Below are 57,009 nucleotides of genomic sequence, written 5' to 3'. Positions count from 1 at the left end.
TCCAGCGCGGCTTTATCGAGCTGCTGCTGACGCGCGCCTTTGCACCAGTCAATCACCCATTGAATCGCTTTCTGCGCGCGACGCACCAGCGGGTGTTTATCGGCTTTCTCCAGCCACGCCAGCCCTTTATCCAGCAATGCCAGCGCTGTTTTGACCCAGGGATGCGTAAAGTACGCGCCTACCATCTTCAGGAAGGTGCGGCCTTTGCTGATGTGCGGTTTAATGCGCGTCCACATCTGGCTGACTTTACCGACAAAACCTTCCGCTTTTTCCGCCATCCAGCCAATGGCGCTACTGACGTACTCTTTCGCCTTGCTCACCGCCGACGAAACAAAGCTGCCAACCGAGGAAACCACAGAGGAAGCAAAATCGCATACAGAATCTAACCAACCCATTATTTTTAATCCCTTAGCTCACGCCGAGCATTTTTCTTGCTGTGTCAATGTGTGGAGGTATGTGTGATGCAGAAGAGGCGATCGCGCGATACGCTTCGCGGATCTGCGTCAGCGCGCTTTCAATATGCGCCAGCGCCAGTTGTTGTTGCGGGCTGCGAACGGCTTTCGGCAATGCCAGCCGCATCGCATTGCGCATATCGCGCCCGGAAAGGCCATCGGAAAGGGCAACCGCCTGCGCGATCAGGGTTTCTCGGTCGTCCGCCAGAGGAATGGTCGCCACCAGCAGTTTGGCCCAGATGCGCTGGCGCTCAGGCTCGCCGGGCAGGGTAAAGCCGATATGATGGGTGATGCGGCTCAGGAAGGCGCTATCGTAATTTTTCACAAAGTTGGTGGCGAAAATCACGATACCCGCGTGTTTTTCCAGTTCGATAAGCAAGGTGGAACGCATGGCATTGACCTCATTATCAATACCCTGCGTGACAGAAGAGAGGCGTTTACCAAGCAGCGTGTCGGCTTCGTCAAAGAACAACACGGCATTTTCGCGTTCGGCCTGGCGAAAAAGCGCAGCAATATTCTTCGCCGTTTCGCCCATAAATTTGCTTTCCAGATCAGTAATGCTCACCAGCATGATATTGCGCGCCAGCGAACCGGCCAGCGCCTCGGCGGTCAGGGTTTTTCCGGTGCCTGGCGGGCCGTAAAAATTAAGGACAATACCTTTTCCTTGCGGGTCAACGGCAGAGAACCCCCAGTCAAGGTAGATCTGCTGGTAGTGCTCGATTTTGGCTTTCGCTTCATCCAATTGTTCAATTACTTCCGCCGCCAGGGCGACATCGCTTTCCAGCGTAAAACGCGGCGCAATCGCTGGAGCGAAAAGTGATTTATCCTCATCATCGGCTTTTTCCCGTTGCCGGGAGAACTGCGGGCTGATGCGTCCGGATGTCATACTATCGCCTCTCTGTGTTAACGGTTTCGGTTTACGCGAACCAAACATATAAGTCCCTGTCCTTGATAACGTCGCGGCCGCTATACGGCGTGAAAACGGGTATGTAAATCCTGTTCAAATTGCTCGCGCAGCGAGGCGGGCGAAAGAATGCCGATGTCCGGCAGCCAGTAGCGCAGCCAGCGAAAAAGCGTATGCGGATCGCTGATCGCCGTAGAGAGCGTCAGGCTGCCATCGTCGTGGTGTTCAATAATGCGTTGCGCGGGGAACAGCGCCCGGCGGGTGACATACTCCGCGGCATGCGCCGATACGCGCAGTACCGTCTCCACCCGCGAGCCAAAGCGAATACCGACATGATTTTCCAGCTCGGCGACCACCTCAGCGAGCAGCTCAAAGCGCTGGTCGGTGCTGGTTAGCCGCTCAATACGCGCCACTTCGAACGCCTTTAACTGCCCTTTTTCTATGGCCGCCAGGTACCACAAGCCGTATTGGTTAATCAGCCGGTAAGGCTGCGCGCGCCGGGCTTTGTCGCGGTAGCGATATTCCACTTCTGTGCGCTGGCTAATGGCCTGATTTAACTGGTTAAGCAGCGGCTCGAGCTGCTGATTTTGCCGGCTGCTCGGTGCGTGAAAGGAGATATTGCTGCGCTGTTTCATGCTGTTACGCAGCGATTGTCCGTCCTGGCGCGGAAAGAGATGCGCCACGCCGGTAAAGTCAGCGAATTCCGCCAGATGACCGCTGTGTAATGTCGGAAGAAGGTGGGCGCTGAGTTTATAGCGTCCTGGCGAAACCTGATCGAGGATATGTCCCAGCCGCGCAAGGTCGCGGTAAGCCGTGCGTTCCGTTATGCCGAATTTATCGCACAGCCACGCCTTATCGATGGTTTTGCCCTGATAGAGCGCAGCGAAAATTTCGCACAGCCGCTCAATCAACGGGTCGTGTTTTCTGTCGTGACTTTCCTTCATTGCTGCGGGTTCCGGAATAAAGTCTCACAAGACGTTAAAAGTACAGCCTGACCATCGCGCCACGGCCCGAAGTTTCAGGTAAAACCTTGTTTTTGTTCATAGGGATTAACGGCAGAAAACAGGAAAACTAAAATGAAATTTCCGCGTGCTATGCAATCCCCTGATTCTATTAAGGGAAAGATAAACGTCCTCGCTGACAGGAGATGTCAGTGTACAGTAATTGCCGCCTGCCGCTTCGCTAACTTCAACAAAACATCAACGAATCGGCCACTTACGTTGTTCATTCCCCGTGCGGAAAAGATAATCGTTATTTACTTTGGTATATAACGAGAAGCATGATGAAAACGATGACAGGCAAGTGTGCAGCGGTGATAGCGCTGGCAGTGTTGAGCGCTACGCCCGTTCTGGCAAAAGATATTCGCGTCACTTATGCCGGTTCGATGGGCAAAGTGATGGATCAGGGGCTGGGACCGGTGTTTGCGAAAGCGGAAAACGGTGCCTGGCAGGGCCAGGGACAGGGCGCTTACGGGATGGCGCGTTTGCTGGCGAGCCATAAACTGACGGCGGACGTGTTTGTCTCCATCAACCCTGGCCCCATGCAGATCCTGAAAGATGCAGGCTTAATCGATGATGCCGTCCCGGTCGCCAGCACCAGCATGGTGATAGCGTACAGCCCGAAAGGGAAATATGCCGCGCAGTTTGCCGACTCCAGTAAACATCATGATGCCGGCTGGCTGAAGCTGCTGGCGCAGAAAGATATTCACTTCGGCCGCACCGATCCGTATGTCGATCCGAAAGGGCAGAACATTGTCTTTACCCTTCTGCTGGCGGAAAAATATTACCACCAGCCGGGCATCGCGCAGAAAGTGCTGGGCGACCTGCAAAACCCGGAACAGACTCACCAGGAAGGCGGCCTGCTGGCGCGCCTCGAGAGCGGCCAGATTGATGCCGCAGCCGGTTACGAAAGCGAAGTACGTTCCGCCCATCTGCCGTATGTTGCGCTGCCGGATGAGATCAACCTGAGTAACCCGGCGCTGGCGAAACAGTGGTATGACACTGTCAGCTTCACCATTAAAGACAGCGCTGGCAAAGATCAAACCCTGCACACGCAGCCGATGGTGTTTTACGCGGCAGTACTGAAGAACGCGCCAAACGGCACCGATCAGGCGAAGAAATTCGTTGAATTTATGCAAAGCGCGCAGGGGCAGCAGATCTTGAATCAATATGGTTACGCCGCGCCGAAAGGCAACGCGCTGTACCGCTGATGCGCCAGGCCGGGCGTATGGCGGGCTGGTTGTCGCTTCCCGCATTGCTGCTGTTGTGCATTCCGTTTGTTACCCTGCTGCATGAAACGCCGTGGGGCCACTTCCGGCTTGCCTGGCGGGATGACAATGCGATTGCCGTGTCGCTCGGCCTTGGGCTGCTGGCGCTGTGCCTGATTATCCTGATCGGACTGCCGGTGGCCTGGTGGCTGGCGCGAGCTACCGGGCGCAAACGTCTGATCGCCGAGCTGCTGGTAATGATTCCGCTGCTGACGCCGCCGCTGTCGATGGGTATTCTGCTGGTTTCCGCATGGGGGCCGTACGGCCTGTTTGGTCAGTGGCTGTCGCAGGTCGGCATGACGCTGGTCAACAATCCTGCCGCCTTTGTGCTGGCACAGCTTTACGGCGCGCTTCCCTACTTTATTGTGGTGGCGCGCAGCGCCTTCAGCACCGTACCGAAAACGATTCTTGAAGCCGGGCAGACGCTTGGCGCGGGCGGCTGGCAGCGCTTTCGCTATCTGGCGCTGCCAATGGCGATGCCAGGGCTGGCCTCGGCTATTGCGCTGGCCTGGGTGCGGGCGGTTGGCGAGTTCGGCATTGTGATGATCTTCGCTTACTTTCCGCAGGGTATTCCGGTCAAGCTCTACACCAACCTGCAAAACGACGGCGTCGATTCCGTTTATACCCTGCTGTGGCTGCTGCTGATCGTCACGCTGCCGCTGCCGATGATCTGTATGGCACTGGGTAGGCGGGCGCAGGTGAATCAGCTTTGAGATAAGAGGTCACGGCCCGGCACACTTTCCATCGCCGGGCCTCTGAGGATCAGTCACCCGCTTTGGTCAGGGTTGCCAGTTCATCAGCAGAGAGGTTTAACGTTACGGCAGTGACAAAGCTTTCAACGTGGGCAACGTTGGTGGCGCTGGCGATCGGCGCGGTGACGCCCGGCTGGTTAATCAGCCAGGCAAGCGCGACTTCGGCCGGTTTTACGTTATGTTTTGCAGCAATGGTTTCCAGCGCATCAATAATGGCGAAACCGCGTGGATTCAGGTATTTGGCAATGCCCTGCCCGCGCTGGCTCTGGCTGAGATCTTTTTCGCTGCGGTATTTCCCGGAGAGGAAACCGGAAGCGAGACTGTAGTAAGTCACCACGCCGATATTCTCCCGCACCGTTAAGTTCTGCAACGCGCCTTCAAAACCGGAACGATCGTAGAGGTTGTATTCCGGTTGCAACACCTGGTAGCGCGGCAACCCTTTCGCATCCGCCACTTTTAGCGATTCCGCCAGCTGCTCCGCATTGAGGTTCGACGCGCCGACGGCGCGGATTTTCCCCGCTTTCAGCAGCTTCTCATACGCGCCAAGGGTTTCCTCATACGGCGTGTCGTTATCCGGCCAGTGCGAAAAGTAGAGATCGATATAGTCGGTTTGCAGACGGCGCAGTGAATCCTCAACCGCCTGCGCTATCCAGCGGGCGGAAAGCCCTTTTTTACCCGGTTCGCGCAGATCGGCTCCCACTTTGGTAAAGAGTGTCACTTTATCGCGCGCGCCCGGATGCGCCGCCAGCCATTTGCCGATAATGGTTTCTGATTCGCCGCCTTTGTTGCCCGGTGCCCATGCCGAATAGACATCCGCGGTATCAATCGCGGTAAAGCCGCGTTCGAAAAGCGCGTCCAGCAGGCTGAAGCTCTGCTTTTCATCTACCGTCCAGCCGAAAACATTGCCGCCAAAAACCAGTGCGGGGATCTGCAAGCCAGTTGTACCCAGTGAACGTAAAGCCATTTGCTCATACCTCCGTGAAATAGCGTATCTGTTTACGCAAAGACTTTAATCCTGGCCTGCTGAGCCGTGCGTTTTTTGGTCATCCGTGCGGTTTAAACACCGGATGCGTCTGCAATAACGCGGTGATCGGTCGCAGATTTTCGCGCAGTACGCTATGCAGGTGGCGAATGGCCGGGTTGAACTGTTTGCGGTGCGGGCACACCAGATTCAGCGGCGCGGCTTCGCCAGCATGTTGCGGTAACAACACCTCCAGCCGGCCTGCCAGCACATCCGCGCTGATGTCGATCCATGATTTATAGACGATGCCCATTCCGTCCAGCGCCCAGCGGCGGGCAATATCCGCGTCATCACACAACATACGGCTTTTAACAATAAGCTGACGCCGCATGCCGTTTTCCGGAAAGCTCCATTTGTCATACACCTGGTTGTTCATGGTGAATAACAGACAGTGGTGATTCACCACTTCATCCAGCGTTTTGGGGCGACCGTGTTGTGCCAGATAATCAGGGGAAGCGGCCAGCACCCGTCGATTATCCTCGGCCACCGGCAGCGCGACATAGCTGCTGTTATCCAGCACGCCGTAGCGAATGGCGATGTCCACCGGATCGCGAAAGACATCGCTTACCTGATCGGAAAGCGACAGGCGCAGCGAAATTTTCGGGTACTGCTGGCAAAAACGGGTGATCAACGGCAGCAAGACATTGCGGCCAATGTCCGAAGGAACGGCAACGCGCAATTCGCCACGGATCTCGTTATCGCCGCTGTGCAAGCTTTCAGCGCCCGCCTGCACCACTTCCAGCATCTCCTGGGCGAAGGGCAGATATTTTTCTCCTTCCGCGGTCAGACGCAGGCTGCGCGTTGAGCGCACAAACAGGCGCTTATCCAGATCGCGCTCTAGCCGGTTGACGGCGGCGCTGACCTGGCCCGGCAGTAATCCGGCTTCCCGCGCAGCATTGGAAAAACTGCCCAGCATGGCCGAGCGAACAAACAGCGTGACATCTTCCAGGCGAATCATGGTGGCTCCCGTAGCGCAAAAACCCTTCTGTTTTGCCAGAAAACCCTGTGGCGGGAAATGTTATTTTCACTCCTCGAGTGAAAGTGCTGCCTTTTTACACCGATTTATCTGGTTATGTTTTGCGTTTATGCTCGCTGCAATCAACAGTACCGTCCCTGATTTGTTCATATTTTCACCAGGAGAGAAAAAATGACCCTTGATGATGCCGTCGTTGCCCGCCATACCGTAAAAGCATTCGAACCCGGCCAGACGCTGCCGCAGGATAAAATCGAAACGCTGCTGAACGTGCTGCAAAACAGCCCCTCCTCCGTTAACTCGCAGCCGTGGCACTTTGTTGTCGCCTCCACGGCGCAAGGGCGTGAAGCCATTGCTAAATCCACCACCGGCGCTTTTGCCTATAACGAGCCGAAAGTCCTGAACGCCTCTCATGTGATTGCGCTGTGCATCCGCAGTGATATTGACGACAAACACCTGCAAAACGTTCTCGCGCAGGAGCAGAAAGATGGCCGCTTTGTCGCAGAAGGCGCGCAGGCGGGCCAGGATAAAAGCCGCCGTTCTTACGTCGATATGCATCGCTACGAACTGCGCGATCTGCCGCAGTGGATGGAGAAACAGGTGTACCTGGCGTTAGGCGGCCTGCTGCTGGGCGCGGCAATGCTTGGCATTGACGCCACGCCAATGGAAGGTTTTGACCAGCGCGCGCTGGATCTGTCGCTGGGCCTGCGTGAAAAAGGGCTGACCAGCGTGGTGCTGGTCTCGCTCGGCGTGCGCAGCGATAAAGACTTCAACGCCGCCCTGCCGAAATCCCGCCTGCCGCGCGACGAAATCTTCACCTTTATCTAACCCCGCTATGCCCGGTAGCGCGACGCTTACCGGGCCTGCAACGTAAACCGGGTTTAATACAACCCGGAAATCACCAACAGTTCATCCATGATGATTTTCATCACATCGTCCTGTTCACCTTTTTCTGCCATGAATATGTGAGCTATGTTCGCCGGTATTGTGCAGGTGTTTGCTGGTAACGTTGCTTAAACGCACGGGAAAACGAAGAGAGGGAGAGAAACCCGCAACGTTCTGCAATGACATCGACCGTCAGACCACGCTGCTGGTGCAACAAACGCGCGGCCTGCGCAAGGCGGATTTGCGTCAGCCAACTTTGTGGCGTCAGGTGATAACAGCGGGAAAAATGGCGGGCGAAAGTTGCGCGGGAGAGAAAGCAACGCTGTGCCAGCGTCTCCAGCGTCCACGGCTGCGCTGGTTCGGCCAGTACCGCCAGTACCGCAGGCGCGAGGCGCGGATCGCTCATCAACCGCAACAGCCCGGCTGGCGGCTCCTGCGCAGCCAGTAAAATGCGCAGCAGCATCGTTAAAAACGACATCGCCAGGCTTTGTACCATCTTCGCCCCGCCGGGCTGGTTACTCAGGCTTTCACGCACCAGCATCGCCAGCAGGGTTTGCAGCTCCGGAAAATCCTGCTGCCCGTCGGTATGCAAATGGACAACATCGACTTCATGGGCAAACAGCCAGCCGCTGTGCGGGCCAAAATCGAACTCGCCGCATAACACTTCCACCGCGCTGCCTTCACCTTCCGCCACAACCTCCGTCAGCGTGCCGTTGTACTGGCTGGCCACTGGCGCAAGGTGTCCCCAGTCAATCAGCCCCTGCAACAGATGCGGCGAGCCGTGCGGCAGCAGCAGCACATCTCCTGCGCGCACATCATAGATTTTCCCCGCCACATTCAGCCGTGCTTCCCCTTTCAGGATCACATGCCAGGGCACCGCGCCGGGCGCAAGTTGAACGTGATCGGCCTGCCAGCGCCCGGCGAAACGGCAGTGAAGATTCACCGCACAGACCGGCGCAAGCAGGGTGAGCATCTGGCTGAGAGTATCCATCTTTCCCCTGAGACGATAAGACAAAAAACAGAGACGATTTGGCGCATTCTACACCGTCCGCGCAGCCTAACATAAGCCCAACGCCGCCACAGCGGCCCTCATTTAACACTGAACAGGAGCAAATCATGAGCCGTTTAACCCACATTCAGGCTGAAGAAGCCACCGGTAAAGCCGCAGAATTATTTACTGCCATCAAACGCGCAATGGGCAAAGTGCCGAATGCTTATCTGACTATCGGCAGCCACTCGCCGGAGGCGCTGGGCCAGGCGCTGCAACATAATGCCATGCTGACGAAAAGCAGCCTGAGCGCCAAAGAGCGTGAAGCCATTAACCTTGCCGTCAGCGAAGCAAGCGGCTGTGATTATTGCCTGGCCGCCCACACACTGGCAGCAAAAGGTGCAGGTTACAGCGAAGAGCAGACCCGGCAGTTGCGTCGCGGCGAATACCCGCAGGATGCGCACATTGATGCGCTGGTGAAATTCGTGCAAACGCTGGTCACCACGCGCGGCACACTGGCTGACGATACCGTTGCCGCCTTTCGCAATGCCGGTTTCGACGATCGCCAGGTGGTGGAAACCATCAGCGCCGTCAGCGCGATTCTGTTCACCAATATGATTAACCGCGTCAATGATACGGTGGTGGATTTTCCGAAAGTGAATTGATCAATCCGGGAGGCGGAAGCCTCCCTTTTTTATTGCCACGACTCCACCCAGTGGCACGCCACCTGATGGCCGGGGCGCACTTCACGCAGTTCCGGGATTTCAGTACGACAGCGTTCCGTTGCCTGCGGGCAGCGTGAAGAGAAGCGGCAGCCGGAAGGCGGGCGCGACGGATCGGGGATTTCCCCCTGCACCACCGCCACGGGTTCGCTTTCCGGGTCGAGCGTTGGCACCGCCGCCAGCAGCGCCTGGGTGTAAGGGTGCAGCGGCTGGCTGAACAACGCATCGCGGCTAGCGGTTTCCACCAGTTTCCCCAGATACATCACCGCCACGTCATCACACAAATGCTCCACGACACCGAGATCGTGAGAAATAAACAGGAAGGTGACGCCATGCTCATCGCGCAAATCGGAGAACAGATTAATGATTTGCGCCTGGATGGAGACATCCAGCGCCGAGATGGGTTCGTCGGCAATAATAAAATCCGGGTTGAGGATCAGCGCGCGGGCAATGCCGATACGCTGGCGCTGGCCGCCGGAGAACTCATGGGGAAAGCGATTGTAATGCTGCGGGGCCAGGCCACAGATTTTCATCACCTCCAGCACTTTATCGCGCAGTTCCGCTTTGCTGCACAGCTTGTGTTCCAGCATCGCTTCGCCAATCACATCGCCAATGCGAATGCGCGGATTCAGCGAGCTGTAAGGATCCTGAAACACCAGCTGGATTTTCGGGCGCAGCGCGCGCATCTGTTTCGGCGTCAGATCCTGCAACTCCTGACCGCGATACTTCACGCTACCCGCCGTTTTGTCATACAGCCCCAGCAGCGTGCGTCCGACGGTGGTTTTACCGCTGCCGGATTCGCCCACCAGGCCAAAAATGGTGCCGGGTCGAATGTTAAAACTGACGCCGTCCACGGCGCGTAGCTGTCCGGTTTCCTGACCAAACAGCCCGTCGCGCAGCGGGAAGTGCTTTTTCAGACCATCCACTTCAATCACATATTGTTGGCTCATGCGACCGGCTCCGCTAACTCACTGTGAATACATGCGGCTTGCCGCGTTTGCCCGATCAGCGGCGGAATACCCGCGCGGCACTGCGCCGTGGCACGTTCGCAGCGATCGAAGAACGCGCAGTACGGCGGCAGCTCGGCCAGATCCGGCACCTGGCCGGGAATGGAATAGAGGCGGCGTCGGCGCTCGCCCGGAACAGGGCGCGACGCGATCAGCCCTTTGGTATAAGGGTGCAGTGGGTTGCGCAGCACATCGGCGGTCGGACCGTGCTCAACGATGCGCCCGGCGTACATTACCACGACGTGTTCCGCCATCTGCGCGATAACGCCCAAATCATGGGTGATCAGCATCAGCGCCATCTGCTGCGCCCGCGCCTGGTCACGCAGTAAACGCAGGATTTGCGCCTGTACGGTGACATCCAGCGCCGTGGTGGGCTCGTCGGCAATCAGCAGTTTCGGCTGGCAGCTTAGCGCCATGGCAATCATGATGCGCTGCAACATACCGCCGGAAAGCTGGTGCGGATAGCTGCTCATCAGGCTCTCCGCCCGCGCCAGCCCGACATCGGCGATCAATTGCGTGGCATGCGCCCAGGCCGCTTTTGGCGTTTCACCACGATGGCGAATCAGCGGTTCACAGAGCTGCTCGCCAATGGTCAGCACCGGGTTGAGCGCCGTCATCGGCTCCTGAAAGATCATCGCTAACTGATTACCACGCAGATCGGCCATTTTTGACGGCTTCAGGCGCAGCAGATCGGTGCCCTGAAAGCGGATTTCTCCGCCGTCGATACGCGCAACCTGCGGCGGTAACAGCCCCATCAGCGACATGGCGGTAACGCTTTTGCCGCAGCCGGATTCACCCACCACGCCAATAGTTTGCCCGGCCTGAATGGCAAATGAGACATCCTGTACAGCGCGCACGCGCCCCTGCTCGCTGGCGAAGGAGATGGATAAGTTATTAAAGGTAATTAGCGGCTCGCTCATTTCAGGCTCCGTTTCATTTTCGGATCCAGCGCATCGCGCAGGCCATCACCCAGCACGTTAATGGCGATGACGGTCAGAAAAATGGCGATACCCGGCGGCATCCATAGCCACGGGCGACGCTGAAAGTCGATCAGGCTGTTGGCCGCATCCATCATATTGCCCCATGAGGGCGTTGGCGGTACGACGCCAAGGCCGAGATAGCTGAGCGCAGATTCCATCAGGATGGCATTCGCCACCGCCATCGTCGCCATCACCACCAGAATGGGAATAGTGTTCGGCAACAGATGGCCGAACAGGCGGCGGCGCGAAGAGAGGCCCAATACCTGGGTCGCCAGCATAAAATCGCGTTCGCGCAGCGAGAGGATTTGCCCGCGCACCAGTCGCGCCAGCTTCGGCCACTCCAGCAGGCTGAGCATCACCACCACCATATAGATGCGCGAATCGGACGAGAAATCGAGCTCTGACAACATCGCTCCGGCGACAATCAGCAGCGGCAGGCTGGGAATCGTCATCACCAGATCCGCGAGGCGCATAATCAGTTTGTCCGTCCAGCCGCCGGCATAACCGGAGATCGCGCCCAGCAGGTAGCCCAGCGCCACCGAAAGCAGCATGGTCAGCAGGCCAATAATCAGCGAGATACGCCCGGCAAGCAGCAGACGGGTATAGATGTCGCGGCCAAGAAAATCGGTGCCCAGCCAGTGCTCTGCGCCAGGCGGTTTGTTGATCATCAGCGCGTCGGTGGCGTCATCTTTCCACGGCGACCACACCGGCCCCAGCACGCACCAGATGGTCATGACCACCAGCAGAACCAGGCACAGCATCGCGATATGATTGTGGCGCAGCGCTTTCCACGCCTGGCGCCACGGAGAGGGCGTGGCCTGCGCCAGCGCCGGAATTTCCGCCTTGCGCAGGCGGCGATTGGTTGAGAAAAGGGAACCGAACATCACGACCTCACGCGAATACGCGGGTCGGCCCACGCGTACAGCACATCGGCAATCAGGTTGCCAACAATGGTTAATACCGCCAGAAACAGAGTGAACCCCATCAGCACCGGATAATCTCGGGCGGCCAGCGAATCAATATGGATATGCCCCGCACCCGGCCAGTTAAACACCTTTTCGGTGATGATCGCGCCGGAAAACAACCCTGGCAGCTCAAAACCGAGCAGGGTGATGATCGGCAGTAGCGCATTGCGCAGCGCGTGTTTGAGGATCACTGTGCGTTCGCGCAGACCTTTGGCGCGCGCGGTGCGGATAAAATCCATCTTCACCACGTCCAGCATACTGGCGCGGAAATAGCGCGTCAGGCTGCCCGCCTGCAACATCACCAGCGCCATGACCGGCAACACCAGATGCGCCGCAACCTGCATCACCCACGCCCAGCCGCTATCGTCGCTGCCGGTGTTGGTCATGCCGCCCACCGGCAACCAGTGCAGATCGACCGCGAACCACTTAATCAGCAACAGGCAGAGGAAAAAGGTCGGGAATGACATGGCGGCGAATACCACCACGCTGACCAGATGATCGAACAGCGAATTGGGTTTCAGCGCTGAGGCAATGCCCACCGCCAGCCCGATGCCCCAGTAAAACACCAGCGCAACGCTTGCCAGCAGGAACGAGTTCCAGATGTACTGGTTAAGTAGCTGGCTCACCGGGATTTGGTATTGCAGCGAGAACCCCAAATCGCCGCGCAGCAACTGGCCGAGCCAGTGCAGATAGCGGGTGAAGAGCGGTTGATCGAGGCCATAAATGGCTTTCAGTTCGGCGGCGCGGGCGGCGGTGAGGGTAATGTTACCGTCGATAAAGTCGCCCGGCGTTTTCGCGAACAGCATAAAAATAATCAGTGATGCGAGCAGCAGCATTGGCAGGGTTTGCAGCAGTCGCCTGAGGATAAAATTTCGCATAGCTTTCTCATGACAACTGCCGGGGAGCCCCGGCAGTTGTTGGTGTTACTTGACGATTTTCACATCCGGCAGGCTACCGGTCAGTCCGTTGTAAATATCCGGCTTAAAGCCGGTGACGCGGGCGCTGCTGGCCGACAAAATCTCGCGGTTACCCAGCAGAATCGCCGGTGGATCGTCCGCCAGCACTTTATACAGCTGGTGATAAATCGGTTTGCGTTTTTCCACATCGAGCACCGCATTACCTTCGTTGATCAGCTTATCAACCTGCGGATTGTTATAGCCGGACTCTTTCGCTTCCGTGCTGTAGTAATCCCACACGCCATCATGCGGATCGTTGAGCGTGCTGGTGCTGAAAGAGGCCAGGTCATAGTTGCCCGCTTTACGCTGCGCCATCAGGGCGTTGAAATCCACCACCTGCGGTTTCAGCAGCACGCCAATCTGCTGCCAGTTCTCTTTGGCAATGGGGATCAGCGCATCGTTCAGCACTTTCTTGCTCACCAGCAGCGTCAGCTCCAGACGTTTACCGTCTTTCACGCGGATGCCATCCGGCCCCGGTTTCCAGCCCGCTTCATCGAGTAGTTTCTTCGCCTGTGCCGGGTCGAATTTGTACGGGTTCACGCCGTCGGTGTTATACGCCCATGAAATCGGGGCAATAGGTTCAATCGCCACTTTGCCGTAGCCCTGATAAACCACATCGATCAGCTTCTGGCGGTCAAGGCCGTAAATCAGCGCCTGGCGCACTTTCACGTCCTGCAACGCCGGGCGGCGCACGTTGAACTCCACTTTGCTGTAGTCGCTGGAGCCAAACAGGTTGATATTGGCGAAGCCCAGCATTTTCAGTTGTTCGATATCATCCGGGCGCGAAGTGAACGAGTCGTAATCGGTTTCGCCGGTCTGGAACAACTGGAAGTTGGTGGATGGGTTGGTTACGCGATAGATAAAGCGCGGCGTTGGCGGTGTGCCACGGTAGAAATGGGTGTTGGCGTGGAAACGAATCTCCTGGCCCGGAATGTATTTTTCATAGACATATGGCCCGTTACCCAGCGGTTTACCGTGCAACGTGCGCAGATAATCGAGGTTACCGCGCTGATACTCTTTACCGTAATACGCTTTCGACAGCACCGGGCCGCCGATTTTCGCCAGCGTAGTCGCGCCTGGCTGCGTGGTGGTGACCTGTAAGGTCAGCGGGTCGATCACTTTCAGGCCGCTGACGCTATCGGCTTTTCCGGCTTTATACTCCGCGCCGCCCGCAATATTGGCGAGGGTGATGTCAGTATCGCCATCATATTTCGGGTCATACAGCACGGTCAGGGTAAACGCCACGTCTTCGGCAGTCAGCGGCGAACCGTCGCTGAAAGTCAGGTTCGGGCGCAGCTTAATGGTGTAGACCTTGTTGTCCGGGCTGACGCTCCAGCTTTCCGCCAGGCCAGGCACCAGATTGCCGTGGCTATCCCAGTCGATCAGGCGTGAGAAAATCACGTTGGTGACGTTTTCGTCCCAGCCGTTAACAAAGAAATAGGGGTTAAAAATACCCTGCGGTTCAGAGATGCCTGCCACCACCGTGTCTTTACGCAGCTTAGCCGCCGCCGGAATTTGGCTGGCATCAGTGGCTGGCGTAATACCCTCTTTTAAGGGTTCATCGGCGAAAGAGGCTGAAGAGAAAGCCACCACACTGCTGAGTAACGCGATTTTCAGCGCCAGAGTAAAGCGCGTGGGTTTTGTTTTTAAGCTATTCAGTAAGCTGGACAAAATTGCTCCCTCATCAAATGATTGCGTGGAATTTACAAATCATGACGAACGATAAAAGCCGCACCGCACCCTGTCTAACAACGAAAAAATCTGGCTTATAGCAAATTGTCATTAGCAAATTTATGGCAAATCAATGTCATAAGTTTGCTAAGCAGCTTACAAACCGCATTGTGCCGACGAATTGAGGAACCCGCAAAGCCCGGTCAAAACCATCCCCGGTAGTAAAGGCGTGATTTCCACAACTCTGGTCGTTTTATCACCATGAAAGTGCGCGCCTGAAAAAACAGGCAAACAGAAAGAAGCGCTTCCTGTTTGCCTGTGGCTGCATGCCTGCTTATTTACGTTACTGAGGAATAACGTCCGTAGCACAGAATTTTGTGATTAGCGTGTTGGCTAATTATATTCAGAGCTAATAAGGATCCTTTGATTTAATTCATCAAACTCATCGGCAAGATAATTAACTTCAAACAAACCAAGTTTAATTAACATATTGTCTTTCTTATCATTGAATGCGAAAGAAAGATAAACACAGCCATTTGACTCGACCAGTGTTGTTCTGTCAGGAGTCAGTGTTGTATTACTTTTATCTAACATAATATTCTCCTATTAATATTCCAGTAATTCTCTTCGGCCTTCTATTGCCGACAGTGCTCCGTCAACCAGAGCAAATAATTCATCCTCGCCGGGGTAAACGATAATTTCAGGGGTAATAAAGCCGATGCGTTTACGAATGTCATTAATCACTCTGCCGCTCCGGGCAACGCCTCCGGTGAGAATAATGGCATCGACGCGGCCCGCGAGAACAGCCGCGCATGAGGCGATCTCTTTTGCGACCTGGTAAGCCATCGCCTCAAGCACCTCTAACGCTTTTTGATTTCCATCGCTGATTAGCTGCTCAACATCGCGAATGTCTTTCGTGCCTAAATAGCCAAACACACCGCCTTCACCAATGAGCTTTTTCTTCAGCGAATCATAGGTATATTCACCAGAAAAACAGAGGTTTAATAAAGCCAGGCAAGGGAGACGACCCACGCGTTCCGGCGAGAACGGTCCATCGCCGCCTAATGCGGAATTCACATCAACAATCCGGCCATCGCGATGAGCGCCGACGCTGATACCGCCGCCGAGGTGCGCAACAATTAAATTCAGGCTGGCATAAGGTTTTTCCACCTGAATGGCGTAACGATGAGCAACCGCTTTCTGATTAAGGGCATGAAAAGCGCCGACCCGCGATATTTCCGGCATGCCGGAGATTTTAGCAACAGGATCACACTCATCCACCACCACCGGATCAACGGTATAAGCCATATTCTCTTTCTCAGCGTCTTTTGCCAGTTCCCAGGCCAGAATAGCGCCGAGATTTGAAGCATGCTCACCGTTAAGACCCACGCTTGCATCATGTAAATAGGCGTCGTTAATACGGTAAACACCACTTTCAAGATAGCGGACCAGCCCGCCGCGCCCGACAAACAGATCCATATCTTTGGTTCTGAAACCGTGTTCATGCAACATGCCAAGAATAATTTCTTTGCGGAATTGTTTTTGTTCCAGGATATTTGAATACGGACCTAACTCAGCTTCATTATGGTTATATGTCCGGCAAACCAGTTGCGTTCTGTTGTTATAAATCGCCAGCTTGGTTGAGGTTGATCCAGGATTAATGACCAGAATATACATAACTAGTCCTTACACTGAGCTATCGCGCAGGCAATAGAAAAATACTTCGTGGTGGCCGTGTCCGAACGCGAAGTAAATACGACGGGAGCCGAAGTGCCGGTCAGGACGCTGGCGCTTGAACCGCTGCCGAGCTGCATGACGGTCTTATAGAAGACATTCGCGCTGTTAACATCGGGCAGCACGATTAAATCAACATCACCGCCGACCTGCGTATCCAGCCCTTTATGCCGGCAGGAATCGTGGCTAAACGCCAGATCAACAGAGAGCGGCCCTTCAACGATGCAATTATCAAAATGTTCTTCGCTTAATTCCGCTGCATCTATCGTTGCCTGGATTGCAGGCGTGGCATGTTCCACGGCAGCTATGAGGGCAACCTTCGGATTACTGATGTCCAGCCGGTGGAGTAAATCCACCGACTGCGTAACCATGATTTTTTTATCCTGTTTTGTCGGGGAAATATTAATTCCGGCATCAGTAATAGCGAATAATTTTCTATAAAAAGGACTCTGAATAAAAGCCATCTGCGTGACCAGGCTGGATTCAGCAATCCCGAAGGTCTTATTGAGGATTGCCCGCAGATAAACAGGGCTGTCGACCAGGCCTTTCATTAAAATATCGGCCTTTCCTGACTTCACCAACTCCACAGCTTTATTACACGCTTGCGTTTTATCGGGAAGATCAATGACTTCAACTTCTCTGATATCAAAATCCAGACGCCCGGCAATGGTGACGATTTTTTCGCGGCAACCGACTAAAATAGCGCGACCTAACCCCTGCACGACGATCATCCTGATTGCATCGAGTGCAAAAGCATCCTCCGCAGCAGCTACTGCAATGGTTTTCTGACTTTTTCTTTTGGCTAACTCTAAAAATGAATCTAGCTGCTTTAGCATAATGGAATATCCTGAATACTCACTAAAAGCTCAGCAGGTATGAGCCATCATACCTGCTGAAATTCGGCAATCACTTACCTGTTAACACATATGCTGGCCGCCATTAATGGCAATATTAGAGCCGGTGATATAACCCGATTTATCACCACAGAGATATAACACAAGCTCTGCGATTTCATCGGCTTCACCAAGACGGCCAACCGGAATTTGCGCTTTAATACTTTCCAGCACATCATCCGGAATCGCCTGCATCATTTCCGTATTGATATATCCTGGAGAAATGGTGTTTACGGTAATGTTTTTACGCGCAACTTCCTGCGCCAGCGCTTTGGTAAAACCGTGAACGCCTGCTTTAGCCGCAGAATAATTAGCCTGACCAAACTGCCCTTTCTGACCGTTAATGGATGACATGTTAATTATGCGACCACGTTGATTGGCTAACATATTGTCAATCACCGGTTTGGTCATATTAAACATGCTATTCAGGTTAACCTGAATTACTGCATCCCACTGGGATTTATCCATTTTCTTGAATGTTGCATCACGGGTAATACCGGCATTATTGACCAGCACATCAATGTGGCCGTATTTATTCAATACCGAGGCAACGGCAGACTGACATTGTTCATAATTACTGACATCACAAACAACCGTATCGATTTTTTCAAAGCCTGCTGCTTTTTGCGTTTCCGCCCAGTCGTTCAGCCGACTGGCATCATTATCAAACGCAACGACCTGGTAACCTTCTTTAAGAAATCGCAGGCTAATTTTTTCACCAATACCCCGAATTCCGCCCGTTACCAGTGCAATTTTTTCTTCCATGACCTGTTTCCTGTATCAAATAAAATTCCGGATCGCCGCGTTAATCCATCTCAACCGTGACAGCAATGCCCATGCCGCCGCCAATGCATAATGTCGCCAGACCTTTTTTACTTTTTCGGCGCTGCATTTCATGAATTAACGACACAAAAATACGGGCACCAGACGCGCCAATAGGGTGACCGAGAGCAATGGCGCCGCCATTAACATTCACTTTCGTCAGATCCCAGCCCATTTCACGGTTAACCGCGATAGCCTGCGCCGCAAACGCTTCATTGGCTTCAATAAGATCAAGGTTGCTGACCTGCCAGTTTGATTTTTTAAGTACATTTCGGGAAGCTTCAATCGGCCCGGTTCCCATTATTTCCGGAGCAACACCTGAGGTTGCAAATTCAACGATTCGGCCAAGCGGTGTAATACCCAGTTCTCTGGCTTTTTTCGCGGTAGCCAAAATAACCATGGCCGCGCCATCATTTACCCCGGAAGCGTTGCCGGCGGTTACGGTTCCCTCTTTCTTGAAAGCCGGGCGTAGTTTTGCCAGCCCTTCACGCGTGGTTTGTGGACGCGGAAATTCATCTTTTTCAACTACGATGGTCTCTTTACCGGGTTTGATAATAACAACCGGCACAATCTCACTGACAAAACGGGAAGCCTCAAGGGCAGCAGCGGCTTTACGTTGCGAGGCCAGCGCAAATTCATCCTGCTCTTCACGCGTAATACCATATTTCTCCGCGATATTTTCCGCAGTCATCCCCATGTGATAATCATGGAATGCATCCCATAATCCATCATTAACCATGCTGTCCTGCATTTCCCAGTTACCCATTTTCATTCCATTACGGGAGTGAGGAAGAATATGCGGGGACTGACTCATATTTTCCTGCCCGCCCGCAATAATCAGCTCAGCTTCACCGCACTTTAATGACTGATATGCAAGCTGTAATGCTTTCATTCCTGAGCCACAAACTTTATTAATTGTCAGCGCGGGAACATCCTGTGAAATACCGGAATGAATTAATGTTTGTCGCGCTGGATTTTGCCCACACCCCGCCGTTAAAACCTGACCAATGATAACCTCATCCACTTCTTTTACCGGAATATGAGACTTTTCAAGAAGTGATTTAATCACTATAGATCCCAGTTTAGGTGAGGATATATTGGCAAGGGAACCATTAAGCGAGCCAATAGCTGTCCTTGCTGCGCCAAGTATAACAATATCAGTATCCTTCATTATTTTAGCCTTTCGCTTAATTAAACTACGAGAATTTTTATCCTAATTAGGTGAAAGGGTACTTTGATTAATGTCAATGTTTGAGTAAAAGCTGACCCATACAATTTATTCAATGCTTACTATGAATTTTATATAAATAAGGCGGTTTCAAGATCGATAGTATTTAAATTTGATAATTCTTATCACCGCTCAAAAAAGGATATTTACATGATATATTTAAATGGAGGTTTTTAAAAATGACAGAAAGAGCCGAATGTTTACAAACAGGGCAAAAAGCGCAATTTACAAAAAAACTCACTGAAGAAGACGTGATGAATTTTGCAGAGGCCTCAGGTGACATGAACCCAGTGCATCTTGACGATGCCGCGGGTAAAAAAAGCATATTTGGCCAGCGTGTTGTTCACGGAATTCTGGTAAGCGGTTTAATTTCTGCAGTTATTGCAAATAAACTCCCCGGTAAAGGCTCTATTTATTTGGCGCAGGATCTTAAATTTACCAAACCAACTTTTATTGGCGATACGGTGACAGCAACCGTGGAAATTATTGCTATTGATACGGAGAAAAAACGGGTCAGTCTGAAAACCACCTGCACAAATCAGCATGGCGATGTTGTCATTAAAGGAGAAGCACTTGTGTTATCTCCCGCCGTAAAACACTGACCGGAGATAACACATTATGAAACCGATTATTCAGGGTAATGTGGCTAAAAACTGCCACCCGGAAGGGCTGCTGAAAGCCATTGATAAACAGATTGCCTATGTCGAATCACACGGCGAGATCTATGGGCCTAAAAAGGTTCTGGTGATTGGCGCCTCCTCCGGTTATGGGCTGGCTTCTCGTATTGCGCTGGCTTTTGGCGGCAGCGCCGACACCATTGGCGTCTCGTTTGAAAAGGGTCCCGGTGAAAAAGGCGCAGGCAGCGCGGGCTGGTATAACAACGTTCTGTTTCAGCGACGGGCGAGTGAGAAAGGGCTGATCGCGAAAGATTTTATTGCCGATGCTTTTTCCGATACCACGCGGCAAAACGTGATTGATTTTATCCAGCAAGAATTTGGCGGGAAAATCGATCTGGTGGTGTATTCCGTTGCGTCTGGCATACGCCTTCATCCTGACGGTACGCGTTATCACTCAACGCTGGGCGTTCGCGGCCAGGCTTTCTCCGGCCCTGGTTTTGAACTGGAAAGTCAGCGCATGGTAGAACAGACGCTGGAACCTGTTACCGAACAGCAGCTTGCCGATACAGTAAAAGTGATGGGTGGCGAAGACTGGCAGCGCTGGATCACCATGCTGGAACAAGCTGATGTATTAGCCGCAGGGTTTAAAACGGTTGCCTATTCGTATATTGGCCCGGAATCAACCTGGCCGCTTTATAAAGAGGGCTCTTTGGGTGCCGCAAAAGCGCATTTACATAATACCGCCGATGAAATTAATGCGCAGTTGCAACGTATCAGCGGCAATGCTTATGCGGTTATTTGTAAAGCGCTGGTCACCAAGGCCAGCGCGTTTATTCCTGTGTTTCCGCTGTATATCACCCTGTTGTATAAAGTCATGAAACAGAAACGGTTACATGAAACCTGTATTGAGCAAATGCACCGGCTGATGCTGGATCATCTTTATCCCCCTCTTGGCAAGGTGACTACCGATGCTCAACGGTTGATTCGCATGGATGATTATGAACTTCGCCCGGATGTGCAAAACGCGGTGGAATTACTCAGAAAACAGGTGACTGCGGATAACTTTATGGTCATTGGCGATTTTGCCGGTTATTTGCAGGAGTTTCACGAACTGAACGGCTTTGGCATGGCGGGTGTGGATTATTCGGATGAACTGGATATTCACACGCTGGTTAAAGAATATAGCCTTGCGTAACGTCTGAAATGCCATTAAAAAAGCCTCCGCATGGAGGCTTTTTATTTATTAGCGCTTACCGACGTCAGGAATAATTAAATCGCCGCGCACGCGGTACGAACCCAGCACGCTCTGCGTTTTCTCATTCAGCCATGCCACAATGCGCGCCGCCATCGCATCCATTGAATATTCAATCGCCGGGATGGTCGGGATCCCCGGTAAATGCAAAGAGCCAGCAAGGCTGAAGACCATAATGTCGCCCGGCACCGATTTATTAAACGCTTGCAGTTGCGGGATCACGCGCTGCGCTTCCTGCTCGTCAGCCACCAGTAGCGCGTTAAAATTCAGCGTGGTGGCATTATTGAGCAGCACCTGCAACGCCACCGATGAACTGGTGTCATCCATAAAAACCAGGTTGCGGTTAAACGGCAGGAAATTGTTTTCCAGCGCCAGCTTGTAGCCGTGCAACACCTGCTCGGCCGCAGCGGTATCGGGATGGATAAGCGCAATTTGTCGGCGGCCCTGGCTAATCAGGTAGTTGCAGGCGGTTTCCGCCGCAAAAGCGTGATCAAATTGAATGCTGTTGGGCGTGGAATCGATGGACTCTTCGCAATCGACCAGAATCACATTTTCATCTTCAATTTTCAGAGGGAAACGCGCGCCGATAATCAATACATCGTCGCACAGCCCGCAGGTCAGTTCATCCAGCGCGCTCATCACCCCGGCTTTGGTATTGGCGAATCGCAACAGCAAATGTTTCTGATTCTGGCTGAGATGTTTTTCCAGCGCATACAGGTAACCGGTGGTCTGGTTAATATTCTCCTGGGCGCAAATCACCCCGATGCAGCCTGTCGACTGGCTGAGCAATGACTGGGCGATAACATTGGGCCGATAATTCAGCTCTTCGACCGCTTTCAGTACCGCGAGGCGACTGGCTTCCTTAACGCCGCGCGAACCACTCAACACCCGTGAGACTGTGGCTTTGGAGACCCCAGCTAAACGTGATACATCGTTGATTGTAGAAATCTTTCTCCCCTGAACAGCGCGTAGCCTGCGCCTGAAAATTCGTCCTGCAAAATCGGTTCAATCTATAACCACTCGCAGTATAACGGTTTCCCTTTTTGATGGAAACCGATTTTCCATTTCACCTCTTTTGCTATCAACGAAGCGCAAAATTCCGTGATGTAAATCCAATAAAAAAGCCTTATGGGTAGCAGATGTTGATAGCTATCACACTTCTGTGGAGAAAAAATGGAAACCGGTTTCCATATGATATCCAATCATCCCCGCAATAACTTTTTACACTTCGAGGATGGTTAACGATGTTCAGGATTATGTTGTGCTGCTCTGCCGGGATGTCCACCAGCTTGTTGGTGAGAAAAATGCTTGAGGCGGCGAAGGAACGGGAGCTGCCAGTGGAGATCGACGCGTACGGCGTCGCGGAATTCGACACACAATTTCCGCGTTATCAGGTCGTGCTTCTCGGACCGCAGGTTAAGTACATGTTAAATACACTGTCAGAAAAGGCCGCCGCACACGGCATTCCGGTTCAACCCATCAATCCGATGGATTACGGCATGCAACGCGGTAATGAGGTACTGGACTACGCTTTGTCGCTGATTGAAGCGGCGCATTAAAAAGGTGTTCTTATGAGTTCCTTATATCAATCAATGATTACGATTATTGAGCAATCCATTACGCCGCTGGCCGGTCGTCTTGGACAGCAGAAGTACGTTATCGCCATCCGCGACGGTTTTACCGCTGCGCTGCCGTTTATGATCATCGGCTCCTTTATGCTGGTGTTTATCTTCCCACCGTTTTCCGCCGACACCACCGTCGGTTTCGCCCGCGCCTGGCTCGATTTCTCTACCGAATACCGCGCGCAACTGATGCTGCCGTTTAACCTCAGCATGGGGGTGATGACGTTTTTTATCTCCGTTGGGGTTGGCGCCAGCCTCGGTCGCCAGTTTAACCTCGACCCGGTGATGACCGGCCTGCTGGCGTTTATGGCGTTTCTGCTGGTTGCCGCGCCGTATGCGGACGGCAAAATCTCCACCCAGTATCTCTCCGGCCAGGGCATTTTTACCGCCTTGCTGACCGCCATCTACTCGTCGCGCGTTTACGCCTGGCTCAAACAGCACAACATCACCATCCGCCTGCCGAAAGAGGTTCCAACCGGCGTGGCGCGTTCGTTTGAGATTTTGATTCCGGTGGTGGTGATCATTGGTACGCTGCACCCGCTGAACCTGTTTATCGAAGCGCAAACCGGGATGATCCTGCCGCAGGCGATTATGCACCTGCTGGAGCCGCTGGTTTCCGCCTCTGATTCCCTGCCCGCCATTCTGCTCTCCGTGCTGCTGTGCCAAATCTTCTGGTTCGCCGGTATTCACGGTTCGCTGATTGTCACCGGCATTATGAACCCGTTCTGGATGGCCAACCTCTCTGCCAACCAGGCCGCGCTGGCAGCGGGCGCTGCGCTGCCGCACGTCTATCTGCAAGGCTTCTGGGATCACTATCTGCTGATTGGCGGCGTGGGTTCGACCTTACCGTTGGCGTTCCTGCTGCTGCGCAGCCGCGTCGCACATCTGCGCACCATTGGCAAAATGGGCGTTGTGCCAAGCTTCTTCAACATCAACGAACCGATTCTTTTCGGTGCGCCCATCATCATGAACCCGATGCTGTTTGTGCCGTTTGTCTGCGTGCCGTTGGTTAACGCCGTGCTGGCTTACACCGCGACCAAAATGGGCCTGCTGGCACAGGTGGTTTCGCTGACGCCGTGGACAACACCCGCGCCAATCGGTGCCTCATGGGCGGCGAACTGGGCCTTTAGCCCGGTGGTGATGTGCCTGATTTGTATGGTGATGTCTGCCCTGATGTATCTGCCATTCCTGCGGGCGTATGAACACTCGCTGATGAAAGCAGAAGAACAAAAAGCGCAGACCAGCGCACCGATGACGGAAACCGTCCGCAGTAACTAAAAGGAGTCGGTAATGAAATACGTTTTTCCCGCAAACTTCTGGTGGGGCAGCGCCTGCTCGGCACTGCAAACCGAAGGGGAAAGCCAGCAAGGCGGTAAAAGCGCCACTACCTGGGATACGTGGTTTGCTCGCGAACCGTGGCGTTTTCACCAGCAGGTTGGGCCGCAGGAAACCTCGACGTTTTACCGCCACTGGCGGCAAGATATCGCGCTGTTGAAGCAGCTTAATCACAACAGTTTTCGTACTTCGCTGAGCTGGTCGCGCCTGATCCCGGATGGAACCGGTGAAGTGAATCCGCAGGCTGTCGCCTGGTACAACGACGTCATCGACGAACTACTGGCGCAGGGAATTACGCCGTTTATCACGCTGTTTCACTTCGACATGCCGATGGTGATGCAGGAGAAAGGCGGCTGGGAAAGCCGTGAAGTGGTTGAGGCTTTTAGCCGCTACGCGCAAATCTGCTTTGAGCTGTTCGGCGATCGGGTGCAGCACTGGTTTACCTTTAACGAGCCGATCGTTCCGGTCGAAGGCGGCTATCTGTACGATTTCCATTACCCGAACGTGGTGGATTTCAAACGCGCGGCGACGGTGGCGTACCACACGGTACTGGCTCATGCCAGCGCTGTCAGAGCGTTTCGCGCCGGGCACCACTCCGGCGACATCGGCATTGTGCTGAACCTGACGCCGTCTTATCCGCGCTCGCAACATCCTGCGGATGTGAAAGCGGCACACCACGCGGATTTGCTGTTTAACCGCAGTTTTCTCGACCCGGTACTGCGCGGCGAGTATCCCGCTGACCTGGTGGCGCTGCTCAAAGAGTACGATCAGCTCCCCGCCTGCCAGCCGGAAGATATCTCGCTGATTGCAGAAGGGAAAATCGACCTGCTCGGCATCAACTATTACCAGCCGCGGCGGGTAAAGTGCCGGGACAGTGCGGTCAATCCCGATGCGCCATTTATGCCAGAGTGGTTGTTTGATTATTACGAAATGCCAGGCCGTAAAATGAACCCGTATCGCGGGTGGGAAATTTACGAGCCAGGTATTTACGATATTCTCACCAATCTGCGTCTGAATTATGGCAACCCACGCTGTTTTATTTCTGAAAACGGTATGGGCGTCGAGAATGAAGAACGCTTTATTGAAAACGGACAAATTAACGATAGTTATCGTATTACCTTTGTTCGCGATCACCTGAAATGGCTACATAAAGGAATCAGCGAAGGCTGTAATTGTCTTGGTTACCATATGTGGACATTTATTGATAACTGGTCATGGTGTAACGCATATAAAAACCGCTACGGTTTTGTGCAATTAGATCTGGCAACTCAGCAACGCACTATTAAGAAAAGTGGAGAGTGGTTTGCCGCCACCGCCGCGCTTAATGGTTTTACTCAGGAATAATGATTATGGTCGCACTTGAAGAAGCGGTAATGGAAATTATCGTCAACGCCGGACAGTCGCGTAGCTTGTGCTTTGAGGCACTGCGCTCGGCCAGGGAGGGCAATATTGAAGAAGCCCGCAGCCTGCTGCGCGAGGCCGATGGTTATTCGCGCCAGGCGCACAAAATGCAGACGCAATTGATTGAGCAGGATGCCGGTGAAGGCCGTCAGCCAATGACGTTAATTATGGTGCATGCCCAGGATCATTTAATGACGTCATTACTGGCCCGCGAATTATCTGAAGAAATTATTCAACTGCATTCATTATATCGACAGTAATAAATGGAGAATTGATTACGGTAAATCTTAATTAATCTGTACCCGACTCTACAAAATAAATATTAGTTTTTGGTGATGGCAATATTTTTACCCTGCCAGCGCAGGGTAACTATTGTCTGCGAATAACTTACTAAATTGAGATAACCATGAGAATAAATAAAATACTTCCAGTGGCGCTGGCGGTTACGGCCACCCTTTGCTCTGGCTCCGCCTTCGCACAAGAATTTACGCAAGAGCAAATCGATGCCATTGTCGCCAAAGCGGTCGATAAAGCGCTGGCGGAACGGCAGGCCAAAATGGATGCCGCCATCAATAAAAAAGCAGATGTCATTGTTGAACCACAAACCACCGCCCAGGAGCCGGATAAAGCCATTCCTTACGGCGTGAAATTCAGCGGCTATGCCCGCTACGGCGCGCACTTCCAGTCTGGCGATCAGAAATATGTCGGCGTCGATGGTTCCTATAATGGCGCCTCCGCCATTGGTCGTCTGGGTAACGAAGGCAACGGCGGCGAGTTCCAGCTCTCCAAGGCATTCAGAGGCGATAATGGCGCGATCTGGGACGTTAACGTCATGTTCGATCACTGGGGTGATGAAGTTAACCTGAAAAAAGCCTATGCCGGGGTAACCAACCTGCTGGCCTCGAACCCGAATGCTTACTTCTGGGCGGGGCGCGACTTCCACCAGCGTCCGCAACAGGGCATCAACGACTACTTCTGGATGAACCATGATGGTCAGGGCGCCGGGGTGAAAAACTTCGATATTGGCGGCGTACAGTTTGACGTAGCTGCCGTGGCGGCCGTGGAATCCTGTAGCCCGGAAGTACTGGAGGATGAAGCCAACCCATCACGCATCACCTGTACGGGCAGTTCGAACGTTGGGGATAAGGGTAACTATGCCGTCACCTCGAAAATTCACGGCATGAAGGTCGGCCCGCTCGATCTGGAGATCTATGCCAACTACGGCTTTGATTCCAAAGCGATCGAAAGCGAAGACCGCCTGCGCGCCTGGCAGGGCGGCGTGGTGCTGAGCCACACCTATGACCACGGTGTGAACAAAGTGATTGCCCGTTATTCCGATAACGCGGACAACAGCGTATTCAACAAAACCGACGATCTGACAGCGATTTACGCCAGCTTCGAAGGCAACTACAAGTTCAGCCAGCAAACCCAGGTGGAATACCTGCTGGCCTTCCACGATTACGATAACAGTGCCAACAAAGCCGATAACCGCCGCAACTATGGCGCGATTATTCGTCCGATGCACTGGTGGAACGATGTCCATTCAACCTGGCTGGAAGCCGGTTATCAGCGCGTCGACTATGACAATGGCGGCGATAACCACGGCTGGAAACTGACGCTGTCGCAGAACATCTCAATTGCGATGGGGCCGGAATTCCGCCCGATGCTGCGCTTCTACGTAACCGGCGGCGAAGTGGATAACAAACGTACCGCGCGGGTCAATGGCACCGACGACAGTACGCTCGATTCGTTTAACGTCGGCGCAATGTGGGAAGCCTGGTTCTGATGTAAAACCGGAGGCGGTCACCCTCAGCCGCCTCCGGTTAATCTCTGTACATGTGTTATGATGCGCGCCTTATCAATAAGCAATCAGCATGACAGAGTTGGGTTAAAAGATGGGTTCCACAAAAAAAGGGATGCTTTATGTACTGGCAGCCGCGGTGTTATGGGGCAGTTCCGGGGTTTGCGCGCAGTACATCATGGAGAAAAGTCATATCCCGTCACCGTGGTTAACCATGACGCGGCTGCTGTTTACCGGCATCATTTTGCTTACGCTCTCTTTTGTGCACGGCGATAAAATTTTCGCCATCCTGAAAAACCGTAAAGATGCCATCAGCCTGCTGATCTTCTCACTGTTTGGCGCGCTGACCGTACAACTGACCTTTTTGCTGACCATCGAAAAATCCAACGCCGCTACCGCCACGGTACTGCAATTTTTATCGCCCACGATCATCGTGACCTGGCTTGCGCTGGTGCGTAAAGCACGCCCCACCACGCCGGTTGTTACGGCGATTTTCACCTCACTGATGGGGACTTTCCTGCTGGTGACGCACGGCAATCTGACGTCGCTGTCTATCTCACCGCAAGCGCTGCTGTGGGGGATCGTTTCGGCGTTTTCCGCCGCGTTCTATACCACTTATCCCTCGGCGCTGATCGCCCGGTACGGCACACTGCCGATTGTCGGCTGGAGTATGTTGCTGGCAGGGCTGATGCTGGCGCCGTTTTTTGGCGGGCAAGCGGAAAGTGTGGCGGTAGATGGGCACCTGCTGATGGCGTTCTTCTATCTGGTGGTGATCGGCACGGCGCTCACCTTTAGCCTCTATCTGAAAGGCGCGCAGATGATTGGCGGCTCGAAGGCCAGCATTCTGAGCTGCGCGGAACCGCTGAGCAGCGCACTGCTCTCGGTGGTACTGCTTGGCGTTGCTTTCTCTTTACCGGACTGGCTTGGCACGCTGTTGATTGTCTCGTCGGTACTGCTGATCTCCTGGGATTCGCGCCGCAAAATGCGGCTCGCCAGCGCCTCGGCGTGACATTCTCCGATGGCGGCAACGCCTTATCAGGCCTACGCGCTGTGCAATACGCGAACACTCTGACCGGGTAAGCGCAGCGCCACCTGGCGAATTGTGGCGTTTACGCTTTTACCCGCACCTTCGCCGCCACCAGCAGCGCGGTCAGCAGCATCAGGCTGCCAGAGAGCACCAGCGGCGACAGCAAACCATAATGGTCCAGCGCGAAACCACCAATCGCCGCACCGCAGGTATTGGCAAGCTGAATCACCGCCACCTGAATGGAACCGGCTTTTTCCGCCTGATCGGCAAGCGTGCGGGTGATCCAGGTTGACCAACCCACCGGCACCAGCGCAAAACCCAGCCCCCAGACGATGGCGATCCCCGCAGCAACGACTTTATCGCTGCCCCACAAAATCAGTACCAGCGCACTGACAGCCAGCGTCAGCGGTGCAAGGGCGAGCGCCATTTTGACCGAACGCTTCATCACCACCGAAGAGAAGGACGTCCCGACAAAGCTGGCGATACCAAAGCTCAGCAGCACCAGCGTTAAGCCATCGACGCTAAACCCGGCCAGGTTCATATATACCGGACGAATATAGGTAAAGAACGAGAACTGCCCGGCGAAGACCATAAAGATGGCGATCATGCCCGCCAGTACACCAGGGCGTTTGAGCAGGCCAAACATATTCTCGTGATGTTCGGTTTTGCCCGGCAGCGACGGCAACGCCCGCCACACCCAGAGAATGCAGATCGCTCCCATCAACGCCGCACCGTTAAAGACATTGCGCCAGCCGATAATGCCGCCGAGGAAACTGCCCAGCGGCGCGGCGATCACCAACGCAATCGACACTGCGCCAAAAATCACCGACAACGCTTTCGGCACGGTACGCATCGGCACCAGACGTATGGTCAGCGAAGCCGACATCGCCCAGAAACCGCCGAGCGCCAGCCCCAGACAGGCGCGGCCTGCCAGCAGCAGCGTAAAGTTAGTAGCAAAGGAGACCAGCAGGCAAGAGAGGGTCAGCAGTACCGCAAAGGCGATCACCACATAACGCCTGTCGGCGGCGCGGATCACCGTCGTAATAAACAGGCTGGCAAACATAGCCACAAACGCGGTTACCGTGACCGTTTGCCCGGCCACGCCTTCGGAAACGCCCAAATCCAGCGCCATTGGCGTCAGCAGGCTCACCGGTAAAAACTCCACGGTGATCAGACAGGCAACGCAAAAAGCCACCGCGAAAACGGCTGACCAGTTAGGACGGGTTACCGCGTCCGGTTGCGCCACAGTTTGCTCACTCATTTGTCACCTGCTTAGTTATTCGTCGTGAAGGTCGCGCAGTGTAACATTCATCATCTGTGACGCAATTAACAATTCGGCAACTCATTTTATGATGGGGATCAGTGCAGCCAGTGGACGCCCTCTTGCGGGATAAACTGGGCGTTATAACGCAGTTGGAAGTTGTTCAGTTCGATGGTATCCGGCTCCAGCTCGCGTAAAAACCCGAGTGCCAGACGCACCTGCGCATCGGTTATCGGCGCGGCAAGCCGCGCTTTTTGCATCAGCCGGTGCCAGTATTGCAGGTTCTGTTCGCTGCTATCGACAATGGAAACCTGCCAGATCAGCAGCACCTGCGCCGCATTTTGCAAATGTGCTTCATCCGGGCGCGCCAGGTAACTTAAGTACTCATTGCCCGCCGTTTTGCCCATCTGATCCATCATCGATTCCACCGGAACGGGTTGAATGTTAAGCCGGTCGGTGAGACGGCGGATCGCCCGCCGGGAATCAGAGGTTAACACTCTGAAGCCAATCACAAAAACAACCACCAGCGTTGCCAACATCAACCAAATCATACCTGCTCCCGGTGCGTAAAAGAGGCTCATCATACGGGGAAATCCCCTCTGACGCACAGCCGTAAAAACAGCCGTAAGCCGACAGTTAATTATCGGCTTACCGGGCGCTTCGCATAAATAGCGCGATTACTCGAAGAACAGCCCCAGTTTGTTAAACACGCCCGGATCGCTCTGGTGACGGATGATTTGCACCACATCTTCCAGTTTGTCGATCTGGCTTATCATCTGCTCCAGCCGCTGGTCGTTGGCAACCTGTAGCCAGATGCGGCTCTGTTCGCCATTTTGTAGCGGTAAACAGAGAATACCTTCCACGTTGAATGCTCGGCGCGCGAACAGCCCGCAAACATGCGTCATGACGCCCGGATGGTTACGCACGGTGAGTTCGAGAATGACGTTATCAGTTGTTTGCATGGCTTATTCCCCCACCATTTCTGTATTTGCCGCGCCCGGCGGTACCATCGGATAAACTTTTTCTTGCGGGTCGATACGGACATGGATCAACGCCGGGCCAGGACGGGCGATGATCTCCTGCAACGCGGCCTGCGGATCGGCTGCGGCGTTTAAATCACACGTTTGCAGGCCGAAACCTGCGGCGATCTGCATAAAATTAACCATCCCCGGATAGGTTGCCGCAAACACGCCAGATTTATAAAACAGGCTCTGCTGCTGGTGAACCAACCCCAGTGCTTCGTTGTTCATCAACACTATCTTCACATCGAGGTTATTCTCTGCGGCGGTGGCCATTTCCTGAATGTTCATCATCAGGCTGCCATCGCCGGAGAAGCAGATAACTTTGCGATCCGGGTTCGCCAGCGCGGCACCAATGGCGGCAGGGAGACCAAAACCCATGGTGCCCAGGCCGCCGGAAGTCAGCCACTGACGCGGGCGGTTAAGCGGGTACGCCTGTGCCGTCCACATCTGGTGCTGGCCCACATCGGTCGTAATAATGGCGTTATCATCAACGCAAGCCGCAACGGCGTTGATCAGACCGTAGTGGCTCAGCGGATCGCCGCCCTGCGGAATGGCGCCCGGAAACTCGCGTTGCAGTTGCTCAACCGTGTTACGCCAGGCGTGGCGGGAGTGCGCCTCAACGTGCGGGATCAGCGCGTCAAGCACTTCGCCGACATCGCCCTGGATCGCTACATGCGCCTGCTTCACTTTGCCCAGCTCCGCGCGGTCGATATCGACATGGATAATTTTGGCATTCGGGCAGAACTGCTCTGTTTTACCAATTGCCCGGTCATCAAAACGCGCCCCAAGCACCACCAGTAAATCCGCCTCTTGCAGGATAAAGTTGGTGCTGCGTGCGCCATGCATCCCCAGCATGCCCAGCGACAGCGGGTGTTGCTTCGGCAGCATGCCGAGCGCCATCAGCGTCATGGTGGTCGGCAGGTTGGCTTTCTCCGCCAGATGACGAATCTGCTGCGGCGCATTGATTACCCCGCCACCGAGATAGAGCACCGGACGCTGCGCGGCATTGATCATCTCTGCGGCTTCGCGCACCGCCTGCGCATTCCAGGCCGGGGCCGGGGTTTTGTAGCCAGGTTCCGGCAGTTCGCTCAGGGTGATTTCCGCCGTCTGCACATCTTTAGGAATATCTATCCACACCGGGCCAGGGCGGCCGGACTGCGCAATGCGAAACGCATCGCAAATTACCTGCGGCAGTTCGGCGATGTCACGCACCAGGTAGTTGTGTTTGGTGATGGGGATAGAGATGCCGTAAGTGTCCACTTCCTGAAACGCATCGGTGCCGATCATCGAGGCGGGTACCTGGCCGGTAATGCAAACCAGCGGGATGGAGTCGAGGCGCGCATCGGCGATGGCGGTCACCAGGTTGGTCGCACCCGGCCCGCTACAGGCCAGACATACCGCCGGTTTACCCTGCGTACGCGCCATGCCCTGCGCAATAAAACCTGCGCCCTGCTCGTGGCGCGCCAGCACATGGCGAATCTGTTTGCTCTGGCTGAGCGCGTCGTACAGCGGCAGAACCGTACCGCCAGGAATGCCGGTTACCGTGGTGATGCCCTGTCGTTCCAGTAAATGAACAATCAGTTGCGCGCCAGTGTAGCGCGTGGGTTGTGATGTGCTGCCCGAACTTGCCATGCTCCAGTCCTTTTCTTCTGGGCCAGCTTTCCGGAGGGGGTTAAACGAAAAACCCCGCCGGTTTGCGCCGGCGGGGTTTTGGAATCGTGTGTTGTTCCGGACCCTACGGCGCATTGCCGACGACCACCACCACACGCACGACGACCACCGCGGCGTTATGCGCGGTTTTTAGTAGGTTCATCGACATTGTGGAAGCGTTCATTAGGGACCTGTCTGTCATGTAATTAACAGGATTTATACAAACACAGGATTTCGTCGCCGACAACTGCTTTTTACGCACCCGCAGAAAACTGCGCGGCGGATCACGTTTGGTTATGCAGCCGCTGAAAACAAAAAACCCCGCCGGAGCGAGGTTTTTATACAGTTTTTTGCGGTTGGTGGCCGCAAACACACTGCGTTACGTCAACAGTGGAACTATACGCGGAAACAGGCCGCCGCGCAATTTTCAGGCGTTTTTTCCCGCATTGAGTATGGATCAAGGTCAAAATTTCGTCCAATAAATACTGTATATATAAACAGTGTTAATATATACTGACCTTGCTAATCAGTGTGCAGGGGCCGCAATTCTACGGCGCAAACAAGTCCTGGCTGAAACGGGTGGTGCCGTCAGCGCCTTAACCCCTAAGCGAGCACACTGCGTTACGCCAACAACACGGCTGACAACAGGCAGCGGAAAGGTAAGCCAGCCGGTGCTCCTGAACCAGAGGAGACGCGTATGAGCGGAATGGAACTGTTTATTCTGATCCTGAAACTCATTGTTGCTTTGTTGCAACTGCTTGAAGCTGTCCTGAAATTCCTGCGTTAATTCAGGTTCAAGCCGCACCAAAGAGGGGCGGGCAACCGCCCCTCTTTAACACCGCTAATCTGGTATCCGCTGCGGGCGGCATGTTACATTTTGTTGACAACTCACTCGCCCGGGCCACCATGACACTCTCCGTTTTCTGCATTTTGCTATTTGCCGCTCTGCTTCATGCCAGCTGGAATGCCATTGTGAAATCCGGCAGCGACAAACTCTATTCGGCAATTGCCGTCAGCGGTTCCGCCGCGCTGATCGCGCTGATTTTGTTACCTTTCTCGCCACAGCCGACGCTCGCCAGCGTGCCTTATCTCGCCGTCTCGTGCGCGTTGCAGGTGGTTTACACCGTGCTGGTGGCAAAAACGTACCAGGTTTCGGATATGAGCCAGACCTATCCGCTGATGCGCGGCACCGCGCCCCTGCTGGTGGCGCTTATCAGCGTACTGATCCTCGGCGATTCGCTTTCTGGCGTGGCGTGGGGCGGTATTGCCGTGATCTGCCTGTCGATACTGGCGATGGCGTTTAACGGACGCACGCAGTCACGCAAAGGGATCTGGCTGGCGCTGATTAATTCGGGGTTCATCGCGGGTTACACGCTGGTCGATGGCACCGGCGTTCGTCTTGCCGGTTCTGCGCTGGGCTACACATTATGGACCTTCTTCCTTAACGGTTTTTGCCTGTTGTTGTGGGCGATGCTGGCGCGGCGGCAAGAGGTGACGCGTTATCTGGTCGCCAACTGGAAAAAGGGCATTCCCGGCGGCATCGGCACCATGGGCTCTTACGGCCTGGCGCTGTGGGCGATGACGCAAGCGCCGCTGGCGGTCGTCGCTGCGCTGCGCGAAACCTCAATTCTGTTCGGCGCTCTGATTGCGTTTGTTCTTCTCAAAGAGCAGGTTGCCGGGCTGCGGATTGTTGCCGCCTGTGGCATTGCCGCCGGTGCGATACTGCTGCGCCTTTCCTGAAACTTACTGGCAACAAAAGTTGCCGAATGTTGTCTATAAAACCTGCCTGTCTCCCTCCTGTCTTTGCACCGGATAATTGTGGTTCTGTCATCTGGCTGTGCTAGATTTCTCCGGCATTAAGGCTGTATTGCAGCCATATATTCTTTAATCCTCCATTTTTTAAAAGTAATCATCGACATGAAAAGGCAGAGAAACGTCAATTTGTTATTGATGCTGGTGCTTCTGGTGGCTGTCGGGCAGATGGCGCAAACCATCTATATCCCGGCGATAGCGGATATGGCGCTCACCCTGAATGTTCGCGAAGGCGCGGTACAAAGCGTCATGGCTGCATATCTGCTGACTTACGGTGTCTCTCAGCTCTTCTATGGCCCGCTGGCGGACAGAGTCGGTCGCCGCCCGGTGATCCTGGCCGGAATGAGCATCTTTTTGCTGGCGACGCTGATCGCCATTACCACGCACAGCCTGTCGATGTTAATTCTGGCCAGCGCCTTACAGGGCATTGGCACCGGCGTGGGCGGCGTGATGGCGCGAACGCTGCCGCGCGATCTGTATGCCGGTACGGAACTGCGTCACGCCAACAGTTTGTTGAATATGGGGATTTTGGTTAGTCCGCTGCTTGCGCCGCTGATCGGCGGTGTGCTGAATACGCTGTTTAGCTGGCGCGCCTGTTTTATCTTTTTGCTGGTGCTGTGCCTGGTCGTCGCCTGGAGTATGGCGCGCTGGATGCCGGAAACCCGGCCAAAAGACGCGCCGCGCATCCGCCTGCTGGCCAGCTACAAAACCCTGTTCGGCAACGGCGCATTTAACTGTTACCTGCTGATGTTGATTGGCGGTCTGGCCGGGATTGCGGTCTTTGAAGCCAGCTCGGGCGTATTGATGGGCGGCGTGCTGGGCCTGAACAGCATGACGGTCAGCGTCCTGTTTATTCTGCCAGTGCCAGCGGCCTTTTTCGGCGCGTGGTTTGCCGGGCGGCAGAACAAGCGCTTTACTTCGTTGATGTGGCAGTCGGTGATCTGCTGCCTGGCGGCCGGTCTGATGATGTGGCTCCCGGGCATTGTCGGGGTGATGAATATCTGGACGCTGATCGTGCCCGCCGCGCTGTTTTTCTTCGGCGCCGGAATGCTGTTCCCGCTGGCGACCAGCGGCGCAATGGAGCCATTCCCGTTTCTGGCGGGCACCGCGGGCGCGCTGGTTGGCGGGTTGCAGAACATCGGCTCTGGCGGCCTGGCGTGGCTCTCTTCACAACTGCCGCAGAACGGCCAGTTTAGCCTTGGGATGCTGATGACGCTGGCGGGGCTTTTAATTCTGTTGTGCTGGCTGCCGCTGGCGACGCGTTTTTCTCGCCATGAACCGGTGATTTAACCTCATGATGGCCCGGCCTCGCGTCGGGCTTGTCGCACTCCGGCGCAATCATCATTTTCAATAACGGCTCCGGCCCTGGCCGCCATGCGCCCTCTTCGCCGTCATAAAATTGCGTATCGGTATTGATCGCATAGGGAATTTTCACCTTATTCAGTTCGCAGGCCATAAAACGGGCGAAAGCCATTTGTGATTCGGTGGGCGCATTTTTAATGGATTCGCCTACCGCCCAGCCGCCAACCCAGCTGGCATGCCCGGATTTCTGCTGCCAGCGCACCGCTGTATTAATCCGCGCGCGAATGGCGGCTTTTTCCGCCGCCGTGCCCGATGTCCACGGATATTTACCGTTATTTTTCAGTGGCCCCCACGGGAAAATGTGCCACTCGGCCAACAGATAGTTCTGGCTGTGTGGCGGCAGTTTCAACGAGGAGAGATCTTCCGGCGCGGCGCGCATACGCGGGGCAATAAAAATCATGCGTTGAGCGTCGATATCATGCAGGGTGCGCACGACATTTTCATAAGCGCGATTCAGGGCGGGCAAATCGCGGTTAAGTTTGTCAGCCGGTTCATAAATCACATCAAAACCGAGCATAGGGTGCCCGGTACCGAAAAAATTCGCTACCGTTGACCACCACGCCACCAGTTGCGCTTCGTTTTTGGCGTCCGGATCGGCTTTGAAGCTGTCTGCCTGATAGGCAATTACCGGAATCACCCCATACTGTTCGCATGCCTCCACCAGTTTACGCAGGTGGATCAGCCGCGCTTCCGTCATATTATCGGCAACGCGAATGCGTACATGGCGGATACCAGCGTCGTAGAAATCACGCACAATCAGCGGGTCGAACTCGCGGATACCCCGATCGGTACGCGCCCAGTCGACATCCATCCCCACCCCCAGCTTTTGCGCATATTGCGCCGCCGTCAGCGGAGTATCAGCGGCAAACACAGAGGTTCCCGCCAACAGCATAACAACTGCAATCAGTGGTTTTAACACAGTTGACCTTGTGAAAATCAGGGATGAATACATGTATTTAGCATGCTTGCGTTTACACGTGTAGCAGCAAAACGTAATAAATTCTCAAAACCGCGACCCACTTGCACCGCTAGCGGATTCCTGTTTTCTTTAACGCTCCGATTCTTACGAAAACGAACCGATGAAAAACGCCGACATTCAGAAACTCATCCAGCAGTTTCCGCTTATAGAGCAGTTGATCGCGCTGAAAGAAACGCAGTGGTTTAACCCTAATAGTACCTCCGTTGCACGCGCTTTGCCGCATGTTGGCCTGACACAACAGGATGTTAGCGAGGCCCACGCGCGGCTTGCCCGCTTCGCACCGTTCATTGCGCAGGCTTTCCCGGAAACGGCGGCAAGCCGCGGCATGATTGAATCTGACGTGGTTCCGATTCCGGCAATGCAGCGCCGCCTCAGTCCGGATATCACCGGCGAGCTGTGGCTGAAAAAAGACAGCCATTTGCCGATTTCCGGTTCTATTAAAGCGCGCGGCGGCATTTATGAAGTACTGACCCACGCGGAAAAACTGGCTTTCGCCGCCGGATTACTGACGCCGGATGACGATTACAGCAAACTGTTGTCGCCTGAATTTGCCCGTTTCTTCAGCCAGTACAGCATCGCCGTTGGCTCCACGGGAAATCTGGGGTTATCGATCGGGATTATCAGCGCGCGGCTTGGTTTTCACGTCACGGTACATATGTCAGCCGATGCCCGGGCATGGAAAAAAGCGCTACTGCGCAGCCACGGCGTAAACGTGGTGGAGTATGCCGAAGATTACGGCGTGGCCGTTGAACAAGGGCGCAAAGCGGCGGCAGCGGATGCGAACTGCTTTTTCATTGATGATGAGAACTCCCGCACCCTCTTTCTGGGCTATGCCGTCGCCGGACAGCGCCTGAAAGATCAGTTCACACGGCTTGGCAAAGTGGTGGATAACGCGCATCCGCTGTTTGTCTATCTGCCGTGCGGCGTGGGCGGCGGGCCTGGCGGTGTCGCCTTTGGTCTGAAGCTGGCGTTTGGCGACGCGGTACACTGTATTTTTGCCGAACCAACGCATTCTCCCTGTATGTTGCTGGGCGTGTATACCGGGCTGCATGACGGCATTGCGGTGCAGGATCTGGGGATTGATAACCAGACGGCGGCCGATGGTCTGGCGGTCGGGCGCGCTTCCGGCTTTGTCGGACGGGCAATGGAGCGCCTGCTGGACGGCTTCTACACCGTTGATGACAACACACTTTACCAGCAACTCGGCTGGCTGGCGCAGGAAGAGGGCATTCAACTGGAGCCGTCAGCGCTGGCGGGAATGTCCGGGCCGCAACGGATTTGCAGCAACAGCGGCTATCATCAACTGCACGGCTTTAGCCCTGAACAACTGGCGCAGGCCACCCACCTGGTATGGGCCACCGGCGGCGGAATGGTGCCCGCCGATGAGATGGCGCACTATCTGGCGAAAGCCCGCTAAATCAGCCGCTCCGGCGCAGCCAGGCCATCAGTTCGACAGGGGAGCGCCGTTGGCGCAGCAGATCGCGCATCACGCGCATATGCGGCGCGCTGTGGCTGAAAAAGCGGTGATAACCGTGGCAAAGCGCGCTTCTTCCCTCAACGATGCGGTGCTTCGGGCAGTCGCCCCGGCAAAAACGCAGCATGTCACAACGCAGGCAGACTTCGCTGAGGCTGGCTTTTTTACTCTGCCCAAAAGCCGCTGCTTCATGGCTGGCGTTGAGCGTTTTAATCGGGATCTGATGCAGATTGCCCAGCCGGTAATCCGGGGAGACATAGTGATCGCACTGGTAGAGATCGCCGTTCGCTTCCAGCGCAAAAGCGTGGCCGCAGGTCTCGCCTAAGCTGCACATTTGCGACGGATAGCCGCTCCAGACGCCGAGCGTGGAGTCAAATAACTGCACGTAAACGCGGCCAATATCTTCCCGCACCCACAAGTCGAATATCGCGGTAAGAAAGTTTCCCCAGGCTTCGCCGCTGACCGATTCGGCAGACAAGCGCCCCTGCGCGTCCAGCTCCACCAACGGAATAAACTGCAAAAACGGCGTACCAAGCGCACGTAAATAGCGATACAGGCGCTGCGGCTGCTGGCTATTGAGATTATTGACGACGCACAGCAGGTTGTACTCGACCTGATGTTTATTCAGCGTCGCAATGGCATTAAGGACTTTCGGGTGTGATGGTTTGCCGCTGCGGTTCACACGGTAAGCATCATGCAAATCCGCCGGGCCATCGATGGAAACGCCCACCAGCCAGCCGTTGTCATGAAAAAAACGGCACCACTCCTCATTCAGCAGAATGCCATTCGTCTGGAAGGCGTTTTCAATACGTTTGCCATTGGCGTGCTTTTTTTGCAGGGCAGCAACGCGCTGAAAGAATTCCAGCCCGCAGAGCGTCGGTTCGCCGCCCTGCCAGGCAAACGGCACTTTTTCGCCCGGCTGGGCGTCGATCTGCTGGCGAATAAATGCCTCCAGCGTGGTGTCATCCATAACATTTTGCTGCGGTTTTTCGAGGTAAAAACAGTAGCGGCAGTTAAGGTTGCAGCGTGAACTGGCGGGCTTAGCCATAACGTGGCAGCCTGGCATGCAAACATCCTCACAAGATAAGAATAAGCTGACGGATATGCGTTACAGCAAACAGTAATGCGAGGGAAAGCACCGCGAGGGAGATCAATAATTTGTCACGTATTGCGCCGGGTAAGGCGAAATCGCTTTTATTGACGTCCATTAAGATACGCTTATGGGTATAGCGCCAGAGCAGTAACGCTGCCAGCGCCAGAATGATGAGCGAGATCCAGAAAGGCATGCCCGAATGTTGCCAGTTATGCCTGACGGCCAGCGCCATCAGCGCGCCGTAGCCGAACAGCGTGCGCAACCATGCCAGCGATGTCCGTTCCGGTTGCAGACCAGGATCCGTTTCGCGCCGGGCTTTGCGGTTATCCGGCATAGAACACCAGCACCATCACCACCAGCGCAACCGCCAGCAGCGCCACGCTTATTACCATCAGCACGCGGGTATAGGGCAGATCTTCTTTCAGGCGCATCGCTTTTTCATTGCGCAGCCAGCGCAGATAGCCATAGAGCGCCAGCGCGCCGGAGAAGAGACACAGCAGCAGCGCCAGCACTTCACGAATCAGCGGCGTGGCAAACTGCGGCGCTAACTGGTCCAGCCCAACGCCCGCCGCGAGAAACCCCAGAGCAGTGCGGATCCAGGCAAGAAACGTGCGCTCATTCGCCAGCGAGAAGCGGTAGTCCGGCGCTTCACCGACGCGGGAAATTTTCATCTGTTCTCCTTCCACGTTGATAACCTTGTCGGCATTACCCCTTCTTGCAACGGTAAAGGGAAAAACCGCTCCGGCCAGGCCTTCAAAGTAGCGGATAAACTGACGCTTTTCGACTCTTTCGCGCAATGGAAAGCCGGCACCCTGACGGTGCCGGACAGGAGAATTAATGCAGCGGCGGCCAGTACGCTTTGTTCGCTTCCAGCAGATCGTCGAGAATCGCTTTCGCCACCGTCGCACTGGGCACAGTTTTCGACAGTGTGATCGCCTGCCACAACTTCTGGTAGGAGCGCTGTTCCCAGGCATCAACCACCAGTTTTTCCACCGCCACCTGCTGGCTCATCAACCCTTTCTGGAAGTGCGGAATATCACCGACCGTCAGCGGTTCCGGGCCGTTTTTCCCCACCAGACAAGGAATTTCTACCATCGCATCGGCATCAAAATTATGAATGGCGCCATTGTTCGGCACGATCAGCAGCATGCGCTCCTGGGTGTTGAAGGCAATGGCAGTAGCCAGATCGACAATGTAAGAGGCATGTTCGTCAATCTCCAGCTCACCGGCGGAAGACTTCCCGGCAGCAATAATCGCCCGGCAAGCGCCAAACACCTGCTTCTCACGATGATCCATCACCTCATTGGCACGCGTACGTTCCGGGTTACTGTGAGCAACCACGTAATCCGGGAAGAAGTAATACTTCAGATAAGTGTTTGGCATGGTATCCGGGTCGAGCGCCTGCACATCTTTCGCTTTGGCGAACGTATCGTTCCAGCTTGCTTCGGTATGTGCGTTATCCGCTGGCGGAACATAACCGTGTTTCGCCACATATTCGCGCAATTTCGGCATCAAATCGTTACCGTTCAGATCTTCAATTGATGTCCACCAGCCGAAGTGGTTAAGCCCATAGTAGCGTACCCGCATCTCTTTGCGGTCTTTCAGACCGACAATTTGCGCCATCCGTCCTTCAATGCCGATAGGCATATCGCAGATGTTAAGGATTTTGGCCTGCGGGCGCAGGCGACGCGTGGCTTCTGCGACAATTGCTGCCGGGTTGGAGTAGTTAAGCATCCACGCATTGGGTGAATATTTTTCCATATAATCAACCAGCTCCAGAACGCCGCCGATAGAACGCATACCGTAGGCGATACCGCCAGGCCCGCAGGTTTCCTGGCCTAATACACCGTGGCGCAGCGGGATTTTTTCATCTTTTTCACGCATCGGGTATTTACCGACGCGGATATGCGCCATCACAAAATCGACATCGGTAAAGGCCTTTTGCGGGTCGGTGGTGTAGCTGAATTCAATCTCCGGCGCCTGCTCCTGCAGGATAATTTTGCAGGCTTCGGCGATGGTTTCCTGGCGCGCGCCATCGTTGTCATAAAATTTCAGCGCCCGCAGCGGGAAGCGATCGCGGTTTGCCAGCAACATCAAAACGATACCGGGGGTAAACGTGCTGCCGCCGCCGGCGATAACCACTGAAAACTGTTTCATGATACTGCCTCCGTCATGGTGGATGGTTCATTGGTCAAAGGGGTTTTCATCAGGGATTCAAGCTGGTCGCGCAGCAGGGGAACATGCAGGCCGACAATCACCTGGATGGCGTTGCCGCGTCGCACAACACCGTGCGCGCCCAGCGCTTTAAAGACGTCGTCGCTTTGGGTTTTCGCCGTATCGACCAGCGTGATGCGCAGCCGCGTCGCGCAGTTATTGACGCTTTCGATGTTTGCCGCACCGCCCAGCGCCTGCAAAAATCCCGCAGCCTGGCCCAGCGAGTCTTTCGCTGCCGCCGTGGTTTGTCCGCGCGCTGCTTTGTAATCGGCCTTGCTGTAGAGTTTGATTTCACTCTCTTCCCGGCCGGGCGTTTTCAGGTTTAAGACGGCGATCAACGTGCGGAAAACGACGAAATAGAGCGCGGTAAAACAGAGGCCGATGGCAATCTGGGTGAAAACCGTCGCAGCATGGTTATGGAACATCGGGATCCAGTTTTGCGGCAGAAACTGGTCGAGCAGCCCACCGCCCATATTGCCCACCACACCAAAGCTATACATTACCGTCGCCATCGTCGCTGCCAGTACAGCGTGAACAGCAAACAGCAGCGGGGATATAAACAGGAAGGTGAATTCCAGCGGTTCAGTAATGCCCACCAGCACAGCCGTCAGCGTTGCGGGGATCAGCAGTCCCGCGACTTTGACGCGGTTTTCCGGCGCGGCGGTATACCAAATCGCCAGCGCGATGCCGATGGAGCCAAACACTTTCGAGTTACCATGCAGGGCAAAGCCGCCTTCCGGGAACAGAACTTTTAGTGGTTCGGTACTCTGGCTGAATGCCTGTAGATGTTGCGCCCAGTACATCTGAATACCGCCTTCCACCGCCGCCGGGCCGAAGATAAAGGGGCCGTAGACAAAGTGGTGCAGCCCGGTCGGGATCAGAATGCGTTCCAGGAAAGTGTAAATCCACACGCCCAGCGCCCCGGCAGAGCGCAGAAAAGTCTGCAACGATTCAATGCCAAGCTGCACTTTCGGCCAGCCCAACAGCGTCAGCCAGGCGCAGGGGATCATCACCAGGAAGGCGATAATCACCACAAATGAGGTGCCCTGGAAGATGCCGAGAAACACGGGCAGCGGTTTGTCGAAAAAGCGGTTATGGATGGCGGTGACAATGCCGGAAATCGCAATCGCCCCGATAATGCTGGTGTCGAGAGTTTTGATCCCGGCAATCAGCGTTAAACCGCTGCCCGCCGTGGGTTCAATGCTAAAATCGACGCCAAAAAAGTGACCCCAGGTCATTCCCATGGCGTTAATGAAGTAATTCCAGGTCAGAAAACTGATCAGCACCGCCAGGCAGGCTCGCCCTTGCGCCTGTTTTGCCAGCCCAATCGGTAAACCGACGGCGAAAATCAGCGGCATATTGCGAAACACCGCCCAGCCGCCCTCTTCGATGATATGGACACATTGCGCAAACAGATTGTCGGGTGCGGTTAATGTCGCACCGACAAACAGGGGATTACTCAGCATGATGGCAATACCCACCACCATACCGGCGAACGGGAAGAGCAGCACCGGTGTGAACATAGCGCCGCCGAAGCGTTGTATTTGACTGAGCATCATAGAATCCTCATGTAACAACTTGTAGGGGGTAGAGGCCTTGTTGGTTTTTTGTGGACCTGTGAGCAGCATAAGAAGTCGCCGCCGCGCCAACATGGCGCGCCGCTGCGATTCGTGATCGCTTTCATGGTTTTATTTCACGTGCTCAGGTCTACTTTTCAGGCAAAAAATGGACATATTCAGAGGCAATGTTCCCGCTGACGGGGGCAGAGAGGTCTACAGGTGATCTACAAATCTATTGCTGAGCGATTACGCCTGCGGCTCAATTCATCGGATTACAATATCGGCAGCCCGTTACCGGGCGAAAAGGCGCTGGCGCTGGAGTTTGGCGTGGCGCGAATGACGATTCGCAAGGCGGTTGATCTGCTGGTGGGCTGGGGATTAGTGGTACGCCGTCACGGCAGCGGGACATTTGTCGCACGCAAAGATGTTCACCATGAAACCACCAATCTGACCGGGCTGGTAGAAGTGCTGCGCCGACAGGGCAAAGAGGTGCAGAGCCAGGTTTTGCAGTTCGAAGTGATGCCGGCCCCGCCAGCCATTGCCAGCCAGTTGCGCATACAAATTAACGAACGGATCTACTTCTCACGGAGGGTTCGCTACGTAGAGGGAAAGCCGCTGATGCTGGAAGACAGCTATATGCCGGTGAAGCTGTTCCGTACGCTGTCGCTGGGGCATCTGGAGGGGTCGAAATTCGATTATATCGAGAAGGAGTGCGGAATCACCATCAGCGGTAACTACGAGAGCCTGACGCCGGTGCTGGCCGATAAACAGGTGGCCAGCTTGCTGAACGTGGCGGAACAAACGCCGCTGCTGCGTATTACTTCACTCTCCTACAGCGACAGCGGCGAATTTCTTAACTACTCAGTGATGTTCCGCAACACCAGCGAGTATCAGGTGGATTACCACCTGCGCCGTGTTCATGCCGGAACGCCATTAACCCATCCCCCAGAACAGTACCGCCAGAAGCTGTGGGGTGATAATACGTAAAAACATCACCAGCGGATAAACCGTCGCATACGAGAGTGCCGCCGCGCCACTGGTGGCATGCAGGCCGTTGGCAAACGCCAGCGCCGGCGGATCGGTCATCGACCCGGCCAGCATGCCGCAGAGGGTCAGATAGTTCATCTTCGCCAGCATTCGCGCCAGTAAACCGACGGTGATCAGCGGAATGGCGGTGATAAGAATGCCATAACACATCCATTTCAACCCATCGCCCTGGGTCAGCGTGGCAATAAAATCACCGCCCGATTTCAGCCCCACCACCGACAAGAACAGCACAATGCCCAGTTCTCGCAGCGCCAGGTTCGCACTGGGCGGCATAAACCAGTACAACTTGCCGATCGTACCAATTCGCCCAAGAATCAACGCCATAATCAGCGGCCCGCCCGCGAGACCCAGCTTCAGCGCTGCCGGAAACCCTGGTATATACAACGGCAACGATCCCAGCAGAACGCCAAGCCCAATACCAATAAACACCGGCAGCATTTGTACCTGCTGCAACTTGTGCTGGGCATTGCCGACCTCGTTAGTCACCGCTTCGATTGCCGCCGGACGCCCGACAAGATTAAGGATATCGCCGAATTGCAGGCTGGCATCGCTGCTGGCTACCAGCTCCACACCGGCGCGGTTCAGGCGGGAAATCACGACGTCGTAGCGCTCCTTGAAGTGCAGATCGCGGATTTTTTTCCCCAGCACTTTTTCGTTGGTTACCACCACGCGTTCGACGCGCAAATCCGTGCCGCGCGTCGACAAAGAGGTATCAACTTCTTTGCCTATCACCAACTGCGCGTTATGCAGATCCTTCGGAAGCCCCACCAGATGCAACAAATCTCCGGACTGAATCAGCGTGCCCGGCGAGGGCACCATCAGTAAATCATTCCGTTTGAGACGCGAGCAGATGATTTTATCGCTGTTAAGAATGGGAACGTCCTGAATCGCCATATTGTTGAGATTCGGGTTTTCCACGCGGATATTGATGGTGCGGATCAGTGAAGTGCCATTGCTGAGCGTTGCGTCGTGCTGTCGCGCCTCTTCATCGACATTAACGCGAAACAACACGCGTAGCAGCCACATACTGAGCAAAATACCGCAAATACCAAACGGATACGCCATGGCGTAGCTCATCCCCATCTGGTCGAGCTGCGGGCCAGGAATGCCTAAATCACGCAGGATTTGCTGCCCAGCGCCAAGCGCTGGCGTATTGGTGACCGCACCGGAAAAAATCCCCAGCACCACTGGCAGCGGAATGGCAAAAAGTTTATACAGAATGGTGGTGACAAGACCGCCGAGAACAACGATTAAAACAGCGAACAGATTCAGGCGCAGGCCAGAAACGCGTAAAGAAGCGAAGAACCCCGGGCCCACCTGGATGCCGATGGTATAAACAAACAGGATCAGGCCAAATTCCTGCACAAAAAGCAGTATCTGACCGCTTATAGTGATACCCAGTTTATCTAAAAGGTGGCCGACAATTATCCCGCCAAACAGCACACCGCCAATACCGAAACCCACACCGCGGATCTTCACATTGCCGATCCACAATCCGACAACGGCCACCAGCGCCAGTACGCTTACCGTTAAGGCAATATCACTCATGATCTTTTCCCTGTACATGATGACTGCAAGGAGTTTGGCAGAACCCGTAATAGCTGTATAGGTTACCCCTTACACAGTGTATGGAATTTATTTGCCTCAGAATGTGGCGAAGATTGCACCAGCAGAAAACCGTTGCCCTGAACAAAAGCACACCCTTTTACCGACACGGGCGGAAAAAACCGAGCGCCTGCTAAGCATTCCGGGAATGTCAGACACAACAATAGGTTATGGCATGGTTAATGCAAAAGCCCACTTTTGTTAAAAACAGGGGGCGGCATGACAAATACAACACTGACTCACGTAGTGGTTACCAGCCAGAAAAAGTGGACCCAGTTAGCGCTGGGCTTGCTGTGTATGATCTCCATCTCCAGCCCGCAATATGTCTGGGCGCTGTTTACGCGCCCTTTTATGGCAAAGCTGAACGTTCCGCTGGCGGAAATTCAGCTCACCTTTTCCCTGTTGATCATTTTGCAAACCTTCTTCTCACCTTTTCAGGGGCGATTGATCGATAAGTTCGGCCCGCGCAGGTTAATTGCCATTGGTACTGTGCTGAGCGGCGTAAGCTGGATGCTGACCTCAACCATCAGTAGCCTGAGCGAACTTTATCTCTATTACGGCGTGCTGGGCGGCCTTGGCACCGGGATTGTTTACATCGGCGTGGTGGGTCTGATGGTGCGCTGGTTCCCGGAAAAACGCGGATTTGCCACAGGGATGGTGGCGGCGGGCTATGGCATGGGCGCGATTCTGACCACCTTTCCGGTCACACAATCGCTGGCCGCGAAGGGGTTGGAAAACACGCTCTGGCAGTTCGGGCTGGTCATGGCGGTCATTGGTTTTATTGCCAGCCAGGGGCTACGCGCGCCGCAAACACTCAACACGCAGGAGAGCAACAGTAGCCTGGCGATGAGTGATAAAAGTTTTTCTCCAGGAGAGATGCTACGCAAGCCGCTGTTCTGGCTGATGTTTGTGATGATGACCATGATGTCCACCTCCGGGCTGATGGTCACTTCACAGATGGCGATTTTCGCCGAAGATTTCGGTATTACCGCAGTGACCGTAATGGGCGTGGCGGCGCTGCCGCTGGCGATGACCATCGACCGCTTTATGAACGGGCTGACGCGCCCGGTGTGCGGCTATATTTCTGACCGCATCGGTCGCGAAAATATGATGTTTATCGCTTTTGGCCTGGAAGGCTGTGCGATGGCGTTGTGGTTGTTGTGCAAAGACGATCCGCTGCTGTTTGTTTTGCTCTCCGGGGTGGTTTTTTTCGGCTGGGGCGAGATTTTTTCACTTTTCCCCGCCACGCTAACCGATACCTTCGGCACGCAGCATGCGACAGCGAACTACGGCTGGCTCTATATTTCGCAGGGGATTGGTTCCATCTTTGGCGGGCCGCTGGCGGCGCTGATGTATCAGCAAACGGGAAGCTGGAATCTGGTGTTTGGCTGCGCCATCACGCTTGATATTCTCTGCGCGCTGCTGGCCTTTTTCGTGCTCAAACCCTGGCGGCAGCGTTTTTTGCAGCGCGTTCACGCATAAACAATAAAGGCTCCGTATGCGGAGCCTTTTGTTCTGCAGCCGTTAGCTATTTAACGCCGGTCGATTGCTGATGGCAATCCGTTGCGGCGCCGCGCTTTCCGGCACGTTACGCAGTAGATCGATATGCAGCAAACCGTTGGCAAAGGTCGCGCCGGAGACTTCCATAAAGTCGGCCAGCGTAAAGCTCAGGCTGAACGGCTGTATCACCAACCCCTGATGCAACCATTTCGGCTCGTTGGCCGGTTTTTCCGGCGTGCCTTTAATGGTCAGGCGGCTATTTTCCAGCTGAATATCCAGCTCTTCCTGGCGGAAACCGGCCAGCGCAAGGGTGATGCGGTAGTGGTTATCGTCGCCTTTCTCAATGTTGTAAGGAGGGAAAGACTGCTGTTCAGTGGTGCTTTGCAGGGCGTTAGCCAGTTTGTCGAAGCCAATCCACTGACGAAAAATCGGGGATAAATCATAGTTACGCATGAGTGTTTCTCCTTCTAAGAAGCGAGTGAATACCTGCGAGCGCAATGGCTCACATATGCCCCCTGTCGGCGAGCATGTCGGGACCGGGCCGCCAGTGGCAACCCGGAACAATTAGTTAATTTCGATGCGACGCGGTTTTTTCTCTTCCGGGATCACGCGTTCCAGATCGATATAGAGCAGGCCGTTCACCAGGTTGGCGCCATTGACGTGAATATTTTCCGCCAGCTGGAATTTGCGTTCGAAGTTGCGCTCAGCAATGCCCTGATAGAGGTAAGTACGCTCTTTTTGCTCGTCACTGTGGGAGCCTTTCACCACCAGCAGGTTGTCCTGCGCGGTGATTTCCAGTTCGCTCTCAGCGAAACCGGCCACAGCAATGGCGATGCGGTAGTGGTTTTCATCCACTAATTCAACGTTGTACGGAGGGTAACCGCCATTGCTCTGGTTCTGGTTGTTTTCCAGCAGATTAAACAGACGGTCAAAACCAATAGCCGAACGATAAAGCGGGGAGAGATCGAAATTACGCATACTTAAAAGCTCCTGAAATCAGCGAGATTTTTCCATGCCTTCCACAAGGAACAGGCCATTACCGTAACCCAACACCCTTCCGGCGTGTTTCTTGGTTACATTCCTAAAATATGGCTGACGGGTCTGATTTCAAGGGTGGAATACCGACTTTTTTTTGCACTTTCTGGCGCAATGCATAGACTGGGATCACAGCACAAAAGGACAAAGTGCGAGTACCGCCACAGAGCGGAACCCGAATGCTATCCCTTTCCCAAAAGGGAGGCTATAACCGCCTGAGTAGCATTCAAACTACAAACAACGATGATTAATCGATGATGAAAACAACGCTTATAGTTTCTGTTTTGCTCTACGGAATGATGTTGTCAGGTTGCTCAAGCGTCATGTCGCATACGGGCGGCAAAGAAGGGGTTTATCCTGGAACGCGCGCCAGTTCGGCCATGCTTTCCGATGATGAAACTGGCATTGGCACCAAGTCGCTGGTGGTACTGGATATGCCTTTTACCGCTGTCATGGACACCTTACTGCTGCCGTGGGATCTCTTCCGCAAGGATGATTCCATCAAATCACGGGTTGAAAAGAGCGAACAGGCAAACCTGGCGACCAACTCGGTGATCCCGCCAGCGCCCATGCCTGCTCCCTGATTTACAGTCGGGTTTCCGTCATCCACAGCTGGCGGAAGCCTTCCACCTCTTCCATCCAGGCGATCAGCTTCCCGTCTGGTGAAAACACCACGGCATCGGCAGACGGTGGATTTACGTGATCGGATGTCAAAAAGGTGATGTCACCGCGCCCGGCATCGCATAGCGCAATGCGGTTTTCCAGTACAAATCCCAGCGCCTCGCCGGAGGGATGCCAGTTAAAGGCCGACTGGATACCACCGGCAGTAAAAGTTAACTGGCGCGGTTCACCGCCGTCCGGGCTTATCAACCACAACTGCACAATACCGCGCTCATCACGCATCAAAAACGCAATCTGCGTGGCCTGCGGATTGCTGCGCACCCAGTGGCGCGGCACATTTACTAAGCCAGGATAACGGCGTTGGTGAGTGAATGTCAGACGCTTTTGCACCACGCCTTTTGGCGGCGCGGGCAGAGTTTGTTCGCTGCCCGCCAGCGGCGCATCACCTGCGGTTTTCCAGCCTTGTTCATCGCCAGGCAGCGCGACAATAAACAACTCCGGCACTTTTTCACCGCCTGTCGAAAGCGTATCGCCGATGAACGCCAGCCTGTCGTTGCCAACCCATCCCTCTTCGTAAGCACGATTGATATCGTCGCTGCCCGGCACGGGCGTGGATGTTGTGCGGCTGATCAGTACGCACCAGTGGCTGCCGCCATATTCACGCGGATGTGTGCAGGGCGGCGTTACCGGGCCAAACGGCACCGCAACGCCGACATTACGCAGATCTTTTGCCGGAGAAAGCGCATGCATAACGTGGTCGTTATAGGTAAAGCTGACGTTTTCACCATTCGGGCTGAACACATGCACGTGCGTGCCGCCGCGCAGCGCGCCCGGCGTGTAAGGCGCGGTGATATCCAGCGCATCCAGATTCCGCGTTACGCCCTTTTCCGTAATAACGCCCCGGCGATGGTGAAAATCATACTGCCAGTTGTCGTCAGGGTTTTCCGGGCCATGGATAAAAACATATTTTTCCGCCTGTGGGCTGACCGTCACCACACCAACATGCGCGCCGTCCGTTGCCGTATACAGCACTTCAACCTCACCACTGTGCACATTGACACGCTCAATGGTTTTCCCGGTAAACGATGCGCCGGAGGGGCGAACATCGAAAACCAGCCACTGGCTGTCTGGTGTCCAGCTATGAATATTGGTCAGTTGATGGTGACGCGCAGCGAAGGTGAGTTGTTTCATTAGCGGATAAACCCGGAAGCGGAGTAAGCGCTTCAGAGTAATGGATCCGAGGGGAAATGACTACGATTCGGAAAGCCACAAGCAAGAGCAATGCGCTCCTGCCTGCGAGAATCGCTTAGTTCAGGGCAAATTTCTCGATGGCGTAAGCAACGCCGTCTTCAAGGTTGGATTTGGTGACAAAGTTCGCGATTTCTTTCACCGATGGAATGGCGTTATCCATCGCCACACCCACGCCAGCATATTCGATCATTGCGATGTCGTTTTCCTGATCGCCAATCGCCATGATCTCGTCCTGCTTGATATTCAGCGCCTCGGCAAGGGATTTCACACCGGTGCCTTTATTGACTCGTTTATCCAGTATTTCGAGGTAGTACGGCGCACTTTTCAGCACGGTATACTTCTCTTTCACTTCCTGCGGGATGCGGGCAATAGCCTGATCGAGGATCACCGGGTCATCAATCATCATCACTTTGAGGAACTGCGTTGCGGGATCCATCTTTTCTGCCTCGCAGAACACCAGCGGAATCGTTGCCACGTAAGATTCGTGCACCGTGTAGTAGCTGATGTCCCGGTTTGCGGTGTAAAGCGTATTGCGATCAAGGGCGTGGAAATGAGAACCAACTTCGCGGGAGAGTTTCTCCAGGTAGCGGTAATCATCATAGCTCAACGTCGTTTGCGCTACCGTGCTGCCGTCAATGGCGTTCTGTACCAGTGCGCCGTTGTAGGTGATGCAATAATCACCTTCCCGCTCCATATGCAGCTCTTTCATGTAGCTGTGAACGCCCGCATAGGGTCGGCCCGTGGTCAGCACCACGTTAATACCGCGCTCGCGCGCAGCGGCGATAGCATTTTTAACGGCGGGAGAGATGGTGTGATCCGGCAGCAGCAGCGTGCCGTCCATATCGATTGCAATAAGTTTTATAGCCATGAGATCCCCAGATGAGATTTTTCAGGACCCATGCTAACGCGATTCCGCTCAAAAAACAGCAGCGCGACGGGGTGAAAAGGGGGACAGGAAGGGGAACCGGGATTCCCCTTTTTCGCCATAAAACGGAGGATTCAGCCTCCAGGCCTGATAAGCGCAGCGCCTCAGGCGCTTTTCGCCGGGTGGCTCTGCGTTTACCCGGCCTACAATTCGGCCTGTAAGCCGTTAAATATCGATATTCGCCGCTTTCAGGGCGTTCTCTTCGATAAACGCACGACGCGGCTCAACGGCATCGCCCATCAGTGTGGTGAACAGCTGATCAGCAGCGATGGCGTCTTTCACGGTCACGCGCAGCATACGGCGGCTTTCCGGATCCATGGTCGTTTCCCACAGCTGTTCCGGGTTCATCTCGCCCAGACCTTTATAACGCTGGATAGCGAGACCGCGGCGGGACTCTTTCACCAGCCAGTCCAAAGCCTGCTCAAAGCTGGTGACCGGCTGACGGCGCTCGCCGCGTTCAATAAAGGCATCATCTTCAATCAGGCCGCGCAGTTTTTCACCCAGCGTGCACAGACGACGATATTCGCCACCGGTAACAAACTCGTGATCCAGCGGATAGTCGGTATCGACGCCGTGCGTACGCACGCGAATGATCGGCTCGAAGTGACTCAGCGCACTGTTTTCACGTACATCAAACTTCCACTGGCTGCCGTGCTGTTCGTTCTCATTCAGCTCGGTAACCAGCGCGTTCACCCAACGAGACACTTTCTGTTCGTCGGAAAGATCGGCTTCCGTCAGCGTCGGCTGATACACCAGCGCTTTCAGCAGCGTACGCGGGAAGCGGCGCTCCATTCGACCGATCATTTTCTGTGCAGCGTTATACTCGGCAACCAGTTTTTCCAGCGGCTCTCCGGCCAGAGCTGGTGCGCTGGCGTTGGCGTGCAGCGTTGCGCCGTCCAGCGCAATGGCGATTTGATACTGATCCATCGCATCGTCATCTTTAATGTATTGTTCCTGTTTGCCTTTCTTCACTTTGTACAGCGGCGGCTGAGCGATGTAGACGTGACCACGCTCAACGATTTCCGGCATCTGACGGTAGAAGAAGGTCAACAGCAGCGTACGGATGTGCGAGCCATCGACGTCCGCATCGGTCATGATGATGATGCTGTGATAGCGCAGTTTGTCCGGGTTGTACTCATCGCGGCCAATACCGCAGCCCAGCGCAGTGATAAGCGTCGCCACTTCCTGCGAAGAGAGCATCTTGTCGAAGCGTGCTTTCTCAACGTTGAGGATCTTACCTTTCAGCGGCAGAATCGCCTGGTTCTTACGGTTACGGCCCTGCTTCGCAGAACCGCCCGCCGAGTCCCCTTCCACTAAGTAGAGCTCGGACAGCGCCGGGTCACGCTCCTGGCAATCAGCCAGTTTGCCCGGCAGACCGGCCAGATCCAGCGCGCCTTTACGGCGGGTCATTTCACGAGCTTTACGCGCAGCTTCACGGGCGCGCGCCGCATCAATAATCTTGCCGACCACGATTTTCGCGTCGGACGGGTTTTCCAGCAGGTACTCAGCCAGCAGTTCATTCATCTGCTGTTCAACCGCCGTTTTCACCTCAGAGGAGACCAGTTTATCTTTGGTCTGCGAGGAGAATTTCGGATCCGGCACTTTTACCGAAACCACAGCAATCAGGCCTTCACGGGCATCGTCGCCGGTGGCGCTGACTTTGGCTTTCTTGCTGTAGCCCTCTTTATCCATGTAGGCATTCAGCGTACGAGTCATCGCCGCGCGGAAGCCAGCAAGGTGAGTACCGCCGTCGCGCTGCGGAATGTTGTTGGTAAAGCAGTAGATGTTTTCCTGGAAGCCGTCATTCCACTGCAATGCCACTTCCACACCGATACCGTCTTTTTCCGTGGAGAAGTAGAAAATGTTCGGGTGGATCGGCGTTTTATTCTTGTTGAGATACTCAACAAACGCCTTGATGCCGCCTTCATAGTGGAAATGGTCTTCTTTGCCGTCGCGCTTGTCGCGCAGGCGAATAGAAACGCCGGAGTTGAGGAAGGACAACTCACGCAGGCGTTTCGCCAGAATTTCATATTCGAATTCGGTGACGTTGGTGAAGGTTTCATAGCTTGGCCAGAAACGCACCATCGTACCAGTCGATTCGGTTTCACCGGTGACCGCCAGCGGAGCCTGCGGCACGCCGTGCTCATAAATCTGACGGTGGACTTTGTTGTCGCGCTGGATCACCAACTCCAGTTTCTGCGACAGGGCGTTAACCACGGAAACACCTACGCCATGCAGACCGCCGGAAACTTTATAGGAGTTATCGTCGAACTTACCGCCTGCGTGCAGAACGGTCATGATCACTTCCGCTGCGGAAACGCCCTCTTCCGGGTGAATACCGGTCGGGATACCACGGCCGTCATCCTGTACAGAGACAGAGTTATCGCTGTGGATGGTGACGACAATGTCTTTACAGTACCCTGCGAGCGCTTCGTCGATAGCGTTATCTACCACCTCGAATACCATATGGTGCAGACCGGTGCCGTCATCCGTATCGCCGATATACATACCCGGGCGCTTACGCACCGCATCCAGCCCTTTCAGGACTTTGATACTGGAGGAGTCATAAGAATTCGACATCAACGTTTCTCGCTCATTTTATCTTGGGTTAATCCGTTATTTTACCCTTTTCCACGGTGAACATCTTCGAATTTTTGTCCGACATGTCCATTACGTGCTCGGCGCTGATCGCGCTGACAAAAACCTGTGACTGCGTGGCTTTTAACCGGCTGGCTAACAGGCCGCGCTTCTCGTCATCAAGTTCGGAGGCAAAATCATCTATCAGGTATAAACAGCGTCGTCCGCTTTCACGCGTTAAAAACTCGCCCTGCGCCAGACGCAGCGCGCACATCAGGAGTTTTAACTGCCCGCGAGACAGCGTATCTTCAACCGGCGCACCGTCCGCCCTGATGCGGAAATCCGCTTTATGCGGACCGTGAGCGGTGTAAGTCAGCATGCGGTCGCGCTCAAAATTGCGCTCCAGCACCTCACTGTAATCGGTCTCCTTTTCCCACCCGCGCTGAAACGAAAAAGTGAGGGAGAACTCCGGTAAAAACTGGCGGCAGGTATCTGCCATATCTTCCGCAATGGCGGCACTGTATTCGGCACGCCAGCGGCTTAGCTGTTCCGCCAGCGGGATCAACTCTTTATCCCACGGACGAAGCTGCGCATAGTGGCTCACCTGGCGCAATGCGGCGTTGCGCTGCTTCAGCAGGCGCTTGAGATTGCTCCAGGCGGTAAAAAAACCGCTCTCATTGTGAAAACAACCCCAGTCAAGGAACGCTCTTCGATATTTGGGGCCGCCGTTGAGCAAAGTAAACCCCTCAGGGGTGATGAGCTGCATCGGCATCAGCAGAGCCAGTTCAGCGACTTTGTGACCGTCGGTGCCGTCAATGCGCACCTTGCTGTCGCCGAGCTTATCTTTGGTCAAACCAATTGAGGTTTCTCGCTCTTCGCCCTGCAATCGCCCATGTAAAACAAAGGATTCCTGCTCATGACGAATAACGCGGCCGATTTGCAAACTGCGAAACGCCCGGCCATGACCGAGCGTGTAAATAGCTTCCAGCACGCTGGTTTTACCACTGCCGTTGGCGCCGACGAGGAAATTAAAGCCGGGAGATAATGCGAGATCTGCATTCTCAATATTACGGAAATCTTTGATCAGTAATCGGGTTAGCGACATGATTTACTCATCACCAGGGCGTTATCGTCGCAGTTAGTCTGGTTACGGCCAGCGCACAGCAACCGGAGCGTACTGAAGTACGTGAGGATTGCGAGCACTGCCCGGAGCCAGAATAACAAGTAAGATAGCCCGATACTTTTCTACAAACGCATTGGCATGACGACATAGGCCGCGCTTTGACTGGCCGCATCTTCAATCTGCACGCTGGAAACTGAATCCGTCAGCAGAATACGTACGTTCTCGCACTTCAGCGCATTCAGTACGTCCAGCACATAGCTGACATTAAAGCCGATTTCCATTTCGCTGCCAGCGTAGGTGACGTCGAGAAACTCTTCGGCTTCTTCCTGCTCCGGGTTGTTGGCGGTGATTTTGATCTGGTTCTCACTGACATACAGACGCACACCACGGAACTTCTCGTTGGAGAGGATCGCCGCGCGGGCAAATGCCTGCTTGAGCGAATCGCAGCCAGCTTCCAGCGTTTTGTCAGGATTCTTCGGCAGAACGCGACGATAATCCGGAAAACGGCCATCAACCAGTTTGGAAGTGAAGATGAAATCACCGACGTGCGCACGAATATTGTTGCTGCCAATCTGCACGCGCAGCGGCGTATCGCCACCATCAAGCATACGCATCAACTCAATCACGCCTTTACGCGGCACGATCACCGAATGGTTCGGCAATGATTCGCCAATTGGCATCGAACAGACCGCCAGACGGTGGCCGTCAGTGGCCACGGTACGCAGCTCTTCGCCTTCGGTTTCAAACAGCATGCCGTTTAAGTAGTAACGTACGTCCTGATGCGCCATGGAGAACTGTGTCGCTTCGATCAGGCGCTTCATCGTGGCCTGCGGCAGCGTGAACTCCACTTCGCTTTGCCAGTCGTCCAGATTCGGGAAGTCCGCAGCGGGCAGCGTGGATAGCGAGAAACGGCTGCGCCCGGAACGGATCAGCATACGCTCGCCTTCCAGCTGCACGGCGATTTCCGCCCCTTCCGGCAGACCGCGACAGATGTCGAAGAATTTACGCGCCGGTACCGTGGTTGCGCCCTGTTCATGCGGCTGAACCAGCGCAACGCGCGCCACCATCTCCATTTCAAGATCGGTGCCGGTCAGCGACAGCGCGCCTTCAGTAACCTGAAGCAGCAGATTACCGAGAATAGGCAACGTCGGGCGACCGCCCAATGGGCCGCTAACCTGTTGCAGCGGCTTTAATAAATGTTCACGTTCAACGGTAAATTTCATAGCGTCACGAAGATAATGTTCTGATTAAATTGGAAAAATCTTCTTTGATATCATGGCTTTCTTCACGCAACTGCTCAATCTTACGGCAGGCATGCAGCACGGTAGTATGGTCGCGACCACCAAAAGCATCACCGATTTCCGGCAGGCTATGGTTAGTCAGCTCCTTTGCCAGCGCCATCGCCATCTGGCGCGGACGGGCTACCGAACGGGATCGACGCTTGGAGAGAAGATCCGCAACCTTGATCTTGTAGTACTCGGCCACTGTCTTTTGAATATTATCAATGGTGACCAGTTTTTCCTGTAGCGCCAGCAGATCGCGCAACGCTTCACGGACAAAATCGATAGTGATCGCACGACCGGTGAAGTTAGCATTGGCAATCACGCGGTTCAGCGCCCCTTCCAGCTCACGCACGTTCGAGCGCAGGCGCTTGGCAATAAAGAAGGCCACTTCGCCCGGCAGACGAATATCGTTTTCATCTGCTTTTTTCATCAGGATCGCAACGCGGGTTTCCAGTTCCGGCGGCTCGATCGCTACCGTTAAGCCCCAGCCAAAGCGAGATTTTAAACGATCCTCAACGCCATTGATCTCTTTCGGATAGCGATCCGATGTAAGAATGATCTGCTGATTGCCTTCCAGCAACGCGTTAAAGGTGTGGAAAAACTCTTCCTGGGATCGTTCTTTATTGGCAAAGAATTGAATATCGTCAATCAGCAGGGCATCAACGGAGCGGTAGTAGCGTTTAAACTCTTCGATCGCATTGTTTTGCAGGGCTTTTACCATATCCTGGACAAAGCGCTCGGAGTGCATATACACCACTTTGGCATTCGGCTTTCGCGCCACAATGCCGTTACCCACCGCATGCAGCAAGTGCGTTTTACCCAGACCTGTACCGCCATATAAAAACAGCGGGTTATAGGCACCACCGGGGTTATCCGCAACCTGGCGAGCCGCCGCGCGAGCCAGCTGGTTGGATTTACCTTCAACAAAGTTATCAAAGGTATGTTTCACATTAACATTGGAACGATAGGTCGGCTCTGCCGGCGCAGGAACATTGTCCCAGCCAGGACGCGCTGCCGGCGCTGCACGCTGAACGACGACCTGCGCCGCTTGTGCGGGCGCAGCGATTGTCGCAGGTTCTTTCAGCGACTGGCTGACCGGGCGGGAACCCACCTCAAAACGCAGCTGCGGGGCATCCGGGCCGCAGAACTCATTCAGCAGTCCATTGATATTATTAAGATATTTGTCTCTTACCCAATCGAGCACAAAACGGTTTGGCGCGTACAGTGCCAGCGTGTTATCGCTCAGTTCCGCCTGCAACGGGCGTATCCACATACTAAATTCTGTGGCTGGTAACTCATCCTGCAATCGGGCAAGACACTGCTGCCAAAGCGAAAGTGACAC

The 57,009-nt window shown here is 54.6% G+C and carries 56 protein-coding genes (1 of these 56 only partly in view); 19 read left to right on the top strand and 37 right to left on the bottom strand.

Annotated features, from left to right (window positions below; genetic code table 11):
* The 3 genes from Y71_RS00285 to Y71_RS00275 all read right to left on the bottom strand — a co-directional run.
* Positions 1–395, bottom strand: partial view of a hypothetical protein gene (locus Y71_RS00285; RefSeq protein ID WP_007369453.1) — the start only. 871 nt of this gene lie to the left of the window's left edge; 395 of the gene's 1,266 nt are visible here — the first part of the coding sequence; the start codon lies at positions 393–395; the stop codon falls past the left edge of the window.
* A gap of 13 nt (positions 396–408) precedes the next feature.
* Positions 409–1,338 (bottom strand): ATP-binding protein, encoded by a 930-nt coding sequence (locus Y71_RS00280; protein WP_035942318.1) that lies wholly within the window; start codon positions 1,336–1,338, stop codon positions 409–411.
* A gap of 80 nt (positions 1,339–1,418) precedes the next feature.
* Positions 1,419–2,300, bottom strand: a complete 882-nt coding sequence (locus Y71_RS00275) for a helix-turn-helix transcriptional regulator (RefSeq protein WP_007369451.1) — start codon at positions 2,298–2,300, stop codon at positions 1,419–1,421.
* 347 nt (positions 2,301–2,647) lie between these two features.
* On the opposite strand from Y71_RS00275, the gene Y71_RS00265 reads away from it, so the two are divergent.
* Entirely contained in the window at positions 2,648–3,565 is a 918-nt protein-coding gene (locus Y71_RS00265) for an extracellular solute-binding protein (protein ID WP_145954160.1), read from the top strand.
* 17 nt (positions 3,566–3,582) lie between these two features.
* Positions 3,583–4,335 (top strand): molybdate ABC transporter permease subunit, encoded by a 753-nt coding sequence (locus Y71_RS00260; RefSeq protein WP_035942317.1) that lies wholly within the window; start codon positions 3,583–3,585, stop codon positions 4,333–4,335.
* A gap of 49 nt (positions 4,336–4,384) precedes the next feature.
* Here the strand turns inward: Y71_RS00260 and Y71_RS00255 are convergent, their stop codons facing one another.
* On the bottom strand, positions 4,385–5,338 hold the full coding sequence (locus Y71_RS00255) for an aldo/keto reductase (protein WP_007369448.1): 954 nt from the start codon (positions 5,336–5,338) through the stop codon (positions 4,385–4,387).
* Between the two features lie 79 nt (positions 5,339–5,417).
* Positions 5,418–6,353, bottom strand: a complete 936-nt coding sequence (locus tag Y71_RS00250; RefSeq protein WP_007369447.1) for a LysR family transcriptional regulator — start codon at positions 6,351–6,353, stop codon at positions 5,418–5,420.
* 189 nt (positions 6,354–6,542) lie between these two features.
* Between Y71_RS00250 and nfsB the strand changes: the two genes are divergently transcribed.
* On the top strand, positions 6,543–7,196 hold the full coding sequence (gene nfsB, locus Y71_RS00245) for an oxygen-insensitive NAD(P)H nitroreductase (RefSeq protein WP_007369445.1): 654 nt from the start codon (positions 6,543–6,545) through the stop codon (positions 7,194–7,196).
* A gap of 142 nt (positions 7,197–7,338) precedes the next feature.
* Here the strand turns inward: nfsB and Y71_RS00240 are convergent, their stop codons facing one another.
* Entirely contained in the window at positions 7,339–8,244 is a 906-nt protein-coding gene (locus Y71_RS00240) for a helix-turn-helix domain-containing protein (protein WP_081120683.1), read from the bottom strand.
* A 125-nt stretch (positions 8,245–8,369) separates the two neighbouring features.
* Here Y71_RS00240 and Y71_RS00235 point away from each other — a divergent pair, with 125 nt between their 5' ends.
* Positions 8,370–8,906, top strand: a complete 537-nt coding sequence (locus tag Y71_RS00235; RefSeq protein WP_007369443.1) for a carboxymuconolactone decarboxylase family protein — start codon at positions 8,370–8,372, stop codon at positions 8,904–8,906.
* 29 nt (positions 8,907–8,935) lie between these two features.
* On the opposite strand, the gene Y71_RS00230 is transcribed toward Y71_RS00235, so the two are convergent.
* The 10 genes from Y71_RS00230 to Y71_RS00190 all read right to left on the bottom strand — a co-directional run bounded on the left by Y71_RS00230 (position 8,936) and on the right by Y71_RS00190 (position 19,162).
* Entirely contained in the window at positions 8,936–9,913 is a 978-nt protein-coding gene (locus tag Y71_RS00230) for an ABC transporter ATP-binding protein (protein ID WP_007369442.1), read from the bottom strand.
* Positions 9,910–10,890, bottom strand: coding sequence for an ABC transporter ATP-binding protein (locus tag Y71_RS00225; RefSeq protein ID WP_007369441.1), 981 nt, complete (start codon positions 10,888–10,890; stop codon positions 9,910–9,912). The genes Y71_RS00230 and Y71_RS00225 overlap by 4 nt, the downstream gene beginning before the upstream one ends.
* Positions 10,887–11,834, bottom strand: coding sequence for an oligopeptide ABC transporter permease (gene opp4C / locus Y71_RS00220; RefSeq protein WP_007369440.1), 948 nt, complete (start codon positions 11,832–11,834; stop codon positions 10,887–10,889). The genes Y71_RS00225 and opp4C overlap by 4 nt, the downstream gene beginning before the upstream one ends.
* Positions 11,834–12,793, bottom strand: a complete 960-nt coding sequence (locus Y71_RS00215) for an ABC transporter permease (RefSeq protein WP_007369439.1) — start codon at positions 12,791–12,793, stop codon at positions 11,834–11,836. Before Y71_RS00215 ends, opp4C begins: the two co-directional genes overlap by 1 nt.
* A gap of 45 nt (positions 12,794–12,838) precedes the next feature.
* On the bottom strand, positions 12,839–14,542 hold the full coding sequence (locus Y71_RS00210) for an ABC transporter substrate-binding protein (protein ID WP_007369438.1): 1,704 nt from the start codon (positions 14,540–14,542) through the stop codon (positions 12,839–12,841).
* 393 nt (positions 14,543–14,935) lie between these two features.
* Entirely contained in the window at positions 14,936–15,136 is a 201-nt protein-coding gene (locus tag Y71_RS29855) for a hypothetical protein (RefSeq protein ID WP_007369437.1), read from the bottom strand.
* A gap of 12 nt (positions 15,137–15,148) precedes the next feature.
* On the bottom strand, positions 15,149–16,219 hold the full coding sequence (buk, locus tag Y71_RS00205; protein ID WP_007369436.1) for a butyrate kinase: 1,071 nt from the start codon (positions 16,217–16,219) through the stop codon (positions 15,149–15,151).
* A gap of 2 nt (positions 16,220–16,221) precedes the next feature.
* Positions 16,222–17,112: a phosphate acyltransferase gene (locus tag Y71_RS00200; RefSeq protein ID WP_007369435.1), complete on the bottom strand. Its 891-nt coding sequence runs from the start codon at positions 17,110–17,112 to the stop codon at positions 16,222–16,224.
* Between the two features lie 81 nt (positions 17,113–17,193).
* Positions 17,194–17,934 carry an acetoacetyl-CoA reductase gene (phbB, locus tag Y71_RS00195; RefSeq protein WP_007369434.1) on the bottom strand — a complete coding sequence of 247 codons (741 nt, stop codon included), beginning with the start codon at positions 17,932–17,934 and terminating at the stop codon, positions 17,194–17,196.
* 40 nt (positions 17,935–17,974) lie between these two features.
* Entirely contained in the window at positions 17,975–19,162 is a 1,188-nt protein-coding gene (locus Y71_RS00190; protein WP_035886817.1) for an acetyl-CoA C-acetyltransferase, read from the bottom strand.
* 236 nt (positions 19,163–19,398) lie between these two features.
* On the opposite strand from Y71_RS00190, the gene Y71_RS00185 reads away from it, so the two are divergent.
* Positions 19,399–19,821, top strand: a complete 423-nt coding sequence (locus Y71_RS00185) for a MaoC family dehydratase (protein ID WP_007369432.1) — start codon at positions 19,399–19,401, stop codon at positions 19,819–19,821.
* A 16-nt stretch (positions 19,822–19,837) separates the two neighbouring features.
* Positions 19,838–21,031, top strand: a complete 1,194-nt coding sequence (gene fabV / locus Y71_RS00180) for an enoyl-ACP reductase FabV (protein WP_007369431.1) — start codon at positions 19,838–19,840, stop codon at positions 21,029–21,031.
* Positions 21,032–21,079: 48 nt separating this feature from the next.
* Here the strand turns inward: fabV and Y71_RS00175 are convergent, their stop codons facing one another.
* Complete coding sequence (locus tag Y71_RS00175; RefSeq protein WP_007369430.1) at positions 21,080–22,036, bottom strand: LacI family DNA-binding transcriptional regulator; 957 nt, start codon at positions 22,034–22,036, stop codon at positions 21,080–21,082.
* 296 nt (positions 22,037–22,332) lie between these two features.
* Here Y71_RS00175 and Y71_RS00170 point away from each other — a divergent pair, with 296 nt between their 5' ends.
* The 6 genes from Y71_RS00170 (at position 22,333) to Y71_RS00145 (ending at position 28,256) form a co-directional block, all read left to right on the top strand.
* On the top strand, positions 22,333–22,647 hold the full coding sequence (locus tag Y71_RS00170; protein WP_007369429.1) for a PTS sugar transporter subunit IIB: 315 nt from the start codon (positions 22,333–22,335) through the stop codon (positions 22,645–22,647).
* Positions 22,648–22,659: 12 nt separating this feature from the next.
* Positions 22,660–23,988 (top strand): PTS cellobiose transporter subunit IIC, encoded by a 1,329-nt coding sequence (locus Y71_RS00165; protein ID WP_007369428.1) that lies wholly within the window; start codon positions 22,660–22,662, stop codon positions 23,986–23,988.
* A gap of 12 nt (positions 23,989–24,000) precedes the next feature.
* Positions 24,001–25,389 carry a glycoside hydrolase family 1 protein gene (locus Y71_RS00160; protein WP_007369427.1) on the top strand — a complete coding sequence of 463 codons (1,389 nt, stop codon included), beginning with the start codon at positions 24,001–24,003 and terminating at the stop codon, positions 25,387–25,389.
* Between the two features lie 5 nt (positions 25,390–25,394).
* Complete coding sequence (locus tag Y71_RS00155) at positions 25,395–25,706, top strand: PTS lactose/cellobiose transporter subunit IIA (protein WP_007369426.1); 312 nt, start codon at positions 25,395–25,397, stop codon at positions 25,704–25,706.
* Positions 25,707–25,852: 146 nt separating this feature from the next.
* Complete coding sequence (locus Y71_RS00150) at positions 25,853–27,232, top strand: carbohydrate porin (protein ID WP_079517166.1); 1,380 nt, start codon at positions 25,853–25,855, stop codon at positions 27,230–27,232.
* Between the two features lie 109 nt (positions 27,233–27,341).
* The gene (locus tag Y71_RS00145) at positions 27,342–28,256 is read left to right on the top strand and encodes an EamA family transporter (RefSeq protein WP_007369423.1); all 915 of its coding nucleotides are present in this window, start codon (positions 27,342–27,344) and stop codon (positions 28,254–28,256) included.
* Positions 28,257–28,356: 100 nt separating this feature from the next.
* On the opposite strand, the gene nepI is transcribed toward Y71_RS00145, so the two are convergent.
* The 5 genes from nepI to ivbL all read right to left on the bottom strand — a co-directional run bounded on the left by nepI (position 28,357) and on the right by ivbL (position 32,391).
* Entirely contained in the window at positions 28,357–29,535 is a 1,179-nt protein-coding gene (gene nepI, locus Y71_RS00140; RefSeq protein ID WP_007369422.1) for a purine ribonucleoside efflux pump NepI, read from the bottom strand.
* 98 nt (positions 29,536–29,633) lie between these two features.
* Positions 29,634–30,086, bottom strand: a complete 453-nt coding sequence (locus tag Y71_RS00135; protein WP_007369421.1) for a DUF1198 domain-containing protein — start codon at positions 30,084–30,086, stop codon at positions 29,634–29,636.
* Between the two features lie 126 nt (positions 30,087–30,212).
* Positions 30,213–30,497, bottom strand: a complete 285-nt coding sequence (gene ilvN / locus Y71_RS00130; protein WP_007369420.1) for an acetolactate synthase small subunit — start codon at positions 30,495–30,497, stop codon at positions 30,213–30,215.
* A 3-nt stretch (positions 30,498–30,500) separates the two neighbouring features.
* Positions 30,501–32,189, bottom strand: a complete 1,689-nt coding sequence (gene ilvB, locus Y71_RS00125) for an acetolactate synthase large subunit (protein WP_007369419.1) — start codon at positions 32,187–32,189, stop codon at positions 30,501–30,503.
* Positions 32,190–32,292: 103 nt separating this feature from the next.
* Positions 32,293–32,391, bottom strand: a complete 99-nt coding sequence (gene ivbL, locus Y71_RS30515; protein ID WP_139227959.1) for an ilvB operon leader peptide IvbL — start codon at positions 32,389–32,391, stop codon at positions 32,293–32,295.
* 513 nt (positions 32,392–32,904) lie between these two features.
* Between ivbL and tisB the strand changes: the two genes are divergently transcribed.
* From tisB to emrD, 3 genes are all read left to right on the top strand, one after another.
* Entirely contained in the window at positions 32,905–32,994 is a 90-nt protein-coding gene (gene tisB, locus Y71_RS00115; protein ID WP_064562565.1) for a type I toxin-antitoxin system toxin TisB, read from the top strand.
* Positions 32,995–33,113: 119 nt separating this feature from the next.
* Positions 33,114–33,947: an EamA family transporter gene (locus tag Y71_RS00110; protein ID WP_007369417.1), complete on the top strand. Its 834-nt coding sequence runs from the start codon at positions 33,114–33,116 to the stop codon at positions 33,945–33,947.
* Positions 33,948–34,124: 177 nt separating this feature from the next.
* Entirely contained in the window at positions 34,125–35,309 is a 1,185-nt protein-coding gene (gene emrD, locus Y71_RS00105; protein WP_035941968.1) for a multidrug efflux MFS transporter EmrD, read from the top strand.
* Here emrD and Y71_RS00100 read toward each other — a convergent pair.
* A complete protein-coding gene (locus Y71_RS00100; protein WP_050998872.1) occupies positions 35,212–36,300 on the bottom strand; it encodes a cellulase family glycosylhydrolase in 1,089 nt (362 codons plus the stop codon). The two genes, emrD and Y71_RS00100, sit on opposite strands and share 98 nt — an antisense overlap.
* A gap of 160 nt (positions 36,301–36,460) precedes the next feature.
* Here Y71_RS00100 and dsdA point away from each other — a divergent pair, with 160 nt between their 5' ends.
* Positions 36,461–37,777, top strand: a complete 1,317-nt coding sequence (gene dsdA, locus Y71_RS00095; RefSeq protein WP_007369414.1) for a D-serine ammonia-lyase — start codon at positions 36,461–36,463, stop codon at positions 37,775–37,777.
* Between the two features lies 1 nt (position 37,778).
* On the opposite strand, the gene Y71_RS00090 is transcribed toward dsdA, so the two are convergent.
* The 5 genes from Y71_RS00090 to Y71_RS00070 all read right to left on the bottom strand — a co-directional run bounded on the left by Y71_RS00090 (position 37,779) and on the right by Y71_RS00070 (position 42,697).
* Positions 37,779–38,900, bottom strand: coding sequence for an anaerobic sulfatase maturase (locus Y71_RS00090; protein ID WP_007369413.1), 1,122 nt, complete (start codon positions 38,898–38,900; stop codon positions 37,779–37,781).
* Between the two features lie 10 nt (positions 38,901–38,910).
* On the bottom strand, positions 38,911–39,261 hold the full coding sequence (locus Y71_RS00085; protein WP_007369412.1) for a DUF202 domain-containing protein: 351 nt from the start codon (positions 39,259–39,261) through the stop codon (positions 38,911–38,913).
* Entirely contained in the window at positions 39,251–39,598 is a 348-nt protein-coding gene (locus Y71_RS00080; RefSeq protein ID WP_007369411.1) for a YidH family protein, read from the bottom strand. The genes Y71_RS00085 and Y71_RS00080 overlap by 11 nt, the downstream gene beginning before the upstream one ends.
* A gap of 163 nt (positions 39,599–39,761) precedes the next feature.
* On the bottom strand, positions 39,762–41,084 hold the full coding sequence (locus Y71_RS00075; protein ID WP_007369410.1) for a 6-phospho-alpha-glucosidase: 1,323 nt from the start codon (positions 41,082–41,084) through the stop codon (positions 39,762–39,764).
* The gene (locus tag Y71_RS00070; protein ID WP_007369409.1) at positions 41,081–42,697 is read right to left on the bottom strand and encodes an alpha-glucoside-specific PTS transporter subunit IIBC; all 1,617 of its coding nucleotides are present in this window, start codon (positions 42,695–42,697) and stop codon (positions 41,081–41,083) included. The genes Y71_RS00075 and Y71_RS00070 overlap by 4 nt, the downstream gene beginning before the upstream one ends.
* 222 nt (positions 42,698–42,919) lie before the next feature.
* Between Y71_RS00070 and Y71_RS00065 the strand changes: the two genes are divergently transcribed.
* A complete protein-coding gene (locus Y71_RS00065) occupies positions 42,920–43,687 on the top strand; it encodes a GntR family transcriptional regulator (RefSeq protein WP_035941965.1) in 768 nt (255 codons plus the stop codon).
* Here Y71_RS00065 and Y71_RS00060 read toward each other — a convergent pair.
* On the bottom strand, positions 43,634–45,295 hold the full coding sequence (locus Y71_RS00060) for a putative transporter (RefSeq protein WP_007369408.1): 1,662 nt from the start codon (positions 45,293–45,295) through the stop codon (positions 43,634–43,636). The two genes, Y71_RS00065 and Y71_RS00060, sit on opposite strands and share 54 nt — an antisense overlap.
* Positions 45,296–45,571: 276 nt before the next feature.
* Between Y71_RS00060 and oxlT the strand changes: the two genes are divergently transcribed.
* A complete protein-coding gene (gene oxlT, locus Y71_RS00055; protein WP_035886828.1) occupies positions 45,572–46,834 on the top strand; it encodes an oxalate/formate MFS antiporter in 1,263 nt (420 codons plus the stop codon).
* Between the two features lie 42 nt (positions 46,835–46,876).
* Here the strand turns inward: oxlT and ibpB are convergent, their stop codons facing one another.
* Together ibpB and ibpA are read right to left on the bottom strand one after the other, a co-directional pair.
* Positions 46,877–47,305, bottom strand: coding sequence for a small heat shock chaperone IbpB (gene ibpB, locus Y71_RS00050; RefSeq protein ID WP_007369405.1), 429 nt, complete (start codon positions 47,303–47,305; stop codon positions 46,877–46,879).
* 111 nt (positions 47,306–47,416) lie between these two features.
* Positions 47,417–47,830, bottom strand: coding sequence for a small heat shock chaperone IbpA (ibpA, locus tag Y71_RS00045; RefSeq protein WP_007369404.1), 414 nt, complete (start codon positions 47,828–47,830; stop codon positions 47,417–47,419).
* A 311-nt stretch (positions 47,831–48,141) separates the two neighbouring features.
* Between ibpA and Y71_RS00040 the strand changes: the two genes are divergently transcribed.
* Positions 48,142–48,471, top strand: coding sequence for a YceK/YidQ family lipoprotein (locus tag Y71_RS00040; RefSeq protein ID WP_007369403.1), 330 nt, complete (start codon positions 48,142–48,144; stop codon positions 48,469–48,471).
* A gap of 1 nt (position 48,472) precedes the next feature.
* On the opposite strand, the gene Y71_RS00035 is transcribed toward Y71_RS00040, so the two are convergent.
* The 6 genes from Y71_RS00035 to dnaA form a co-directional block, all read right to left on the bottom strand.
* Positions 48,473–49,699 (bottom strand): YidR family protein, encoded by a 1,227-nt coding sequence (locus tag Y71_RS00035; RefSeq protein ID WP_007369402.1) that lies wholly within the window; start codon positions 49,697–49,699, stop codon positions 48,473–48,475.
* A 115-nt stretch (positions 49,700–49,814) separates the two neighbouring features.
* Complete coding sequence (yidA, locus tag Y71_RS00030) at positions 49,815–50,627, bottom strand: sugar-phosphatase (protein WP_007369401.1); 813 nt, start codon at positions 50,625–50,627, stop codon at positions 49,815–49,817.
* Positions 50,628–50,849: 222 nt separating this feature from the next.
* The gene (gene gyrB, locus Y71_RS00020) at positions 50,850–53,264 is read right to left on the bottom strand and encodes a DNA topoisomerase (ATP-hydrolyzing) subunit B (RefSeq protein WP_007369400.1); all 2,415 of its coding nucleotides are present in this window, start codon (positions 53,262–53,264) and stop codon (positions 50,850–50,852) included.
* Positions 53,265–53,292: 28 nt separating this feature from the next.
* Positions 53,293–54,366 carry a DNA replication/repair protein RecF gene (gene recF / locus Y71_RS00015; RefSeq protein ID WP_007369399.1) on the bottom strand — a complete coding sequence of 358 codons (1,074 nt, stop codon included), beginning with the start codon at positions 54,364–54,366 and terminating at the stop codon, positions 53,293–53,295.
* 140 nt (positions 54,367–54,506) lie between these two features.
* Complete coding sequence (gene dnaN, locus Y71_RS00010; RefSeq protein ID WP_007369398.1) at positions 54,507–55,607, bottom strand: DNA polymerase III subunit beta; 1,101 nt, start codon at positions 55,605–55,607, stop codon at positions 54,507–54,509.
* A 4-nt stretch (positions 55,608–55,611) separates the two neighbouring features.
* Positions 55,612–57,009, bottom strand: a complete 1,398-nt coding sequence (gene dnaA / locus Y71_RS00005) for a chromosomal replication initiator protein DnaA (protein WP_007369397.1) — start codon at positions 57,007–57,009, stop codon at positions 55,612–55,614.

It is taken from the genome of Kosakonia radicincitans DSM 16656, from assembly GCF_000280495.2.
Classification (GTDB): Bacteria; Pseudomonadota; Gammaproteobacteria; order Enterobacterales; family Enterobacteriaceae; genus Kosakonia; species Kosakonia radicincitans.
Note: the sequence above shows the minus strand (reverse complement) of the source record. Positions and strands in the feature narration are given on the sequence as shown.

Bases quoted from the DNA above. Each gene is read 5' to 3' on its own strand.
- Y71_RS00255 (WP_007369448.1), bottom strand. From the start codon at position 5,338: ATGGCTTTACGTTCACTGGGTACAACTGGCTTGCAGATCCCCGCACTG.
- ivbL (WP_139227959.1), bottom strand. From the start codon at position 32,391: ATGAACGCTTCCACAATGTCGATGAACCTACTAAAAACCGCGCATAAC.
- Y71_RS00230 (WP_007369442.1), bottom strand. From the start codon at position 9,913: ATGAGCCAACAATATGTGATTGAAGTGGATGGTCTGAAAAAGCACTTC.
- Y71_RS00135 (WP_007369421.1), bottom strand. From the start codon at position 30,086: ATGATTTGGTTGATGTTGGCAACGCTGGTGGTTGTTTTTGTGATTGGC.
- Y71_RS00070 (WP_007369409.1), bottom strand. From the start codon at position 42,697: ATGCTCAGTCAAATACAACGCTTCGGCGGCGCTATGTTCACACCGGTG.
- ilvB (WP_007369419.1), bottom strand. From the start codon at position 32,189: ATGGCAAGTTCGGGCAGCACATCACAACCCACGCGCTACACTGGCGCG.
- nepI (WP_007369422.1), bottom strand. From the start codon at position 29,535: ATGAGTGAGCAAACTGTGGCGCAACCGGACGCGGTAACCCGTCCTAAC.
- gyrB (WP_007369400.1), bottom strand. From the start codon at position 53,264: ATGTCGAATTCTTATGACTCCTCCAGTATCAAAGTCCTGAAAGGGCTG.
- Y71_RS00085 (WP_007369412.1), bottom strand. From the start codon at position 39,261: ATGCCGGATAACCGCAAAGCCCGGCGCGAAACGGATCCTGGTCTGCAA.
- Y71_RS00275 (WP_007369451.1), bottom strand. From the start codon at position 2,300: ATGAAGGAAAGTCACGACAGAAAACACGACCCGTTGATTGAGCGGCTG.
- tisB (WP_064562565.1), top strand. From the start codon at position 32,905: ATGAGCGGAATGGAACTGTTTATTCTGATCCTGAAACTCATTGTTGCT.
- Y71_RS00035 (WP_007369402.1), bottom strand. From the start codon at position 49,699: ATGAAACAACTCACCTTCGCTGCGCGTCACCATCAACTGACCAATATT.
- Y71_RS00080 (WP_007369411.1), bottom strand. From the start codon at position 39,598: ATGAAAATTTCCCGCGTCGGTGAAGCGCCGGACTACCGCTTCTCGCTG.
- Y71_RS00145 (WP_007369423.1), top strand. From the start codon at position 27,342: ATGGGTTCCACAAAAAAAGGGATGCTTTATGTACTGGCAGCCGCGGTG.
- Y71_RS29855 (WP_007369437.1), bottom strand. From the start codon at position 15,136: ATGTTAGATAAAAGTAATACAACACTGACTCCTGACAGAACAACACTG.
- Y71_RS00215 (WP_007369439.1), bottom strand. From the start codon at position 12,793: ATGCGAAATTTTATCCTCAGGCGACTGCTGCAAACCCTGCCAATGCTG.
- ibpA (WP_007369404.1), bottom strand. From the start codon at position 47,830: ATGCGTAATTTCGATCTCTCCCCGCTTTATCGTTCGGCTATTGGTTTT.
- Y71_RS00150 (WP_079517166.1), top strand. From the start codon at position 25,853: ATGAGAATAAATAAAATACTTCCAGTGGCGCTGGCGGTTACGGCCACC.
- ibpB (WP_007369405.1), bottom strand. From the start codon at position 47,305: ATGCGTAACTATGATTTATCCCCGATTTTTCGTCAGTGGATTGGCTTC.
- Y71_RS00040 (WP_007369403.1), top strand. From the start codon at position 48,142: ATGATGAAAACAACGCTTATAGTTTCTGTTTTGCTCTACGGAATGATG.
- Y71_RS00155 (WP_007369426.1), top strand. From the start codon at position 25,395: ATGGTCGCACTTGAAGAAGCGGTAATGGAAATTATCGTCAACGCCGGA.
- fabV (WP_007369431.1), top strand. From the start codon at position 19,838: ATGAAACCGATTATTCAGGGTAATGTGGCTAAAAACTGCCACCCGGAA.
- dsdA (WP_007369414.1), top strand. From the start codon at position 36,461: ATGAAAAACGCCGACATTCAGAAACTCATCCAGCAGTTTCCGCTTATA.
- ilvN (WP_007369420.1), bottom strand. From the start codon at position 30,497: ATGCAAACAACTGATAACGTCATTCTCGAACTCACCGTGCGTAACCAT.
- nfsB (WP_007369445.1), top strand. From the start codon at position 6,543: ATGACCCTTGATGATGCCGTCGTTGCCCGCCATACCGTAAAAGCATTC.
- oxlT (WP_035886828.1), top strand. From the start codon at position 45,572: ATGACAAATACAACACTGACTCACGTAGTGGTTACCAGCCAGAAAAAG.
- Y71_RS00075 (WP_007369410.1), bottom strand. From the start codon at position 41,084: ATGAAACAGTTTTCAGTGGTTATCGCCGGCGGCGGCAGCACGTTTACC.
- Y71_RS00165 (WP_007369428.1), top strand. From the start codon at position 22,660: ATGAGTTCCTTATATCAATCAATGATTACGATTATTGAGCAATCCATT.
- dnaN (WP_007369398.1), bottom strand. From the start codon at position 55,607: ATGAAATTTACCGTTGAACGTGAACATTTATTAAAGCCGCTGCAACAG.
- Y71_RS00265 (WP_145954160.1), top strand. From the start codon at position 2,648: ATGACAGGCAAGTGTGCAGCGGTGATAGCGCTGGCAGTGTTGAGCGCT.
- Y71_RS00260 (WP_035942317.1), top strand. From the start codon at position 3,583: ATGGCGGGCTGGTTGTCGCTTCCCGCATTGCTGCTGTTGTGCATTCCG.
- Y71_RS00160 (WP_007369427.1), top strand. From the start codon at position 24,001: ATGAAATACGTTTTTCCCGCAAACTTCTGGTGGGGCAGCGCCTGCTCG.
- opp4C (WP_007369440.1), bottom strand. From the start codon at position 11,834: ATGTTCGGTTCCCTTTTCTCAACCAATCGCCGCCTGCGCAAGGCGGAA.
- phbB (WP_007369434.1), bottom strand. From the start codon at position 17,934: ATGGAAGAAAAAATTGCACTGGTAACGGGCGGAATTCGGGGTATTGGT.
- Y71_RS00240 (WP_081120683.1), bottom strand. From the start codon at position 8,244: ATGGATACTCTCAGCCAGATGCTCACCCTGCTTGCGCCGGTCTGTGCG.
- Y71_RS00185 (WP_007369432.1), top strand. From the start codon at position 19,399: ATGACAGAAAGAGCCGAATGTTTACAAACAGGGCAAAAAGCGCAATTT.
- Y71_RS00090 (WP_007369413.1), bottom strand. From the start codon at position 38,900: ATGCCAGGCTGCCACGTTATGGCTAAGCCCGCCAGTTCACGCTGCAAC.
- Y71_RS00190 (WP_035886817.1), bottom strand. From the start codon at position 19,162: ATGAAGGATACTGATATTGTTATACTTGGCGCAGCAAGGACAGCTATT.
- Y71_RS00250 (WP_007369447.1), bottom strand. From the start codon at position 6,353: ATGATTCGCCTGGAAGATGTCACGCTGTTTGTTCGCTCGGCCATGCTG.
- Y71_RS00200 (WP_007369435.1), bottom strand. From the start codon at position 17,112: ATGCTAAAGCAGCTAGATTCATTTTTAGAGTTAGCCAAAAGAAAAAGT.
- buk (WP_007369436.1), bottom strand. From the start codon at position 16,219: ATGTATATTCTGGTCATTAATCCTGGATCAACCTCAACCAAGCTGGCG.
- emrD (WP_035941968.1), top strand. From the start codon at position 34,125: ATGAAAAGGCAGAGAAACGTCAATTTGTTATTGATGCTGGTGCTTCTG.
- Y71_RS00110 (WP_007369417.1), top strand. From the start codon at position 33,114: ATGACACTCTCCGTTTTCTGCATTTTGCTATTTGCCGCTCTGCTTCAT.
- recF (WP_007369399.1), bottom strand. From the start codon at position 54,366: ATGTCGCTAACCCGATTACTGATCAAAGATTTCCGTAATATTGAGAAT.
- Y71_RS00280 (WP_035942318.1), bottom strand. From the start codon at position 1,338: ATGACATCCGGACGCATCAGCCCGCAGTTCTCCCGGCAACGGGAAAAA.
- yidA (WP_007369401.1), bottom strand. From the start codon at position 50,627: ATGGCTATAAAACTTATTGCAATCGATATGGACGGCACGCTGCTGCTG.
- Y71_RS00060 (WP_007369408.1), bottom strand. From the start codon at position 45,295: ATGAGTGATATTGCCTTAACGGTAAGCGTACTGGCGCTGGTGGCCGTT.
- Y71_RS00170 (WP_007369429.1), top strand. From the start codon at position 22,333: ATGTTCAGGATTATGTTGTGCTGCTCTGCCGGGATGTCCACCAGCTTG.
- Y71_RS00235 (WP_007369443.1), top strand. From the start codon at position 8,370: ATGAGCCGTTTAACCCACATTCAGGCTGAAGAAGCCACCGGTAAAGCC.
- Y71_RS00225 (WP_007369441.1), bottom strand. From the start codon at position 10,890: ATGAGCGAGCCGCTAATTACCTTTAATAACTTATCCATCTCCTTCGCC.